55 protein-coding genes, 11 pseudogenes and 1 riboswitch (1 of these 67 running past the window's edge) are annotated in these 57,671 nt (G+C 42.5%); of the genes and pseudogenes, 34 read left to right on the top strand and 32 right to left on the bottom strand.

Annotated features, from left to right (window positions below):
- Nucleotides 1-785, bottom strand: partial view of a molybdenum-dependent transcriptional regulator gene (gene modE, locus AAC852_RS08590; RefSeq protein ID WP_340620675.1) — the 5' portion only. Its footprint begins 22 nt before the window's first position; 785 of the gene's 807 nt are visible here — the first part of the coding sequence; it begins with the start codon at nt 783-785; its stop codon lies beyond the left edge, outside the window.
- A gap of 212 nt (nt 786-997) precedes the next feature.
- Between modE and AAC852_RS08585 the strand changes: the two genes are divergently transcribed.
- The 4 genes and pseudogenes from AAC852_RS08585 (at nt 998) to modC (ending at nt 3,952) form a co-directional block, all read left to right on the top strand.
- Nucleotides 998-1,144: an AcrZ family multidrug efflux pump-associated protein gene (locus AAC852_RS08585; RefSeq protein ID WP_340620674.1), complete on the top strand. Its 147-nt coding sequence runs from the start codon at nt 998-1,000 to the stop codon at nt 1,142-1,144.
- Nucleotides 1,145-1,402: 258 nt separating this feature from the next.
- Nucleotides 1,403-2,184: pseudogene (modA, locus tag AAC852_RS08580) on the top strand (molybdate ABC transporter substrate-binding protein).
- A 17-nt stretch (nt 2,185-2,201) separates the two neighbouring features.
- Nucleotides 2,202-2,894, top strand: coding sequence for a molybdate ABC transporter permease subunit (gene modB, locus AAC852_RS08575; RefSeq protein ID WP_340620767.1), 693 nt, complete (start codon nt 2,202-2,204; stop codon nt 2,892-2,894).
- Nucleotides 2,888-3,952 carry a molybdenum ABC transporter ATP-binding protein ModC gene (gene modC / locus AAC852_RS08570; protein WP_340620673.1) on the top strand — a complete coding sequence of 355 codons (1,065 nt, stop codon included), beginning with the start codon at nt 2,888-2,890 and terminating at the stop codon, nt 3,950-3,952. The genes modB and modC overlap by 7 nt, the downstream gene beginning before the upstream one ends.
- 107 nt (nt 3,953-4,059) lie before the next feature.
- On the opposite strand, the gene AAC852_RS08565 is transcribed toward modC, so the two are convergent.
- Nucleotides 4,060-4,875, bottom strand: a complete 816-nt coding sequence (locus AAC852_RS08565) for a pyridoxal phosphatase (RefSeq protein WP_340620672.1) — start codon at nt 4,873-4,875, stop codon at nt 4,060-4,062.
- Between the two features lie 99 nt (nt 4,876-4,974).
- Between AAC852_RS08565 and pgl the strand changes: the two genes are divergently transcribed.
- Nucleotides 4,975-5,961: a 6-phosphogluconolactonase gene (gene pgl, locus AAC852_RS08560; RefSeq protein ID WP_340620671.1), complete on the top strand. Its 987-nt coding sequence runs from the start codon at nt 4,975-4,977 to the stop codon at nt 5,959-5,961.
- A 370-nt stretch (nt 5,962-6,331) separates the two neighbouring features.
- Here the strand turns inward: pgl and AAC852_RS08555 are convergent, their stop codons facing one another.
- Nucleotides 6,332-6,550: a hypothetical protein gene (locus tag AAC852_RS08555; RefSeq protein WP_340620670.1), complete on the bottom strand. Its 219-nt coding sequence runs from the start codon at nt 6,548-6,550 to the stop codon at nt 6,332-6,334.
- Nucleotides 6,551-6,803: 253 nt separating this feature from the next.
- Entirely contained in the window at nt 6,804-8,084 is a 1,281-nt protein-coding gene (bioA, locus tag AAC852_RS08550; protein WP_340620669.1) for an adenosylmethionine--8-amino-7-oxononanoate transaminase, read from the bottom strand.
- A gap of 95 nt (nt 8,085-8,179) precedes the next feature.
- Here bioA and bioB point away from each other — a divergent pair, with 95 nt between their 5' ends.
- The 5 genes from bioB to uvrB all read left to right on the top strand — a co-directional run bounded on the left by bioB (nt 8,180) and on the right by uvrB (nt 14,541).
- A complete protein-coding gene (bioB, locus tag AAC852_RS08545) occupies nt 8,180-9,220 on the top strand; it encodes a biotin synthase BioB (RefSeq protein ID WP_340620668.1) in 1,041 nt (346 codons plus the stop codon).
- Entirely contained in the window at nt 9,220-10,371 is a 1,152-nt protein-coding gene (gene bioF / locus AAC852_RS08540; RefSeq protein ID WP_340620766.1) for an 8-amino-7-oxononanoate synthase, read from the top strand. Before bioB ends, bioF begins: the two co-directional genes overlap by 1 nt.
- Entirely contained in the window at nt 10,361-11,128 is a 768-nt protein-coding gene (gene bioC, locus AAC852_RS08535) for a malonyl-ACP O-methyltransferase BioC (protein ID WP_340620765.1), read from the top strand. Before bioF ends, bioC begins: the two co-directional genes overlap by 11 nt.
- A complete protein-coding gene (gene bioD, locus AAC852_RS08530) occupies nt 11,118-11,801 on the top strand; it encodes a dethiobiotin synthase (RefSeq protein WP_340620667.1) in 684 nt (227 codons plus the stop codon). The genes bioC and bioD overlap by 11 nt, the downstream gene beginning before the upstream one ends.
- Nucleotides 11,802-12,507: 706 nt before the next feature.
- Nucleotides 12,508-14,541: an excinuclease ABC subunit UvrB gene (gene uvrB / locus AAC852_RS08525; RefSeq protein ID WP_340620666.1), complete on the top strand. Its 2,034-nt coding sequence runs from the start codon at nt 12,508-12,510 to the stop codon at nt 14,539-14,541.
- Nucleotides 14,542-14,621: 80 nt separating this feature from the next.
- Here uvrB and AAC852_RS08520 read toward each other — a convergent pair whose 3' ends face one another.
- Nucleotides 14,622-15,530, bottom strand: a complete 909-nt coding sequence (locus tag AAC852_RS08520) for a gluconeogenesis factor YvcK family protein (protein WP_340620665.1) — start codon at nt 15,528-15,530, stop codon at nt 14,622-14,624.
- Between the two features lie 265 nt (nt 15,531-15,795).
- Nucleotides 15,796-16,008: riboswitch (molybdenum cofactor riboswitch) on the top strand.
- Here AAC852_RS08520 and moaA point away from each other — a divergent pair.
- The 8 genes and pseudogenes from moaA (at nt 15,998) to AAC852_RS08480 (ending at nt 20,999) form a co-directional block, all read left to right on the top strand.
- Nucleotides 15,998-16,987: a GTP 3',8-cyclase MoaA gene (moaA, locus tag AAC852_RS08515; RefSeq protein WP_340620664.1), complete on the top strand. Its 990-nt coding sequence runs from the start codon at nt 15,998-16,000 to the stop codon at nt 16,985-16,987. (Overlaps the previous riboswitch by 11 nt.)
- Before the next feature lie 32 nt (nt 16,988-17,019).
- Nucleotides 17,020-17,499, top strand: a complete 480-nt coding sequence (gene moaC, locus AAC852_RS08510) for a cyclic pyranopterin monophosphate synthase MoaC (protein WP_340620663.1) — start codon at nt 17,020-17,022, stop codon at nt 17,497-17,499.
- The gene (gene moaD / locus AAC852_RS08505; RefSeq protein ID WP_340620662.1) at nt 17,496-17,741 is read left to right on the top strand and encodes a molybdopterin synthase sulfur carrier subunit; all 246 of its coding nucleotides are present in this window, start codon (nt 17,496-17,498) and stop codon (nt 17,739-17,741) included. The genes moaC and moaD overlap by 4 nt, the downstream gene beginning before the upstream one ends.
- 2 nt (nt 17,742-17,743) lie before the next feature.
- On the top strand, nt 17,744-18,205 hold the full coding sequence (gene moaE / locus AAC852_RS08500) for a molybdopterin synthase catalytic subunit MoaE (RefSeq protein ID WP_340620661.1): 462 nt from the start codon (nt 17,744-17,746) through the stop codon (nt 18,203-18,205).
- 199 nt (nt 18,206-18,404) lie between these two features.
- A pseudogene (locus AAC852_RS08495) lies at nt 18,405-18,977 on the top strand (Bax inhibitor-1/YccA family protein); the annotation flags it as partial.
- Nucleotides 18,978-19,037: 60 nt separating this feature from the next.
- Nucleotides 19,038-19,750 (top strand): IS1 family transposase gene (locus AAC852_RS08490; RefSeq protein WP_340620660.1). Its coding sequence is split into 2 segments (ribosomal slippage): nt 19,038-19,287 and nt 19,287-19,750, totalling 714 coding nucleotides; the frame shifts between segments, so codons are not numbered across the junction.
- A gap of 14 nt (nt 19,751-19,764) precedes the next feature.
- Nucleotides 19,765-19,914 (top strand): annotated as a pseudogene (locus AAC852_RS08485) (Bax inhibitor-1 family protein); the annotation flags it as partial.
- 440 nt (nt 19,915-20,354) lie between these two features.
- Complete coding sequence (locus tag AAC852_RS08480) at nt 20,355-20,999, top strand: YopJ family acetyltransferase (RefSeq protein WP_340620764.1); 645 nt, start codon at nt 20,355-20,357, stop codon at nt 20,997-20,999.
- Nucleotides 21,000-21,252: 253 nt separating this feature from the next.
- Here AAC852_RS08480 and AAC852_RS08475 read toward each other — a convergent pair whose 3' ends face one another.
- From AAC852_RS08475 to AAC852_RS08455, 5 genes are read right to left on the bottom strand one after another with little or no spacing between them, the layout of a single operon-like run.
- Nucleotides 21,253-22,359 carry an ABC transporter permease gene (locus AAC852_RS08475; protein WP_340620659.1) on the bottom strand — a complete coding sequence of 369 codons (1,107 nt, stop codon included), beginning with the start codon at nt 22,357-22,359 and terminating at the stop codon, nt 21,253-21,255.
- A gap of 11 nt (nt 22,360-22,370) precedes the next feature.
- A complete protein-coding gene (locus AAC852_RS08470) occupies nt 22,371-23,549 on the bottom strand; it encodes an ABC transporter permease (protein WP_340620658.1) in 1,179 nt (392 codons plus the stop codon).
- Entirely contained in the window at nt 23,546-25,282 is a 1,737-nt protein-coding gene (locus AAC852_RS08465; RefSeq protein ID WP_340620657.1) for an ATP-binding cassette domain-containing protein, read from the bottom strand. The genes AAC852_RS08470 and AAC852_RS08465 overlap by 4 nt, the downstream gene beginning before the upstream one ends.
- A 9-nt stretch (nt 25,283-25,291) precedes the next feature.
- Nucleotides 25,292-26,281, bottom strand: a complete 990-nt coding sequence (gene hlyD, locus AAC852_RS08460; RefSeq protein ID WP_340620656.1) for a secretion protein HlyD — start codon at nt 26,279-26,281, stop codon at nt 25,292-25,294.
- Nucleotides 26,282-26,315: 34 nt separating this feature from the next.
- A complete protein-coding gene (locus AAC852_RS08455) occupies nt 26,316-27,008 on the bottom strand; it encodes a CerR family C-terminal domain-containing protein (RefSeq protein WP_340620655.1) in 693 nt (230 codons plus the stop codon).
- 330 nt (nt 27,009-27,338) lie between these two features.
- Between AAC852_RS08455 and rhlE the strand changes: the two genes are divergently transcribed.
- The 4 genes from rhlE (at nt 27,339) to AAC852_RS08435 (ending at nt 31,870) form a co-directional block, all read left to right on the top strand.
- On the top strand, nt 27,339-28,682 hold the full coding sequence (rhlE, locus tag AAC852_RS08450; RefSeq protein WP_340620654.1) for an ATP-dependent RNA helicase RhlE: 1,344 nt from the start codon (nt 27,339-27,341) through the stop codon (nt 28,680-28,682).
- Nucleotides 28,683-28,686: 4 nt separating this feature from the next.
- Nucleotides 28,687-29,640 carry a tRNA dihydrouridine(16) synthase DusC gene (gene dusC / locus AAC852_RS08445; RefSeq protein WP_340620653.1) on the top strand — a complete coding sequence of 318 codons (954 nt, stop codon included), beginning with the start codon at nt 28,687-28,689 and terminating at the stop codon, nt 29,638-29,640.
- Between the two features lie 242 nt (nt 29,641-29,882).
- Entirely contained in the window at nt 29,883-31,157 is a 1,275-nt protein-coding gene (locus tag AAC852_RS08440; protein ID WP_340620652.1) for a bifunctional O-acetylhomoserine aminocarboxypropyltransferase/cysteine synthase, read from the top strand.
- 464 nt (nt 31,158-31,621) lie between these two features.
- Nucleotides 31,622-31,870 (top strand): GlsB/YeaQ/YmgE family stress response membrane protein, encoded by a 249-nt coding sequence (locus tag AAC852_RS08435; RefSeq protein WP_340620651.1) that lies wholly within the window; start codon nt 31,622-31,624, stop codon nt 31,868-31,870.
- A 129-nt stretch (nt 31,871-31,999) separates the two neighbouring features.
- Here the strand turns inward: AAC852_RS08435 and sseA are convergent, their stop codons facing one another.
- Together sseA and AAC852_RS08425 are read right to left on the bottom strand one after the other, a co-directional pair.
- Nucleotides 32,000-32,839: a 3-mercaptopyruvate sulfurtransferase gene (gene sseA, locus AAC852_RS08430; RefSeq protein ID WP_340620650.1), complete on the bottom strand. Its 840-nt coding sequence runs from the start codon at nt 32,837-32,839 to the stop codon at nt 32,000-32,002.
- Nucleotides 32,840-32,945: 106 nt separating this feature from the next.
- Nucleotides 32,946-33,122, bottom strand: coding sequence for a hypothetical protein (locus AAC852_RS08425; protein ID WP_340620649.1), 177 nt, complete (start codon nt 33,120-33,122; stop codon nt 32,946-32,948).
- A gap of 273 nt (nt 33,123-33,395) precedes the next feature.
- Between AAC852_RS08425 and dinG the strand changes: the two genes are divergently transcribed.
- Nucleotides 33,396-35,531, top strand: a complete 2,136-nt coding sequence (dinG, locus tag AAC852_RS08420) for an ATP-dependent DNA helicase DinG (protein ID WP_340620648.1) — start codon at nt 33,396-33,398, stop codon at nt 35,529-35,531.
- A gap of 54 nt (nt 35,532-35,585) precedes the next feature.
- On the opposite strand, the gene AAC852_RS08415 is transcribed toward dinG, so the two are convergent.
- The 3 genes from AAC852_RS08415 to AAC852_RS08405 all read right to left on the bottom strand — a co-directional run bounded on the left by AAC852_RS08415 (nt 35,586) and on the right by AAC852_RS08405 (nt 37,219).
- Complete coding sequence (locus tag AAC852_RS08415) at nt 35,586-35,807, bottom strand: alkylphosphonate utilization protein (RefSeq protein WP_047682950.1); 222 nt, start codon at nt 35,805-35,807, stop codon at nt 35,586-35,588.
- A gap of 155 nt (nt 35,808-35,962) precedes the next feature.
- On the bottom strand, nt 35,963-36,547 hold the full coding sequence (locus AAC852_RS08410) for an IS4 family transposase (RefSeq protein WP_340620647.1): 585 nt from the start codon (nt 36,545-36,547) through the stop codon (nt 35,963-35,965).
- Nucleotides 36,513-37,219, bottom strand: a protein-coding gene (locus tag AAC852_RS08405; protein ID WP_340620646.1) for an IS1 family transposase whose coding sequence is annotated in 2 segments (ribosomal slippage) — nt 36,513-36,970 and nt 36,970-37,219 — 708 coding nt in all. Because the reading frame shifts where the segments join, the coding sequence is not laid out codon by codon here. The genes AAC852_RS08410 and AAC852_RS08405 overlap by 35 nt, the downstream gene beginning before the upstream one ends.
- Nucleotides 37,220-37,293: 74 nt before the next feature.
- Here AAC852_RS08405 and AAC852_RS08400 point away from each other — a divergent pair.
- Nucleotides 37,294-37,629: pseudogene (locus AAC852_RS08400) on the top strand (toprim domain-containing protein); the annotation flags it as partial.
- A gap of 324 nt (nt 37,630-37,953) precedes the next feature.
- Nucleotides 37,954-38,307: a hypothetical protein gene (locus AAC852_RS19980; RefSeq protein ID WP_422824276.1), complete on the top strand. Its 354-nt coding sequence runs from the start codon at nt 37,954-37,956 to the stop codon at nt 38,305-38,307.
- A 196-nt stretch (nt 38,308-38,503) separates the two neighbouring features.
- Here the strand turns inward: AAC852_RS19980 and AAC852_RS08380 are convergent, their stop codons facing one another.
- From AAC852_RS08380 to AAC852_RS08370, 3 genes are all read right to left on the bottom strand, one after another.
- Complete coding sequence (locus AAC852_RS08380) at nt 38,504-39,070, bottom strand: hypothetical protein (RefSeq protein ID WP_422824275.1); 567 nt, start codon at nt 39,068-39,070, stop codon at nt 38,504-38,506.
- A 141-nt stretch (nt 39,071-39,211) separates the two neighbouring features.
- Nucleotides 39,212-39,973: a hypothetical protein gene (locus AAC852_RS08375; RefSeq protein WP_422824274.1), complete on the bottom strand. Its 762-nt coding sequence runs from the start codon at nt 39,971-39,973 to the stop codon at nt 39,212-39,214.
- Between the two features lie 77 nt (nt 39,974-40,050).
- Complete coding sequence (locus AAC852_RS08370) at nt 40,051-40,425, bottom strand: hypothetical protein (RefSeq protein ID WP_340620644.1); 375 nt, start codon at nt 40,423-40,425, stop codon at nt 40,051-40,053.
- Between the two features lie 148 nt (nt 40,426-40,573).
- On the opposite strand from AAC852_RS08370, the gene AAC852_RS08365 reads away from it, so the two are divergent.
- On the top strand, nt 40,574-40,741 hold the full coding sequence (locus AAC852_RS08365; RefSeq protein WP_340620299.1) for a hypothetical protein: 168 nt from the start codon (nt 40,574-40,576) through the stop codon (nt 40,739-40,741).
- Between the two features lie 32 nt (nt 40,742-40,773).
- Here AAC852_RS08365 and AAC852_RS08360 read toward each other — a convergent pair.
- A pseudogene (locus tag AAC852_RS08360) lies at nt 40,774-40,986 on the bottom strand (IS110 family transposase); the annotation flags it as partial.
- Between the two features lie 67 nt (nt 40,987-41,053).
- Here AAC852_RS08360 and AAC852_RS08355 point away from each other — a divergent pair.
- Nucleotides 41,054-41,820, top strand: a protein-coding gene (locus tag AAC852_RS08355; RefSeq protein ID WP_340620643.1) for an IS5 family transposase whose coding sequence is annotated in 2 segments (ribosomal slippage) — nt 41,054-41,429 and nt 41,429-41,820 — 768 coding nt in all. Because the reading frame shifts where the segments join, the coding sequence is not laid out codon by codon here.
- A 63-nt stretch (nt 41,821-41,883) separates the two neighbouring features.
- Here AAC852_RS08355 and AAC852_RS08350 read toward each other — a convergent pair.
- Entirely contained in the window at nt 41,884-42,165 is a 282-nt protein-coding gene (locus AAC852_RS08350; RefSeq protein WP_047686040.1) for a type II toxin-antitoxin system RelE family toxin, read from the bottom strand.
- Nucleotides 42,155-42,406 (bottom strand): type II toxin-antitoxin system Phd/YefM family antitoxin, encoded by a 252-nt coding sequence (locus AAC852_RS08345; RefSeq protein WP_047686043.1) that lies wholly within the window; start codon nt 42,404-42,406, stop codon nt 42,155-42,157. Before AAC852_RS08345 ends, AAC852_RS08350 begins: the two co-directional genes overlap by 11 nt.
- Nucleotides 42,407-42,625: 219 nt before the next feature.
- Here AAC852_RS08345 and AAC852_RS08340 point away from each other — a divergent pair.
- Together AAC852_RS08340 and AAC852_RS08335 are read left to right on the top strand one after the other, a co-directional pair.
- Nucleotides 42,626-43,741: pseudogene (locus AAC852_RS08340) on the top strand (transposase); the annotation flags it as partial.
- Nucleotides 43,742-43,773: 32 nt separating this feature from the next.
- Nucleotides 43,774-44,742 (top strand): IS30 family transposase, encoded by a 969-nt coding sequence (locus tag AAC852_RS08335; protein WP_340620642.1) that lies wholly within the window; start codon nt 43,774-43,776, stop codon nt 44,740-44,742.
- Nucleotides 44,743-44,756: 14 nt separating this feature from the next.
- Here AAC852_RS08335 and AAC852_RS08330 read toward each other — a convergent pair.
- The 5 genes and pseudogenes from AAC852_RS08330 to AAC852_RS08310 all read right to left on the bottom strand — a co-directional run.
- Nucleotides 44,757-44,999: pseudogene (locus AAC852_RS08330) on the bottom strand (DUF6402 family protein); the annotation flags it as partial.
- A pseudogene (locus AAC852_RS19975) lies at nt 44,971-45,392 on the bottom strand (DUF6402 family protein). The pseudogenes AAC852_RS19975 and AAC852_RS08330, both read right to left, overlap by 29 nt.
- Nucleotides 45,393-45,484: 92 nt before the next feature.
- Nucleotides 45,485-46,267, bottom strand: coding sequence for an Hcp family type VI secretion system effector (locus AAC852_RS08320; RefSeq protein WP_340620640.1), 783 nt, complete (start codon nt 46,265-46,267; stop codon nt 45,485-45,487).
- A 517-nt stretch (nt 46,268-46,784) separates the two neighbouring features.
- A pseudogene (locus AAC852_RS08315) lies at nt 46,785-48,953 on the bottom strand (toprim domain-containing protein); the annotation flags it as partial.
- A 126-nt stretch (nt 48,954-49,079) separates the two neighbouring features.
- Nucleotides 49,080-49,487 carry a hypothetical protein gene (locus tag AAC852_RS08310; protein WP_047685977.1) on the bottom strand — a complete coding sequence of 136 codons (408 nt, stop codon included), beginning with the start codon at nt 49,485-49,487 and terminating at the stop codon, nt 49,080-49,082.
- A gap of 314 nt (nt 49,488-49,801) precedes the next feature.
- Between AAC852_RS08310 and AAC852_RS08305 the strand changes: the two genes are divergently transcribed.
- Entirely contained in the window at nt 49,802-49,981 is a 180-nt protein-coding gene (locus AAC852_RS08305; RefSeq protein ID WP_047685974.1) for a YlcI/YnfO family protein, read from the top strand.
- Nucleotides 49,982-50,117: 136 nt separating this feature from the next.
- On the opposite strand, the gene AAC852_RS08300 is transcribed toward AAC852_RS08305, so the two are convergent.
- The 3 genes from AAC852_RS08300 to AAC852_RS08290 all read right to left on the bottom strand — a co-directional run bounded on the left by AAC852_RS08300 (nt 50,118) and on the right by AAC852_RS08290 (nt 52,213).
- Nucleotides 50,118-50,815, bottom strand: a protein-coding gene (locus AAC852_RS08300; protein ID WP_340620639.1) for an IS1 family transposase whose coding sequence is annotated in 2 segments (ribosomal slippage) — nt 50,118-50,566 and nt 50,566-50,815 — 699 coding nt in all. Because the reading frame shifts where the segments join, the coding sequence is not laid out codon by codon here.
- Nucleotides 50,816-50,855: 40 nt separating this feature from the next.
- Nucleotides 50,856-51,536 (bottom strand): IS4 family transposase, encoded by a 681-nt coding sequence (locus AAC852_RS08295; RefSeq protein ID WP_340620638.1) that lies wholly within the window; start codon nt 51,534-51,536, stop codon nt 50,856-50,858.
- 74 nt (nt 51,537-51,610) lie between these two features.
- Complete coding sequence (locus AAC852_RS08290) at nt 51,611-52,213, bottom strand: hypothetical protein (protein WP_047680394.1); 603 nt, start codon at nt 52,211-52,213, stop codon at nt 51,611-51,613.
- Between the two features lie 363 nt (nt 52,214-52,576).
- Here AAC852_RS08290 and AAC852_RS19970 point away from each other — a divergent pair, with 363 nt between their 5' ends.
- Entirely contained in the window at nt 52,577-52,753 is a 177-nt protein-coding gene (locus AAC852_RS19970; RefSeq protein ID WP_369793140.1) for a hypothetical protein, read from the top strand.
- A 379-nt stretch (nt 52,754-53,132) separates the two neighbouring features.
- On the opposite strand, the gene AAC852_RS08280 is transcribed toward AAC852_RS19970, so the two are convergent.
- Complete coding sequence (locus tag AAC852_RS08280) at nt 53,133-53,762, bottom strand: helix-turn-helix domain-containing protein (protein ID WP_340620637.1); 630 nt, start codon at nt 53,760-53,762, stop codon at nt 53,133-53,135.
- A gap of 475 nt (nt 53,763-54,237) precedes the next feature.
- On the opposite strand from AAC852_RS08280, the gene AAC852_RS08275 reads away from it, so the two are divergent.
- Nucleotides 54,238-54,507 carry a type II toxin-antitoxin system Phd/YefM family antitoxin gene (locus AAC852_RS08275; protein ID WP_047680390.1) on the top strand — a complete coding sequence of 90 codons (270 nt, stop codon included), beginning with the start codon at nt 54,238-54,240 and terminating at the stop codon, nt 54,505-54,507.
- Between the two features lie 2 nt (nt 54,508-54,509).
- Nucleotides 54,510-54,803 carry a type II toxin-antitoxin system RelE/ParE family toxin gene (locus tag AAC852_RS08270; RefSeq protein ID WP_340620636.1) on the top strand — a complete coding sequence of 98 codons (294 nt, stop codon included), beginning with the start codon at nt 54,510-54,512 and terminating at the stop codon, nt 54,801-54,803.
- Nucleotides 54,804-55,633: 830 nt separating this feature from the next.
- Here the strand turns inward: AAC852_RS08270 and AAC852_RS19965 are convergent.
- A pseudogene (locus AAC852_RS19965) lies at nt 55,634-55,708 on the bottom strand (hypothetical protein); the annotation flags it as partial.
- A gap of 257 nt (nt 55,709-55,965) precedes the next feature.
- Nucleotides 55,966-56,732: pseudogene (locus AAC852_RS08260) on the bottom strand (IS5 family transposase).
- A gap of 500 nt (nt 56,733-57,232) precedes the next feature.
- On the opposite strand from AAC852_RS08260, the gene AAC852_RS08255 reads away from it, so the two are divergent.
- Nucleotides 57,233-57,613, top strand: coding sequence for a Crp/Fnr family transcriptional regulator (locus AAC852_RS08255; protein WP_340620634.1), 381 nt, complete (start codon nt 57,233-57,235; stop codon nt 57,611-57,613).
- Nucleotides 57,614-57,671 lie beyond the last annotated feature (58 nt).

Below are 57,671 nucleotides of genomic sequence, written 5' to 3'. Positions count from 1 at the left end.
ACCTTATCTGCATTAAAAAGGGCAGTCACAGGGGCATGCAGTTGAAGATCCAAATTTTCTATTTCCTGATTGGATAATGTGACACAAAGTGATTCACCACCATCAAGTGTCAGAATAATTTCACTGCATTGTTTTCCTGTTTCAATCTGGCTGATTTGACCAGATAACTTATTCTCAAAAGAGATCTTGTTGGAGGACATTGCAGCTACTGTGTCTTTGCTTAAGGTAATCCACGGAGCCTTAATTAAGGCGATCACCTCCTTACCTTTTGCCAGATTTAATCGGTTAGCGCTTTGCTCTGTTACTGCAGCACAAATTGATGTTTTGTTATCAGCCAGCAGGATACGGACATTTTGCTGAACGTTCTCATCATCACGTTCGACAATGGTTCCGAAAAATTGATTTCTGGCACTGGTTTGGAGGGAAAAGCGGGATATGGCTGCTAACAAGCTATCCAAAGGTAATGAATCCTGATTGAGAACATCAAATGCTTTTTGTTGAATTTTTTCCAACAGCTCGTAGAGCTGTATCAAGCGTTCACCATAACGTGTAAGTTGGGCACCTCCACCCCCTTTTCCACCAGTTGCACGATCAACTAATAACTCATCTGCGAGATGATTCATTTCATTGATAGCATCCCATGCACTTTTATAGCTGATACCAGCTTGCCTGGCTCCCTGACTGATAGAACCCGTGATTTTAATCTGTTTTAGTAACTCAATTCGTCGGGGATCGGCGAAAACCCGGTGCTGCAATTTGAGTGTTAATAATATTTCTGCTTGCATAGTGATTTATTCAGGCAACTATTTGAAAGTTTTTACAGAATAACTGTAAGAATCGCACGTTTCGTCGGTTACTGTTATCTTTTTATTGTCTAGAATAGTGAGATTATTGTCTGTGCAGTACGTTGCTCTTGCTCTGGTAGCGGACAAAGAGAGTTAAATAAGGTACAGTTTATTTTGGGCTAGATGATAGTCACTCATGATATGAGGATGACATGTTTGAGTTGATTAAAAGTATGGCGTTTGCGCTGATTATGGTTCCCGTTGTTATGGCAGTAATTCTGGGATTGATTTACGGGCTTGGCGAGCTGTTTAACTTTATTTCCAAAAACGAATCGAAAAATCTTGAACGAAAGCTTTGATCTCAGTTGATTGAGCATCAGAGTTCACCTTACCCGGTTTTTCCGGGTAATTCTTTTTTGTCTTATGCTTTTTCCTCATCAAGCGCCAGCTTACAAATAAAAATTCTCCACATCCTGGATTGCAACACCTGCCCAAGTGAACACAAAAGCTAAAACTGGCTCACAACTTGCCGATTAATCTCAGGATAGTATTTTCATTTAACGTTGTATCTTGTTATATACAGCGCACCGTCTTGGTTATCATAAGTGGAATACAACATGAAAAAGCGCATAGCAAAGAATTTTTATCAGTTACTGACAGGAACTGTAGTTTCTTTTGCACTTGTCGGAAATGGTTGGGCAGCGGAGAAAGTAACTGTTTTCGCTGCTGCATCATTAACGAATGCACTTAATGATATTGCTGAGCAGTATAAAAAAGAAAATCAGGGAGATATTGTTGCTTCTTACGCATCATCTTCAACATTGGCTCGCCAGATAGAGCAGGGAGCACCCGCAGATATTTTTGTTTCTGCTGATCAACAATGGATGGATTATCTTTCTGATAAGAAACTTATTGTTGAAAATACTCGTCATACTTTGCTAGGGAATCAACTGGTTTTGATTGCTCCCAAAGAGAGTAAACTGAATAAAATCGATATCAATCGAGAAACAAAATGGCAGTCTTTACTGGCTGGAGGACGTTTAGCGGTTGGTGACCCTGATCATGTTCCTGTTGGTATTTATGCTAAAGAATCCTTGCAATATCTGGGTGCGTGGAACTTGGTTAACCCATTGTTGGCTCGTACCAATAATGTACGTAGCGGTATGGCTTTGGTGAACGGGAAGAAGTACCATTGGGAATTGTTTATGGTTCTGATGCCGTTGCCAGCAAGAAAGTGAAAGTGGTTGGTATATTCCCGCAAGAGAGTCATAAACCAGTGGAATATCCCATTGCAATTATTAAAGGTCACGAAAATCAGGCAGTACGTGATTTTTATGATTATCTCAAAACCCCTGAAGCCGTTAACATTTTCAAACGTTACGGTTTTAATCCACTGTAGGAACTATTCTTTTGGAGATGTTAAGTGAATATGAATGGCAGGCAATTTTACTGAGTCTGAAAGTCTCAGGTATTGCGGTGTTATTCAGTTTGCCATTAGGGATCTTGATGGCATGGGTTTTGGCGCGCTGTCAGTTTTTGGGGAAGTCTCTGCTTGATAGCCTTGTTCATCTGCCGTTGGTATTACCTCCGGTTGTTGTTGGTTACCTGTTGTTAATCAGCATGGGACGCCGAGGTATACTTGGGGAGTTTCTTTATAATTGGTTTGGCGTTAGCTTTGCGTTTAACTGGACAGGAGCTGCTCTGGCTTCAGCAGTTGTATCTTTTCCGTTAATGGTCAGAGCCATCCGGTTGGCATTGGAGGCTATAGACCTTCGTCTGGAGCAGGCCGCTCGCACATTAGGAGCAAGTTCACTTAAAGTCTTTTTTACCATTACCTTACCGCTTTCATTACCGGGAATAATAGTTGGTTCTGTGCTGGCTTTTGCCCGTTCACTGGGGGAATTTGGTGCCACAATCACTTTTGTATCGAATATCCCCGGAGAAACACGCACTATCCCTCTGGCTATGTACACATTGATTGAAATGCCCGGTGCAGAAACGGCAGCCGCACGTTTATGTATCATTGCTATAGTGCTGGCCTTGGTTTCATTGTTGATCTCTGAGTGGTTAACTCGTTGGGGAAGAAAGCGGCTGGGGGCCGTATGTTAGAGCTAAGTGTTGAACAGCGTTTGGGTGATCTGCATATGCAGGTTGATACCACTTTGCCAACAGAAAGCATTACCGCCATATTTGGGCTTTCAGGTGCAGGTAAGACTTCGTTAATTAATGTCATTGCTGGTTTAACCCGACCACAAAATGGCAGAATTGCCTTGAATGGACGTATCTTGATTGATACAGAACAAAAAATTTTTCTGCCACCAGAAAAACGCCGAATTGGATATGTATTTCAGGATGCCCGCCTTTTTCCTCATTATCGGGTCAAAGGAAATTTGCAATATGGCATGTCACCCGATATGCAACTGCAATTTGATAAAATTGTAGATTTACTTGGTATTGGTCATTTACTGTCCCGCTTCCCGATAACTTTATCAGGAGGTGAAAAACAGCGAGTTGCAATTGGGCGTGCATTACTGACCGGGCCTGAATTACTGTTGATGGATGAACCAATGGCTTCATTGGATCTGCCGCGTAAACGTGAGTTGTTGCCTTATCTGGAAAAATTGTCAGAAGACGTTAAGCTCCCAATCCTGTATGTCAGTCACAGTTTGGATGAAGTTGTCCATTTAGCAGATAGCGTGGTTGTTATGGATAAGGGAAAAATCAGAGCCACAGGTTCACTGGAAGAAGTATGGTCAAACAGCATACTGCGTCCGTGGTTACAAAAAGAGAGTCTTAGCAGCATACTACCTGTGATTGTGATGGATCACCACCAACGTCATCAGATGACGGCGGTAGCGGTGGGAGATAAAGCCCTTTGGTTGCCGAAAATCGATGCAGTTGCAGGAACTGGCTTGCGTATCCGAATTGATGCATCGGATGTCTCTTTAGTATTAGAACCACCAAGAGGCAGCAGTATCCGCAATACCTTACAGGTGAAAGTCATCGAGATCTTTGAAGAGGCTGGTCAGGTTGATGTCAAATTGTCGTTAAGCGATCAATTCCTATGGGCAAGGATCACACCATGGGCGCGGGAGGAGCTTAACTTACGCACAGGGCAATGGTTGTATGCTCAGATAAAAAGTATTTCACTGAATCGACACCTGTAAGGTCAACTATTCACGAAAGAAAAAATTGAAAAAAATAAAAGGATAGATGATTCAGGGAGGGAAACTGTTTTTCGCTTCCCCTTGAATCCAGCGAATTAAGTGAAAAGCTAAAGCGCATATTTTCGAATGACTTCCGCAATACCGGGCTGAGTATTGTTCTTTGTAACAAGATCTGCCCGTGCTTTGACATCATCGACAGCATTTCCCATAGCAACACCTAGACCTGCTGCTTCCAGCATACTGAGATCATTATAATTATCGCCAAAAGCCAGGACATCATTCATACTCATCCCTTGTGACTCTACCCATTGCTGTAAACGCATCCCTTTGCTATTGCCTTTTTTGGTGATATCGACCTGATCAAACCATGACCATTCACATGCCAGACCCACATTTTTCTCAATTTGCTCGCTAACCTCACGCAGTTTCTCTAAATCGGGAGAGCTGGTAGCGAACTTCCAGATGAAATTCACATTGTGCAGTGCTTCCTGAAAATTCTTAATGTGCTGGAGAGTAGGGCGTTGGTGCTCAGGCAGAGAATTTGACCACGCAAAGGTACGGGTAACTGTGTGTGGAAATTCATATAAAATAGCCTCATCAACATACATCAGATGCTCAATTTCCGCACCCTGCAAATAAGAAAGTGCTTGAGAGGCTTCTTGAATAGAGAGAGGATTGGCAGCCAGAACCTTTTTAGCGTGGTAATCGTATGAATAAGCCCCGTTACAGCAAATAGCTGGAGTATCGAGTTGGAGTGCTTGATAGAAAGGGTGAATGGCAACATGATGACGCCCAGTGACAATCAAGACCTTAATACCCGCCTGGCAAGCTTCACTTAGGGCTGTTATTGACTCTGGCAGAATATTTTTTTGTGGATCAAGTAATGTTCCATCCAGATCCAGTGCGATAACGCGGTATGACATGAGTTAGCCTCTAGATTGTTGATGATTTAAGCAAATATTATATGCTAATTAGAATTATTACAGATCAATAAAATAGTGATGGAGCGTTAAGGAGAGAAAATGAAACAAGTGGTTTATACAGCCAGTCCGAATAGTTGTCAGATTCATGTCTGGTCTCTGAATATTGTTGGAGAACTTTCGTTACTCCAGACGGTAAATGTACCGGGTGAAGTACAACCGATGGTGGTTAATCCTGATGGTAAACATTTATATGTAGGGATACGCCCTCAATTCAACATCGTAACTTATAAAATTGGCTCTGATGGACGATTGGAGCAACAAGCCATTGCACCATTACCGGGTAGCCCGACTCATATTTCAACGGACAAAGCAGGGCGTTTTTTATTTTCTGCTTCCTATAGCTTCAACAATTTAAGTGTTCACCCTATTGACAAAAATGGCGTTGTCAAAGCACCGATCCAAATTGTAGAAGGGTTGAAAGCACCACATTCGGCCAATATTGATCGGGAGAATCGCCAATTATTGGTTCCATGTTTGAAAGAAGATCATATTCGTATTTTTGATTTGAATGAGCAGGGATATCTGACAGAAAGCCGTGCCGACGAAATTACAACAGAATCAGGTGCAGGCCCACGCCATATGGCTTTTCATTCAGAAAAGGAGGCAATTTATTGCATTAATGAGCTCGATTCAACCGTAGATGTGCTGCGTAAATGGGAGAAATACCGCATAATACAATCTGTTGATTCATTGCCTGCTGATTTTTCCAGTGTCCGTTGGTCTGCGGATATTCATATCACACCGGATGGCCGTCATCTCTATACCAGCGAGCGTTCTGAAAGTGTGATTAGTCACTTCCGTGTTTCAGAAGATGGCTATCATCTGACATTAGCAGGACATTACCCGACAGAAAGTCAGCCTCGTGGTTTTGCTATAGATTACAGTGGTAACTTTTTAATCTCGTCAGGGCAGAAATCCAATCATATTTCAGTATCCAGCATTGATAAATACAGCGGAAAACTGACCCAATTGGCGCGTTATCCGGTTGGTAAAGGCCCTATGTGGGTAACAGTATTGGCATTGTAATTGGAAGCCGCGCAAATTCTTAGCGCGGCATTTGCTTCTTCTTCTAAAAAATTATGCTGATACCCGGCCATCTTTTAGGCAAGACTAAAGGTGCCAACTCCTGAGAAAACAATAGGATATGTAACCAGTATATGATGTTGATATACAGAAATTAAATCTCCCAAATAAGTACTACCTTTAAATAAACGCAGATAGATTTTTTGAGGATAAATGAAAAGTTGGAAATTAAGCGGAGTATTTATAATTGTATTGGTATGGTGTATTACACCACCAAGATAGAGATGGTTAAAATTCAATTGTGGCATATTATATCCACCATAAATATACCCATTGAAATTAGCATTCCTTCTTGTATTTGGAGCAGTTCCAATTAAAACAGGATAAGATGATACTTGAATAAACGGATAACTTCCATACTGGACATATGTGTTAATATTAAAATATCCACTGACATAAAATGAGCCAGTTCAGGTTTCTCTTTTGCTATTGCCTCATAATGCAATTGCTCTTGCTCATACATGTCGTTGGACTGTGTAAATATAGCATCCAGTTCGTCTTTAGAAGGTACAACTAAGTTTTCTTGGTTCATGATAATATCCCTCTCTGGTTAGAATAAATATGACTGTGTACGCAATATATCAGAAAATTTATTTTTAAATGATGAAGAATATAGATAATTATTTGATAATATTTATCAGTGACTGATTTTTGAAGTTAATTTGGATAATTATATGGCGAGTTTAATAATATAAATCGACAAATAAATAACTTTAAAAAAATAGAAGAGATAATTAAATTTTAGGAAAATAAGGCCAGCATAATTATAATGCTGACCTTAATGATTAAATTATTGCATCAGTAATAGCATTTGTCAGTTTCGACAATTGCCCAGGCTGAATAATATAAGGAGGCATTAAATAAATTAAGCGTCCAAATGGTCTTATCCAAACCCCCTGTTGTACGAAATGATGCTGTAGAGAAACCATATCAACAGGCTGTTTTATTTCTACAACGCCAATTGCACCTAATACCCGTACATCTTCAACCGTTTCATGTGATTTCAGAGGCAGCAACTCTTTTTTTAACTGAGATTCAATTGACTGAATACGCTGTTGCCACTGGCTCCCAGTAAGTAGTTTCAGACTGGAGCTGGCAACGGCACAAGCCAGTGGATTGCCCATAAAAGTTGGGCCATGCATAAAACAGCCAGCCTCACTCTGGCTGATGATTTCTGCTACATGGCGAGTTGTTAACGTTGCGGATAACGTCATATAACCGCCTGTTAGTGCTTTACCCAAGCATAAAATATCTGGTTCGATATCAGCATGTTCACAGGCAAATAACTTACCTGTGCGGCCAAATCCGGTAGCAATTTCATCCACAATCAGCAAAATCTGGTATTCATGACAAAGTTGACGGACCTGACGCAGATACTCAGGATGATAAATTCGCATTCCGCCCGCTCCCTGAACAATCGGTTCCAGAATGACAGCAGCGATTTCGTCATGATGCTGTTGCATTAATTGCCGGAAAGAAGCGATATCTTCTGGTTGCCATTCACCATCAAAACGGGATTGAGGGGCATCCGCAAATAGATGATTGGGGAGATAGCCTTTATAAAGGCTATGCATTGAATTATCGGGATCACAGACCGACATTGCGCCAAAAGTATCGCCATGATAACCATGACGTAGTGTCAGAAATTTCTGGCGTCTTTTCTCCTGTTTTTTCTCTTTGGCTTGCCAATATTGCAGCGCCATTTTCATGGCAACTTCCACAGCAACAGATCCGGAATCGGCCAGAAAAACACACTCTAATGGTGCAGGGGTCATTGCCACTAGCTGTTTACACAGTTTAATAGCAGGTGGATGGATAATACCGCCAAACATTACATGAGACATTTTGCCAACTTGCGTTGTTGCCGCTTCATTAAGCACAGAATGATTGTAGCCGTGGATGGCGGCCCACCATGAAGACATGCCATCAATTAACTTACGACCATCTGACAATACCAGTTCAACGCCGCTGGCTGAAACAACAGGATAAGTCGGCAGTGGATTGCTCATTGATGTATACGGATGCCAGATATGGCGCAGGTCAAATTCAATATCTGAACGATTCATGACAAATTTATTGTAAACCTTTTTTAGTTTGTTTTAGTTGACATGATAGCGGCGTTATTTAAACTGACAACATTTTTCATACTGGAGAAATTACTGTGAGTGAGCGTCAACAATGGACTATCAAACAGGCACAGGCACTGTTTGATAAACCTTTTTTTGAATTATTGTTTCAGGCACAGCAGATACACCGCGAACATTTTGATCCACAGCAAGTACAGGTCAGCACACTTCTTTCAATAAAAACCGGAGCCTGTCCAGAAGACTGTAAATATTGTCCACAAAGTTCCCGTTATAAAACGGGTCTGGAAAAAGAACGCTTGATGGAAGTGGAAAAAGTCATTGAATCTGCGCGCAAAGCCAAAAATGCAGGTTCAACCCGTTTTTGTATGGGAGCAGCATGGAAAAACCCACACGAACGGGATATGCCTTATCTGGAGAAGATGGTTAAAGAAGTTAAGGCATTGGGCATGGAAACTTGTATGACACTGGGAATGTTGAACCCATCTCAGGCACAGCGTCTGGCAGAGGCGGGTCTGGACTACTATAACCATAACCTGGACACCTCGCCGGAATTTTACGGCAATATCATTACCACACGCAGCTACCAGGACAGGCTGGATACACTGGAAAATGTCAGGGATGTAGGCATTAAGGTGTGTTCTGGAGGTATTGTGGGTTTGGGGGAGGAAATTCGTGATCGGGCAGCATTGTTGGTACAACTGGCAAATTTGCCGAAACCGCCTGAAAGCGTGCCAATCAACATGCTGGTAAAAGTTAAAGGAACGCCACTGGAAAGTAACGAAGACGTCGATCCATTTGACTTTATTCGTACCATTGCGGTGGCCCGGATCATGATGCCGAAATCTTATGTCCGTTTATCCGCAGGGCGTGAACAGATGAATGAACAGACTCAAGCTATGTGTTTTATGGCCGGGGCCAACTCTATTTTTTACGGCTGTAAATTGCTGACGACTCCGAATCCGGAGGAAGATAAAGACCTGCAACTGTTCCGCAGATTGGGCCTCAATCCTCAGCAGACAAAAACAGCATTTGGTGATAATCAGCAGCAGCAACACTTGACAGAAGCGATCATAAACAGTGCTGAAAATGAACAATTCTATAATGCGGCAATATGATGAATTGGTCAGATTTTATCTCCCGGCGTTTGGCTGAACGCCGGGGCACATCTTTATGGCGTAGCAGGCAAGTCCATTTGGGTTCAAATGGGCAACTCTTAGACACTTCTGATGGTCAGTATCTAAACTTTTCCAGTAACGACTATCTTGGATTGAGCCAACATCCGCAAATTATTGCTGCCTGGCAACAAGGAGCGGAGCGGTATGGTGTAGGCAGCGGTGGTTCGGGGCATGTTACAGGTTATACCGCAGCTCACCATATGCTGGAACAACAACTGGCGGAATGGCTTGGTTATTCCCGGGCTTTACTGTTCATTTCTGGTTATGCCGCTAATCAAGGCGTGATAGCGGCATTGATGGAAAAAGAAGATCGTATTATTGCTGATCGCCTGAGCCATGCTTCATTGATGGAAGCCGCTATGCAGTCTCCAGCTCAACTGCGGCGCTTTCTGCACAATAATCCTGATTCTCTGAAACAACATCTGGCAAAAGAGTGTGCAGGTAAAACATTCGTGGTTACCGAGGGCGTTTTCAGTATGGATGGAGATAGCGCACCACTTGATGTGATTGCACAGCAAACACAATCTACGGGCAGTTGGTTATTGGTTGATGATGCTCACGGTATCGGTATTCGTGGGGATGAAGGGCGGGGTAGCTGTTGGTTGCGGGATGTGAAACCAGAGTTTTTAATCGTCACATTTGGTAAAGCATTTGGTTTAAGTGGTGCGGCTGTGTTGTGTGATGAACAAACCGCAGAGTACCTGGTTCAATATGCCCGACACTTGATTTACAGCACATCTATGCCACCTGCTCAGGCTGTAGCTCTTTCTGAAGCTGTGCGGCAAATCCGGGCTGGAGATGAATTACGCTACCGTCTGCAAAATAATATCCGTTATTTTCGCCGTGAGGCGCAAAACTTACCTTTTTCCCTGATGGGTTCTGAAACGGCTATTCAGCCTGTGATCATTGGTGATAATGAACGTTGTATCGCCTTATCCCACTCGCTTATGCAACAAAAATTATGGGTAAAAGCGATTCTTCCACCAACAGTGCCACCGGATAGTGCCCGCTTGCGTATCACACTGACAGCAAATCATACCCAACAACATATTGATGTATTACTGGAGGCGTTACGTGGATATGGCTGTTAAATGTGTTGATAAACAGGCGATTGCGGGAGCCTTTGGCAGGGCAGCCTCAGGCTATGACACGGTTGCGAAGCTGCAACAACAAACCGGGGAATACCTGATGGAATTGGCTTGGGCAGAAGATACTGGTATGCGGGTATTGGATGCTGGTTGTGGCACAGGTTTTTTTAGTAACCGCTGGAAACAATGGGGTAAACAGGTTATTGCATTGGATCTGGCTGCTGGCATGTTAAATCATGCTCAGAGTCAGCAAGCGGCTGACTATTATTTGCAAGGCGATATTGAGCATTTAGGGCTGGCGGATAGTAGTGTGGATATCTGTTTCAGTAACTTGGCTGTACAGTGGTGTAATGATCTGCCATGTGTATTACAGGAATTCCATCGCGTAACCCGTCCCGGAGGCCTTATTTTATTCTCCACTCTCGCACAGGGCTCACTGTGTGAGCTGGAAGCCGCATGGGAGCGTGTTGATTCTTATCGACACATCAATCAATTCCTGCCGTTGCAGGCGATCGCTGACGCGTGTGAGCCGTATCGGCATCAATTCATACACAAGCAATATAGCCAGCATTATCCACAGTTGCTGCTTTTATTGAATTCCTTGAAAGGTATCGGAGCTACACACCTTCATCGTGGCCGTCAACAGGGTTTGATGACGAAAAAACGCCTGAATGTTCTTTCAGAAGTGTATCCGAGAAATAATGGAAGTTACCCATTAAGCTATCAAATTGCTTTTGGAGTCATTTACTGTGACAAATAAATACTTTCTTACTGGGACTGATACCGAAGTGGGTAAAACGGTTGTCAGTTGTGCCTTGTTACAAGCGGCGAATAAAAAAGGTTATCAAACTGCGGGTTATAAACCAGTGGCATCAGGCAGTGAAGTAACTTCGGAAGGGGTACGTAATAGAGATGCTTTAGCTTTGCAGTATAACAGCTCAGTATCGCTGTCTTATCAGGAAGTTAATCCATTAGTATTTGTGGAACCTACTTCTCCCCATATTATCAGTGCTGAGCTCAATCAGCCGATCGAATTTACTGTGATGTCACAAGGCCTGGAAAAATTGGCGGTAAAAGCGAATTGGGTGTTAATTGAGGGGGCGGGTGGTTGGTATACACCATTATCTGAAAACACCACTTTCGCAGATTGGGTGATCCAGGAAAAACTGCCTGTGATCTTGACGGTAGGGATTAAATTGGGCTGTATCAACCATGCTGTCTTAACAGCAAAAGTTATTCAAGGTTCAGGTTTGGAATTAGTGGGTTGGGTTGCAAATGAAATAGAGCTCGCTGGCAAGCGTCAGGCTGAGTATTTAGCAACATTAAAACGGATGATTTCTGCACCCTTACTTGGTGTTATACCCCATTTAAGCGACTTAGATGGAAAAAATGACATTGGAGAATATATAAATATTGATTTATTGGTTAACTAATTATTTATTCTCTGTTAGTTAAAATAGCCCACTGAATAAGTGGGTTTTAGTGGAGATGTTGGTATAAAATATGCTTTATTTTAATAATTGCTGTTCTTTTTTTGAACAAAAAATAACGTGAAACTATTTCAAAATAATATGAAAACACTTCGCCATTGAAGAAATCCACAGAAGAGGATAACTCTGCAACCTCGCATACCTAATAGGATTTGTTGAGTTATCCACTGTTCCTGTGGATAACCTTGTGTATTAGGTTTAGAAAAGTAGTCTGACACAAGATGATACGCGGCTTGCGCAAGATTTGCTGTTATTCTCTCCTTTGCATTTTTTTTATTTAAAATTAATCAGTTATATAAAATCAATCCTTTTCAATGCCTCTTTATCATTCCCTGCTTTATCATTTCAGTAGCTAAAATGAAAATAAGAAAAAGTAAAATAGCTATCTGGGGATAAAAATAGTCTCAATTAATGTTAACTAAGTGTTAATATCACCTTACGGTTGTTTCTACTCTTGGTTAACGTCTGTCGGGTACAACTTTTGAATTGGGGACAATATTATTTTGCTGATCTACTTGAAGCTGGTTTTTTATCCAGTATTATAAGGGCGTTTTGGTCAGCATATATACGTGATGGATTTCAATGTGCAGTCAGCAAAGTTGTAACTTGAAAGATGAGTGTATAGGTATGCAATGATATCGGGTGGAAGATGAGTAAAGAGACGAGCAAAGTATTCAAGTTATGTTCTGATTTCGAGCCTGGCGGAGATCAGCCAGAAGCTATCCGAAAATTACAGGATGGGCTGGAAGATGGTCTTGCCCATCAGACGTTATTGGGGGTTACGGGATCAGGCAAAACATTCACGATAGCCAATGTTATTGCAAATATGAATCGACCAACGATGATTTTGGCTCCGAATAAAACGTTGGCGGCTCAGCTCTATAGCGAAATGAAGGAGTTCTTCCCTGAGAATGCAGTAGAGTATTTCGTTTCTTACTACGACTATTATCAACCAGAAGCCTATGTGCCCAGCTCCGATACTTTTATCGAAAAAGATGCATCTGTGAACGAGCATATTGAACAGATGCGTTTGTCTGCAACAAAAGCCTTGTTGGAGCGAAAGGATGTTGTTGTAGTTGCTTCTGTTTCTGCAATTTATGGTTTGGGTGATCCCGATAGTTACCTGAAAATGATGCTGCACCTGACTAACGGGATGTTAATAGATCAGCGCGCTATCCTGCGTCGTCTGGCAGAGCTGCAATATACGCGTAATGATCAGGCATTCCAGCGAGGAACTTTCCGTGTACGTGGTGAAGTGATTGATATTTTTCCTTCTGAATCAGATGAACATGCGTTGCGTGTTGAATTGTTTGACGATGAAGTAGAACGGCTTTCTTTGTTTGATCCGTTGACAGGGCAGGTGCAATATAATGTTCCCCGTTATACTGTTTATCCCAAAACTCACTATGTCACACCACGTGAGCGTCTCCTTCAGGCAATAGAATATATTAAAGTTGAACTGGATGAGAGGCGTAAAGTTCTTCTGGCTTCAGATAAGCTGCTGGAGGAACAGCGTATAACTCAGAGAACCCAATTTGATCTGGAAATGATGAATGAACTGGGTTATTGCTCCGGTATTGAAAACTACTCCCGCTATCTGTCCGGCCGTGCTCCGGGGGAACCGCCTCCGACTTTATTCGACTACCTGTCAGCGGATGGTTTGTTGATCGTGGATGAATCCCACGTCACTATCCCACAATTGGGTGGCATGTATCGGGGAGATCGTTCTCGTAAGGAAACACTGGTGGAATATGGTTTCCGGTTACCATCAGCGCTGGATAACCGCCCGATGCGCTTTGAAGAATTCGAAGCTTTGGCACCACAAACCATTTATGTATCGGCAACACCCGGCCACTATGAACTGGAGAAATCCGGTAATGAAGTGGTTGAACAGGTAGTGCGTCCAACGGGTCTTATCGACCCAGAGGTTGAAGTTCGTCCAGTTGCGACTCAAGTGGATGACTTATTGTCTGAAATCCGTGCCCGTGCAGCAAAAAATGAACGTGTGCTGGTAACCACTCTGACCAAGCGTATGGCAGAGGATTTGACAGAATATCTGGAGGAGCATGGCGAGCGGGTGCGTTATCTTCATTCTGATATTGACACTGTAGAGCGGGTGGAAATCATCCGTGATTTGCGCCTGGGAGAATTTGATGTACTGGTTGGGATCAACTTGTTACGTGAAGGCTTGGACATGCCGGAAGTCTCTTTAGTTGCAATTTTAGATGCCGATAAAGAAGGTTTCCTTCGGTCAGAACGTTCTTTGATCCAGACAATTGGGCGTGCAGCGCGTAATCTGCACGGCAAAGCGATTCTGTACGGTGATAAAATCACCGATTCCATGGCGAAAGCAATTAGTGAAACAGAACGTCGTCGTGCTAAACAACAGGCGTTTAACGAAGAGCACGGTATTACACCAAAAGGGTTGAATAAAAAAATCGGCGATATTCTGCAAATTGGTCAATCTGTTAATGGTAAAGGGAAAACTAAGACTAAAAGCAGAGGTAAAGCAGATTTGGGGATGGATGATTACCAGAAACTCTCAACGAAAGAATTGGAGAGTAAAATCCGCGAATTGGAAGAAAAGATGTACCAATATGCTCGGGATCTTGAATTTGAACAAGCGGCTAACATGCGCGATCAGGTTCAGACATTAAGAGCACAGTTTATTGTCAATTCTTAAATTGAAATGGAGAGTGAAATAATCACTCTCCATCGGCAACTTAGCTATGTAATCTGTAATATAAGCCACTAACGAATGAATTATCCCAGTTTTTGCAGCGTATCTTCTATCGCTTGCCGTAATAATTCGCGATCATGACGATAAGGAATATCCTGAGCTTCTAAAATTTGTTGTGTGATAATCCTGTCATTCAAATTGCTGGTATCTGTGCATGGGCCAACAATGATTGCATTAATCATCTTGCGACCAATCGTATTCTCTATCATATCGAGTTTATCTTTCAATGAGAGATCAGCGGCAGCATGACTGAGCTCTTTTCCTAAGTTACCGATATAAATCATATTGGCATTACTGCGACGCAAGGATTGAGTTAAATCTTTCAACAATAATACTGGCATCAGACTGGTGAAAAAACTACCAGGGCCGATTAGAATTAAATCAGCCTGTTCAATTGCTTCCAGTGCTTCTTTAGTGGCGTTAACATGGGGGTAAAGCATTAACTCTCGCGGGACACAATTCAGTTGGTCAATATTCACTTCACCATATACCGTATTTCCCTGATCATCTACGGCCATTAAATCAACAGATTGTTCAGACATAGGGATCAGGTGAGCATTCACTTTCAGTAGATTGCGGATCAGATTAATCGCCTCAAGAGGCCGAACACTTAAATGGTCCAACGCTTTTAACATCAAATTACCCAGATTATGTCCCGCCAGCTCGCCATTACCACCAAATCGGTACTCAAACATGGCTGAAGCAACAGTAGGTTCCGTAATCAACTGATTAAGGCAATTGCGGGTATCTCCCCAAGCGATACCACCTTCGGAACGTCTTATTCTTCCGGTAGAGCCTCCATTATCTGTTGTAGTGACAATACCAGTCAGCCGGGTACTGAGAGATGAGAGGGAAGACATGACGCGCCCAAGTCCGTGGCCACCTCCGAGGGCAACAACACGATCCAAATCGGCTAATGTTCGGTTTCGCATAGGGTTCCTGTTACTGAATAAATTTTATGTAATCTATCATAAAGTATGATGTTTTGAGCAATTGCCATGATTTTATGCGGTTTTTATCAACTATTTTTCTACATAAATAAAATGAATAGACGACAACAGATTGATGTTGATGATATTTCTTAACTCGTTGTATATAAAGATATGTATCGGTATCGAAGTTAGCTTTTTATTGATTTAAGCGTTAGAATCCACACTAAGACTTGGTTATTCACGTAATAGTTTACATGATGACCAAGTTTGAAATTAACCCCTAGCCTCTGCATCTAAGTCTTTGCTGTGTAACTTTTTATTAATTAGTTCTACCATAATAATGAGTTCTACCATAAATAGTTCTATCAAATGGATACCACATCGATATGATGCTTTGGCCGTGGCTCTTGAGTCACCAGGGTGCAAGGCAGAAATGCCTGCATCCCCCATGATTGGAAGGTGTTATAGTGGAACAACTCATAGATATGTTCTCCCGCAAGTTTTACTACTTGAGGTTATCGATTACTGATGTATGTAACTTTCGTTGCACCTATTGTCTGCCCAACGGTTACCAACCTAACAGCTCTCCGGAACACAAATCATTTCTGACCCTGCCGGAGATCCGTCGTATCAGTCGTGCATTTGCCGAGCTTGGCACAGAGAAGATCCGACTGACCGGAGGAGAACCCACTATGCGCCGTGATTTTTGCGATATTATTGCGACGGTGCATGAAAATCCACAGATTAAAAAAATTGCTGTCACGACTAATGGTTACCGTATGGAGCGTGAGGTTGCTCGCTGGAAAGAAGCTGGCCTTACAGCAATCAATGTGAGTGTGGATAGTCTCGATCCCCGTCAATTTTACGCTATTACCGGACAAGATAAGTTTTTTCAGATTATGCGTGGCATTGATGCGGCCTTTGAAGCGGGTTTTAGCACAGTAAAAGTTAATTCGGTGTTGATGAAGAATATTAATGATATCAGTCTGCCAGCTTTTCTTGATTGGATAAAGCCCCGTTCAATTCAACTGCGCTTTATTGAGTTGATGGAAACGGGAGAAGGGAGTGCAATTTTCCAGCGTCATCATCTTTCCGGTGATGTAATCCGACGTCGCTTACTTCAACAAGGTTGGCAGCAGCAGCGGCGAGCACGTAGTGACGGGCCGGCTCAGGTGTTCAGGCATGCAGACTATCAGGGAGAAATCGGTTTGATCATGCCGTATGAAAAAAATTTCTGCCAAAGTTGTAATCGTCTGCGTGTTTCCGCTATTGGCAATCTTCACCTGTGCCTGTTTGGTGAACAGGGGATCCCGTTACGTGATTTATTATCCGATGATACATCACTTAATGATTTGAAATTACGTATTCAGGGCGGGTTGCGTCATAAACGTGAAACGCATTTTCTGCATCAGGGGAATAGTGGCATTACCCCTAATCTTTCTTTTATTGGCGGTTAATTTAACGGCTTAATTTATTTTCAGGAGCAATAATGTCCCAATTAACTCATATCAATACTGCGGGTGAAGCTCATATGGTGGATATTTCTGCCAAAGCAGAAACTGTGCGTGAGGCCAGAGCGGAAGCTTTTGTTGAAATGCAGGCCGAAACGCTGGCTATGATTATGGCCGGTGATCATCACAAAGGGGATGTTTTTGCAACGGCCCGCATTGCAGGCATTCAGGCAGCGAAGCGGACTTGGGAATTAATTCCCCTGTGTCATCCTTTGTTACTCAGCAAAGTTGAGGTTCAATTAGAGGCACAAACAGAACATAACCGTGTCAGAATTGAATCCTGTTGTCGTCTGGCAGGCAAAACCGGGGTAGAAATGGAGGCCCTGACAGCCGTTTCCGTAGCAGCACTGACAATTTACGACATGTGCAAGGCAGTACAAAAAGATATGGTTATCGGGTCTGTACGTTTGCTGGAAAAAAGTGGTGGAAAATCAGGAAATTTTAAGGTGGAAAAATGATAAAAGTTCTGTTTTTCGCTCAAATCCGTGAGTTGGTGGAAACCGATTATCTTGAAGTGCCCAGTGAATATCCAACGGTGGCCCATCTTCGTCAGGCACTACTTGAAAAAGGCGAGCGCTGGAAATTGGCATTGGAAGAAGGCAAATTGCTGGTAGCTGTGAATCAATCTTTTGTTCATGCTGAACATCCTCTGCGTGATGGTGATGAAGTGGCATTTTTTCCGCCTGTTACAGGAGGATAAGCGTGAAAAATACACGGATTTGTGTCCAGAAAGAGGTATTTAATGTTGGAGCAGAATACCAATGGCTGGCACAGTGTGATGAAGATGGTGCGGTTGTGACCTTTACAGGCAAGGTACGAAACCACAATCTTGGTGATAATGTCCGGGCGTTAACATTGGAACATTATCCGGGCATGACGGAAAACATGTTGCAGAAGATTGCTGAAGAAGCTCACCAGCGTTGGCCATTACAACGAATCAACATTATTCATCGTATTGGAAAGTTATATCCGGGGGATGAAATTGTATTTGTCGGCGTAACAAGTACCCATCGCAATACGGCTTTTGCTGCGACTGAATTTCTGATGGATTATTTGAAGACTCAGGCTCCTTTCTGGAAAAAAGAATTCCTTAATGATGGAGAGCGTTGGGTGGAAGCAAAGGAAAGCGATCGGGAAGCCGCCAGTCGTTGGTTAATACAATGATATAAAATCAGAAAAAATATATTAGTGGAGTATTTTGCGAACTATCTCTAAAACTGGGTAAAGAAATAATATGTCACTAAAATTGTCATTAATTGGCAGATGGTTTTGTTCATGTTTTATGCTAATGTATAGCATTTGAAATAGATTGTTTATTTTTAACAATCTTAACCCTTAAACATTGTCATAAAAGGTACTCGTCATGGACCGATATCAACGTTCTAGTGGTTCGATTGTCCAGCAAGCTGGTTCAGGTATACAAACTTATATGGCGCAAGTCTATGGCTGGATGACTTGTGGTCTGTTGTTAACCGCATTTGTTGCATGGTATGTGGCAAATACGCCGGAAATTTTATATGCCATCTTCAGTAACTCTATCGTATTTTATGGCTTGATCATTGCACAACTTGCATTGGTGTTTGTGCTGTCTGGTCTGGTGCATAAAATGAGTGGTGCTCTGGCAACAGGGCTGTTTATGCTCTATTCCATGCTAACCGGGCTGACGTTATCCAGTATTTTTGTCGTTTACACCAGTAGCTCCATTGCCAGCACTTTTGTTATTTCGGCGGCGATGTTTGGTGCGCTGAGTGTCTATGGTTATACCACGAAGCGTAGCTTGAGCGGTTTAGGCAGTTTCCTGTTTATGGGGCTAATCGGTATTGTACTGGCTTCTCTGGTCAATATCTGGCTAAAAAGCCCGGCTCTGATGTGGGCAATTACTTATATTGGGGTTCTGATCTTTGCTGGTTTGACTGCTTACGATACCCAGAAACTGGTCATGCTCCCAATAATTAGATGTTGTGGTAAGATCCCCATTTTTTATGGTGGGTGAGATATGACTAAAGTTGATGTGATTTGTCGTTATTGTCACAAAACAGAAGATGTGAGAGGACATGGAAAAGGTAGTCGTGGGCATCAGCGTTATCACTGTTATGCCTGCCGTAAAACCTTTCAATTAAATTACACCTATCAGGCTTGCAAACCCGGAGTAAAAGCGCAGATCGTTAATATGGCGGTAAATAACAGCGGTATCAGAGACACCGCTCGGACTCTGAAGGTCGGTATCAACACGGTGCTCCGCACATTAAAAAACTCGAACCCAGACAGGTAACCACACTCCCATTGATGGGAAACCACATCGAAATTATCTGGGAAATCGATGAACAATGGTCGTTTGTTGGTAATAAGAAAAATCAGCGTTGGCTCTGGTATGCCTGGGAACCAAACCGAAAAACGGTAGTTGCGCATGTATTTGGTGATCGCAGCAGGAAAACGCTGGAAAATCTGTTAGCGCTACTGGCACCTTTTGAAATCCAATATTACTGTACCGATGATTATGCCGTCTATGACTGTCTTCCTGAGGGGAGGCACCTCAGAGGGAAGAAATTTACCCAGCGTATCGAGAGAACCAATCTGACTCTGCGTATCCGCCTCAAGAGGCTCAATCGGAAAACAATAGGCTATTCCAAATCCGAAGAGATGCACGATAACGATAAAGTGATAGGGACGTTTATTGAACGTGAATACTATCTTGCAGGGGTGATCTAACTATTGGGAGCATGACCCAGAAACTGAAAGAAATGGGTGCTGAGCTGGATGTCAATGATAAAGAGAACCTGCGTAGATACTCCATTACTGGTGCATTAACGCTGTATCTGGACTTTATCAACCTGTTCCTGATGCTGCTGCGTATTCTGGGTGATCGCCGTTAATTGCCCACTGCTTGCGATTTTTGATGAAAAAGACCTTGTTTGATACAGGGTCATATTGTGAATAAGCCCCTAAACCTCATTATTTAAAATAATGAGGTTTATTTTATAGAAGAATTGACATACAAATAGTTATCCTATATATCTCAAAATATGGTCAACAAAGCTGTAACTTGAGAAGGGATAAGTATAAATATACCTATAAGATATCAGACATAAAATTTTGATATCTAAAAATGAATTTCATTAGCTATTTGTCTAATTTCTATATCTATAGGATGTGTAATATTTAAATCAAACCATTTAGTATTTCCTACGGATACCGTTGTATACTCGCCTAATGACCAGAGAAAATGGGAATAGTAACGAGAATACCCAGTATCCAGATGATAAAGTTGATGAACAGAATCGAGCATACCACCAAAGTTTTCTAATTTTATGATATTCCGTTTTCCATCATTTATAAAAATAGAGGCATATCTATTTTAGGTATCGAATCTGGAAATTCAAGATTATCTGATTTCCCTTTGGAAATGGCGAAACGTTGTGAAAAGCTTAATTTTAATAATGTAAATAATAAGGTTTCATTACATATATTATCCACTAGACAGCAGAACAGTGGCACAGAATGTATGATATATATTTTAGCTCTAGCAAAAATGCTTTTTAAAGAACGAGAAAAACTATTGTCATTACATGAAAAGAACTTAAATGATGATTTTGAAGTTGAGGAAACACTTAAATCTGTTGTTAAACAATCGAATACAGATAAATACTTACTTCCTTCATTAATGAAGCATTGTCAGTCAACAAGAAGAGTAAAGGAATATCTTTCAACAGAGCTGGATAGAGGGATATTTGGTAACCTTAATAAGAATATCTATGGAGTGAATAAGTTGAATGAGACCTTACTTCGAAGGCATAAACGTACACTCACGAGCGAAAGTATACCTGTTAAACTTAATAATCTTGGTAAAAACGAATCCATTGAATCTAATGTTATTAGGAGAGTGATTACTTATAATAATTCAATTTTTCTAAAGAGGAAAAGAGATATTGAAAAGTTATTAGGTGTTTATAAAAAATAATAATTGGTGTCACTCTATAGAATGTGCGTTAATTCATTTAAATGAAAAAATAGTTAATTCACTTATATGGTCATTTGTTATTACAACAGTATAAAAGTAATTTATGACATAAATATTATTTATGTCATAAATAGTCTTGTAATACATTGGCCAGAAAGTTTAATGAGTTAAATAGAGGAAAATATTTTATATAATAAAATTCTATTTATAAATTATTCTGTTTGGATTTATTTAAGTATCGTAATCTAAAACATCACGCAATTTTACTCCGAAATAACCGATAAGCGATTCCATTTGTAGTGACAATAATCAGCAATAATGGCCATAAACTATGCCAAATAACCGAAAAGTCAGCACCTTTTAAATAAATCTGCTTGGTTATATCAGTAAAATGCCGGATTGGGTTTATCCACGTTATGTTTTGCAACCAGACTGGCATATTCTCGACGGGAGAAATATAACCAGAGAGCAAAATAGCTGGCATTATAAACACAAACACACCAATAAAAGCCTGTTGTTGAGTTGAACAGATCGCGGAGATAAGGAGGCCAAACCCAACCAGCGACAATCCATAAACCAGAATACAACCATAAAATAATAACAATGAACCGGAGAATGGGATCTGGTAACACAATGTTCCAATCAATAAAACGATACTTGCCTGGATCGTTGCTACGACTAACGCAGGAATGGCTTTGCCAATAAAAATCTGCCAGGTCGTCAGCGGGGAAACCAGTAATTGATCTAATGTTCCCTGTTCTCTTTCACGGGCAACGGAAAGAGCAGTAACGATAAGAACACCAATGGTCGTTATCATAGCCACCAGAGATGGAACGACAAACCATTTATAATCCAGATTGGCGTTATACCAGTTACGAATGATCAACTCACTGTTATTGGGACTCGGTGCACTACCCAGTAGTTCTTTCTGGTAATCCATTACAATTTGTTGAAGATAATTAGCGGCAATTTGTGCGCTGTTTGAATTACGTCCATCCAGCAGGACTTGAATTGAAGTAGAGGTATGGCTGGCGAGATGAGCACTGAAATTTTGTGGGAAACGGACCAATAACAGGGCATCACGATTATCTAATGTTGGGCGGATTTCTTGTGAACTGTTCAACATAATAACATCAGGAAAGGCTTTTGATTTAGCCAGCCGTTGGGTTAATTCAATGGAAGCCCGCCCTTTGTCTTCATCATAAATTGCAATGGTAGCGTTTTTTACTTCCAGCGTAGCAGCCCACGGAAACAGGCTCATCTGGAAGATCACGGGTAAGATCAGCGTGGCTCGTGTTTTAGGATCTCTCAGGAGAGACTGCAATTCTTTCATGACGAGTGTATATAGACGATGAAACATATTCTTTCCTTTTAATCCAGATGCCGGCGGGTTTTCCATGCAGTCAGGCTAATAAACACGATGGCACTGGCAATCAGGAACAACAAGTTTGTGATTAAAACAGTACCGACATTACCTACTAAAAATAGCGTCTGTAAGCTGCTGACAAAATAACGGGCAGGAACGATATAAGTGAATACCTGAATCAAAGCTGGCATACTGTTAATTTCAAACACAAAGCCGGATAGCATAATCGCTGGCAAAAAGGCGGTATTCAGGGAAATCATTGCGGCATTAAACTGATTGCGTGTTACCGTTGAAATGAATAATCCCATTCCCAACGCTGTCGCAAGATACAGGCTGGAAATCAAAGCGAGTATCCAGAGGGAACCATGATAAGGAATGCCCATAATAAACACAGCGAATACCATGCAAAGCACCATAACGAAAGAACCCAGAACCTGATAAGGCAATAACTTAGAAAGCAACAGTTCGGTTCGGGTAACCTGGGTGGATAAAAGGGCCTCCATGGTGCCTCGTTCCCATTCACGTGCGACAACTAGAGAAGTAAGGATTGCGCCAACGACTGTCATGATAATTGAAATGGCACCGGGGATTAGGAAATGTTGGCTGATAGCGGCAGGATTAAACCAATAACGAATTTGCATATCAATCAATGGGGTCGTTGAAACGCCACGATCTTGACTTTGTTGTTGTAACCAGATTTGCCAGATACCTTTAGCGTAGCTTTGTACAAAATTGGCGATATTGGGTTCACTACCATCGGTGATTACCTGAATCGGAGCATGATCGCCGACACGGGCAAGCCGGGCATCAAAATTAACCGGAATAACAATAATGCCGCGGATTTCACTCGCCTGTATTTTATTGATTAAAAGTTGGCGATCATTGCTGATTGTGGCATCAATATAAGGCGACCCTATAAAAGCGTGCACCAACTTGCGGGCATCTTCGCTTTGCTGCTCCATCAAAATGCCGAGGCGAAGTTTGCTGGAATCAAGGTTGATTCCATAACCAAAAATAAACAGTAATATGAGTGGAATAACCACAGCAATTAAGGCACTACTGGGATCGCGGATAATCTGTTTGCTCTCTTTAATACAAAGTGCTTTTAATCGCCGCCATGAAAAACTGACTGCTTTTTGAGTAGAGGGAATAGAAGCAGGATGATTCTGTTCAATGTCACTCATTGCGGCTCCTTATCATAATTCACCACGAGATCGATAAAAACATCTTCCATTGAAGGATTGGCGCGGTCAGTGGCCGATACTTGCTGTTTCAGCTCATCAGGTGTACCTGCTGCAATTAACTTTCCCCGAAAAACCAGCCCGATACGGTCACAATACTCTGCTTCATCCATGAAATGTGTCGTTACCATCACAGTCACACCTTTATCCACCATGCCGTTGATATGCAGCCAGAATTCACGACGAGTCAGTGGATCAACTCCCGAAGTGGGTTCATCTAAAAACAGAATATCCGGTTCATGCATCAGGGCGCAGGCGAGGGCAAGGCGCTGTTTAAAGCCGAGTGGCAGGCTGTCAGTAGTCTGGTGCAGAATTGGCCTCAAACTAAAAGCACTGATCATATCTGTCATTTTTTTCTGTTGATGGCGGCCACTCAAACCATAAACACCGGAAAAGAATTTCAGATTTTGCTCTACAGTTAAGTTACCATAGAGTGAAAATTTTTGTGCCATATAACCGAGACGCTGGCGAGCTTTACCTGAACTGGTTTTTAAATCCATGTTCAACACCAGCGCATTGCCGTGAGTAGGGAGCATTAATCCGCACATCATTTTGAATGTCGTCGATTTTCCGGCTCCGTTTGGTCCCAGTAAGCCGAAAATCTCCCCGCGTTTCACCTGAAAGTTTACATGATCTGTCGCAGCAAACTCCCCAAATTTTTTCGTCAGGTTACGGGCTTCTATCACGATTTCTGTCGGATTTGGTGGGATTTGAGGCATGATTTCTGCCAGCTCTGAGCGGTGGGAAGGGCCACCACCTAAAAGATCGATAAAGGCATCTTCAAAACGTGGCTCGGCATCCAGAATTTCTACATCGGGTAAACCTATTTGCTGAAGTAACTCATCCTTATCTGCATTAGCTTTTAAAATTAAGCGGAGATATCTGCCTTGGATCACACCATCAGTCACTTGTGGCAAGGTGAGTGCATGTTGCAGCGTTTTTCGGCGGGAGTCTGGTTTGATATCAAGCAGAAAAGAGCGTCCGACAATACCTTGGGTTAATTTTTGTGGTTGGCCGCGATAGAGTAATTCCCCCTGATTCAGCAACAAAACATCAGGGCATAACTCAGCCTCATCCAAATAAGAGGTGCTCCATAAAATCAACATCCCATCGGAAGCGAGTTCATGCACCATCTGCCATAATTCCCGCCGGGCAATGGGATCTACGCCGACACCGGGTTCATCAAGCAATAACACTTTTGGGCTGCCGACCAATGTACAAGCAAGCCCTAGTTTTTGCTTCATTCCGCCAGAGAGTTTACCTGCCAGCCTGTCAGTAAAACGTGTTAAATCAGTGAAGGTCAGTAATTTTTGGAAAGTGATTTTTCGTTCTTCTCCGAGTACACCGCGTAGGTCAGCATACAAATTGAGATTTTCTAATACGGTTAAATCTTCATACAGGCCGAACTTTTGTGGCATATAGCCAAGTTCAGAACGAACTTCAACACTGTCTTTAATGGGATCAAGCCCCATGATTTCAATATTGCCACTATCAGGTTTTAATAACCCTGCCAACATTCTTATCAGTGTGGTTTTTCCTGCTCCATCCGGGCCAACAAGGCCCGTTACAGAACCCCCGAAGATTTCTGCACTTAGATGGGATACAGCGGGTTTTTCTAACCCTGGAAAAGTTTTCTCCACACCGTTCAGTTTTATCGTATATTCTGAACTGGTCATATTTCAGCCTTACTTGTGTGGTTCAGTAAAACGTAATGTGACAGGCATTCCTTGTTTCAACCCCTCATCGGGATCGCTGACAATAATGCGCAATCGGTAGACCAGATCGGTTCTTAAATCCGGGGTTTCAACATTTTTGGGGGTAAATTCAGCGGTCGGAGAAACAAAGCCAATTTTACCGTGATAGGGTTGGTTTTTCCGCCCATCGGTATAAATCAGGATATCGCGTCCTGCCACCGCCTGATTGAGGTTAGGTTCATTGATATATGCTCTGATCCAGACCGGATTCGTCAGTGATAGTGTAAATACTGTATTTCCGGCGGCCAGAATTGTCCCTGGTTCAATGGCTCTGGTAAGAATAATCCCGCCCGATGGTGATATAAGGCGGGTATCTTGTAAATTGAGTTCAGCTTGTGCGACAGTTGCTTCAGCCTGCGCGAGTTGTGCTTTAGCAGCGGCGATTTCTTCTTTGCGATATCCCGTTTCAAACTGACGTAATTTATCTTTTGCGGCTTGATAAGTGGCCAATGCCTGACGTTGCCCTGTTCTGGCGTTTTCCAGATCATTGGCTGAGATCATTTTACGTTGCCATAATTCCTGTTGACGTTTCAGAAAACTATCAGCAAATCGGAAGGCTGACTCTTTCTGAGCAACTTCGGCGCGTACCTGAGCGATTTCTTCAGAGCGATAACCAGCTTCTATTTTGCTAAGATTTGCCCTGGCTGCATCGCGATTTGCTTTGGCTTGATTCAATGCATTATTAAAAGGGGAGTTATCAAGTTGGCCAAGGAGTTGTCCTGCAGTGATGGTATCTCCTTCATCCACCAGCAGATTTTCTAATTTACCACTGACCCGAAAGCCAAGGTTGACAGTTCTGACATCAACATTGCCATACAGGGTTAACTCTTTGTCATTCTTCTCCTGATAATAATAAAGACTAATAACACCGATAATCATGATGATCGCCAATAGGACAAGAGCAAACTTTTTGGTGTTCATACTACTATCCCTTATGCGTTATTAAATTTTCAACTTACGTTGTTTGCTGGTTGTTTTTTCGCAACCCATTAAGCAAGACATTAATGTGTTGAGTCAAAACCTGGTTAATTAATTCGTACTCTTTGGTGCCAATATTATCCCAACCAGTTTGGCGTAATAGTGCTTCTCGTGCCAGCCGGAAAGAGAGGATCTCGCCTAATAAGGCATGAGTATGGATTTGTGTTGAAATTTTTCCTTCATCAGCACCGATATAATGGGCGATCAACTTATTCAGGCGAGAGTAAATTGGGGCAAGCCCTTGTTCATGGATGACGTTATAAGCTTCTGTCGGTGTTAATTGCTCATGTGACATAATGCGACTGAGATTCAGACTGCTTTTATCGAAAATAAGACGGTTATAGCTAATCAAGCCTTGATGAATAAATGCCAGTATCTGGTCTTGTGAGTAAGGTTGAAGAGTGGTGATAAAAAATTGGTCAATAGTTTTAATCAATAGAGAAAATTCAGCTTTTAGTCTATCGGCGATATGGTGTGCGACGGCGAGATACAACCCTTCTTTGGAACCAAAATAATAAGCGATAGCAGCGATATTCTGTTTTGCGTGTTGAGCAATATTACGCGTGGTTGCACCTTCCAGACCTGATTTACCAAAAATTTCTAATGCAGATTCAAGAAGTTGTTGTTTAGCTTGTTCACCTCGTGAAGTCTGAGCCGTTTTCGCTGCCATGTTAAGAAATATCCTGTGATAAAAATTGCTGAAATGGTTATAAACATATCAATCGTATGATTAACTTTAAAGCTATGTCCACTGGATTTCAAGATGCAGTCAACAAAGCTAAATTTGCACGACAAAGGACAAAGAGTATAAAACACGCTGATGTAAATTTACTTGCGTGCTCATGCTGATTGAAAAGACATATCTGTTATAATGCCACGCTTATGGTGCATTGCAGTTTGTGTAATTTCTTTTGCGGTTTAAGCGCGTCTGTTTTTTCTTCCCATAAAACTGCCCCTGAATTGATATCAGGAATGGTGAAGTCTGGAGCATTTCTTATTTATGAATTTTGAGTCACTCGGCTTGTCGGCTGATATTTTGCGTGCCATTAAAGAACAAGGCTATGCAGAACCTACCCCTATTCAGCAACAGGCAATTCCTGTTGTGTTATCTGGTAAAGATCTTCTGGCTAGTGCCCAGACAGGAACAGGGAAAACGGCAGGCTTTACTTTACCTGTCTTGCAGTTATTGAGCGAATCTCCCATTCAATCCAAGGGGCGTCGTCCGGTCAGGGCATTAATCCTGACACCAACCCGTGAATTGGCCGCACAAGTAGGTGAAAATGTGCGTAATTATAGCAAACATCTCCGATTGCGTTCATTTGTAGTATTTGGTGGTGTTAGCATTAATCCACAAATGATGAAATTACGTGGTGGAGTCGATATTTTGGTCGCCACACCGGGTCGTTTGCTGGATCTGGAACATCAAAATGCTGTGGACTTATCCCGTGTGGAAATTCTGATTTTGGATGAAGCCGACCGCATGTTGGATATGGGATTTATTCATGATATCCGTCGGGTACTGAACAAACTACCCGCTAAACGTCAGAACTTACTGTTTTCAGCCACATTCTCTGATGAAATCAAAAATCTTGCGAATAAATTGTTGCGTGATCCGGTTAGTGTGGAAGTCGCTCGTCGTAACTCAGCTTCTGAACAGATCGATCAGTCTGTCCATTTTGTGGACAAGAAACGCAAGGGAGAATTGCTTTCTTATATGATTGGTAGCCAAAACTGGCAGCAGGTATTGGTATTTACTCGCACTAAACATGGAGCGAACCGTCTGGCAGAACAACTTAATAAGGATGGTGTTACTGCGGCGGCTATTCATGGTAACAAGAGTCAAGGAGCCAGAACTCGTGCATTGGCCGATTTTAAAGCAGGCCGGATTCGTGCATTGGTCGCAACGGATATTGCTGCTCGTGGATTGGATATCGACCAATTGCCTCATGTCGTTAACTATGAATTACCTAATGTTGCAGAGGATTATGTACATCGTATTGGCCGCACAGGCCGCGCAGAAGCAACAGGGCAAGCAATATCACTGGTGTGTGTTGATGAGCATAAGTTATTAAAAGATATTGAACGCTTATTGAAACGGGAAATTCCACGTATTGCGATTCCTGGTTATGAACCAGATCCTTCCATTAAAGCGGAGCCTATCCAGAATGGACGCAACGGGCGCAGTAATCAATCCCGTGGTCAGGATCAGCGAAGCAGTAACAAACAGGATGGTCAACAACATCATAGTCGTAACCCACGTGATAGTCGCAACCCACGTGGCAAAGGTGCATCATCACAGCAGCGCCGTCATCGTAGGTCAGTCAAAGCAGCAGCAGGAGAGTAATTCCATGCGTGTTTTGCTGGCTCCGATGGAAGGGGTTTTGGATTCATTGGTTAGGGCGTTGTTGAGTGAGGTCAATGAATATGACCTGTGCATTACCGAATTTTTGCGTGTAGTGGACCGCTTGCTGCCAGTGAAATCTTTTTACCGTTTATGTCCTGAATTGCATCATCAGAGCAGGACTCCATCGGGTACGCCAGTCAGGATACAGCTTTTGGGGCAATATCCTGAATGGTTGGCTGAAAATGCGGTCAGAGCGATGGAATTGGGATCGTGGGGTGTTGATTTAAACTGTGGTTGCCCTTCCAAAACAGTCAATGGTAGTGGAGGAGGGGCCACGTTACTGAAAGATCCTGAACTTATCTATTGTGGTGCTAAAGCCATGCGAGAAGCTGTACCGGCAGAATTGCCGGTTACAGTCAAAGTACGTTTGGGGTGGGATTCCGATGCCCGTCAGTTTGAAATTGCGGATGCGGTTCAGCAAGCTGGTGCAACGGAATTGGTTGTGCATGGGCGTACTAAGGAAGATGGCTATAAAGCAGAATGCATAAATTGGCAGGCAATTGGAGAGATCCACCGACGCCTTACTATTCCGGTGATCGCTAATGGTGAAATATGGGATTGGCAGAGTTCACAGGAGTGTATCGAAGTTACTGGATGTGATTCGGTAATGATTGGACGTGGTGCGCTGCACGTGCCGAATCTAAGCCGAGTTATTAAATATAATGAACCGAAAATGGCATGGCATGAGGTGCTCCAGCTCCTGCAAAAATATATCTGGCTGGAAAAGCAGGGAGATACAGGCATATATCATGTCACACGTATCAAGCAATGGCTTGGTTATCTACGTAAAGAATATGATGAAGCTGATGAACTATTTATGCAAATCAGAGCATTGAAAACTTCATCTGCTATATCTGAAGTTATTTCTTTAGCCGTAGAGAGTGGTTTGTATGTATAATTAATTAAAGTGGCAGTGTAATTTTTATTATATACCTTTCTTCACACTACATATCGAACGTGAAAATATGGCACTATTCAACTGAATTTAAAGGTTAAATAGTAAAGTATTAGGTTATTCAGAATCATTGAAAATACAAGATAAAGTCATTGGTACTTTTATCGAAACAACATATTATGTTGGCGGTCGATCAGCAGGTTGAATACATGACCTTACTCTGTAATTCACTGAAGGAAATGACAATGAAATTAGAAACACTGTCCATCCATGCCGGTTACTCACCTGACCCTACAACCAAAGCCGTTGCAGTCCCAATCTATCAAACAACGTCCTACTCTTTTGATGATTCCCAGCATGGTGCTGATTTATTTGATTTAAAAGTTGAAGGCAACATTTACACCCGCATCATGAACCCCACTAATGATGTATTGGAAAAACGTATCGCTGCTTTAGAAGGAGGAGTTGGGGCGCTTGCAGTTGCTTCTGGCATGGCGGCAATCACCTACGCCATCCAGACAATTACTGGCTTGGGAGATAATATTGTCTCCGTAGCAAAATTGTATGGCGGTACTTATAACTTAATGGCACACAATTTTCCGAATATTGGGATTGAAGTTCGTTTCGTTGATCATAACGATTTTGCTACCCTTGAAGCGATGATTGACGAAAAAACCAAAGCCGTCTTTTGCGAAACCATCACCAATCCAAGCGGGAATATTGTTGATATCTGGGCATTAGCTGATATTGCCCATCGGCACGGCATTCCACTTATTGTCGATAATACTGTTGCAACACCTTATTTGTGCCGCCCGTTTGAACACGGCGCGGATATTATTATTCATTCTCTGACCAAATATATCGGCGGCCATGGAACTTCTATTGGTGGAATCATTGTTGATTCAGGCAAATTTCCTTGGGCAGAACATCAAGATCGTTTTGCGGTTTTAAATACACCGGATCCTTCCTATCACGGAATAAACTATATCGAACATTTTAGTTCCGCAGCGTTTATCGCTCGCTGCCGTGTCGGGCAACTGCGTAGCACTGGTGCGGCACTTTCCCCTTTTAATGCCTTCTTGATCCTACAAGGTATTGAAACATTGGCTCTTCGTATGGAACGCCATACTGAAAATGCCCTGAAAGTTGCCCAGTATCTGGAACAACATTCTCAAGTTTCCTGGGTTAATTACGCAGGGTTGCCGACACATCCTGAATATGATTTGGCTGTTCGATATATGGATGGTAAATCGTCTGCCATTATCTCTTTCGGTATCAGAGGAGGGGAAAAAGCAGCGATACGCTTTATCGATACTCTGCAATTGATTATACGTTTGGTTAATATTGGTGATGCAAAATCATTGGCTTGTCATCCGGCATCCACAACTCACCGCCAACTGAATGATGAAGAATTAGTAAAAGCTGGAGTGTCACGTGATCTGATCCGCCTATCTATCGGAATTGAACATATTGATGACATTATTGCTGATCTTACACAAGCACTGGATGCAGCAAAATAATTTTCAATATTATTTGAATAAAAGCCTAGATTGAATGGGCTTTTATACTGTTATGAGAGTATGTGAATTTTGATGATAAATAAGATTATTTATATTAATTAATCCATTTTTTGATTTTTTATCTTATTCTTATTTTTTATAAATATTATTTATGATAATTTTCAGTCGATCTACAAGTCTTATTATTTACAAAAATTAGGATTGGCTAATTTATGATAATGCTTAATATGGGAAAATTAATACTGATATTAAATTAATTAGTGCCGATTTTTAATGTCAGCGAATTCTATAAATATCACTAATTACTTACAAATATCTTATCTTTTGCTATTTGCAATTCTTTTAGTTAGTGTCTTAAATTAGGACGTATAATTAAGAAACTTTCAGTAAGATCACCTCATAGCTACTTTTAGCTCTTAACTAATATTAACTCTTAATTAACTAATAAATTCAGGAGGTTGGATATGGGTATTTTGTCATGGATTATCTTTGGTTTAATTGCCGGAATTATAGCGAAGTGGATTATGCCGGGAGATAATAGCAGTGGTATCATTATGACGGTGATTCTGGGGATCATTGGTGCGGTTGTTGGCGGTTATATCAGCACTTTCTTTGGTATGGGAAAAGTAGATGGTTTTAATCTGGGAAGTTTCGCTATTGCAGTTATTGGCGCATTAATCATTCTGTTTATATACCATAAAGTTTCTAACTAATCGATTGGTAAAAGTAATAGGTTTAATTTGGTTGATATCATATGGTCGATAAAAAAATATTAGAAAAAGGGCACGATACTTTAATGCCCTTTCTAATTTCGGTATGTTTATAAGTTATCAAACAGATCTCTATTTTTCTAATGGAAGCATATCATTCGCTCCCCATTCAGCCCAGGAACCATCATATAGTCCTGCTGTTTTATGGCCGATTATATCAAGCCCTAATACTAAAACGGCTGCTGTCATACCAGAGCCACAACTGGTAATAATTGGTCGATTTAAATCGACGCTTTGATTCTTAAAGATTTGTTCGATTTCATCTGGTGATTTATAGCGCCCATTCTCAATTAACGCTGTCCACGGGACATTTTTGGCGCCAGGAATATGACCCATTCTTAAACCGGGACGCGGCTCTGGTACTTTGGCCTGAAAACGATCTTCCGCTCTGGCATCAATAAACTGTATCGGTGCATTGCCTTGCAGGGCATCAAGGAGCTGTTGTTGGGAAAAAACATATTCAGGCGTAAATTGAATATTGAATTTCTGAGGCTGGCGATTGACTGTTCCTGATTCCGTTGGATAACCCGCCTGTTGCCAGCCTTGTAAACCACCTTCCAGAATACGGATATGCTGAGCACCAAAAATCTTAAACGTCCACCATGCACGAGGGGCAGAAAACATGTTCCCTTGATCGTAAATCACTACCAAATGATTTTCACTGATCCCCATTGCGCTGGCAGCTTGTCGGAAAGTTTCTGGCTCCGGTAGCATATGTGGTAATTCGGTTTGGAGATTAGCTATTTTATCAAGATCAAAAAACTGGCTGCCTGGGATATGGTTCTCCACCCACTTCTGATGATAATCGATAGTTTGGGTTGGCATAGGAGCACTGGCATCAATAATAACGACATTCTCATCATTGAGATGTTCGCTTAGCCACTGTGGAGTCACAAAATATTCATTGTTCATAAGCTTCCTCATCTGATGTGCAATGTCGGATATTGCATACATTATGCTGTCAGTTCAGATACTGTTAAGTTCAGGGGGCGCGATAAATTTGAACGTGTTTTGATGACTATTGTTGTTCTGTTGATGTAGTTTCCTGCTGTACTGCTTCCTGCTGTATTTGCGCTTGCTGAGGTTCTTCTGTTGATGCTGTTGAACGGTTGTACATATTCATTCCTGCTAAAATAATGCCGCCAATGGAGCCAAGAGTGAATAATACGATAATAATAAGCAGGATTTTTTTCATCTTTGTTCTCAATAACGTTCTTAGTTGCAAGGTTTTTTTAGTTACAAGGTCTTTGTCACATAGAAAGTCAGCAGTATATAGGCTTCTGCATTCCAGACAAGCGATATCCCCTTCACTTTTCAAGATGCAACAGGAAATCTATTGGATATAAACAGTTTTCTTGCTTTTATAGTGGAAAAGCTGGAAAGCTGTTTCCAATAATGACGATATCAGGCTGATCTGATAGCAACTCTGTGGGAGAATGGTGTTCCAAATTTTTATGCAGCAAAACTCATGGCACTTTCCGATTCAATAAAAACTCAAATCAGCCAATGGTATAAGGCATTATCCATCCATATCAATGGCTTCGTTCCAAGAGCTCCACAACGTCAGATGATTGCTGAAGTAGCAAAAACATTGGCTGATGAAGAAGGGCGACATTTAGTGATAGAAGCGCCAACAGGTGTGGGAAAAACGTTGTCTTATCTTCTCCCTGGTATTGCTGTCAGTCGGGCAGAACAAAAGCCACTGGTGGTGAGTACAGCCAATGTTGCCTTGCAAGATCAGATTTACAGTAAGGACTTACCATTATTGCAAAAGATTATTCCCGATTTGAAATTTACCGGGGCTTTTGGTCGCGCGCGTTACGTTTGTCCGCGTAATCTGGAAGCCATTTGTGCTGCTGATGGAGAGCAAATTGATTTGATGTTTCTGATGGAAGATCAGACAACGATTGCTAATAGTGAGGAACGAGAGCTGTGCCGCCGATTACGCAATGATTATACAACTTCTGTCTGGGATGGTTTACGCGATCACCATAAACTGGCATTGTCGGATTCGCTATGGTCAAAGATCAGCACGGATAAAATGAACTGTCTGGCAAGAAATTGTCAGTTTTACCATCGCTGCCCATTCTTTCTGGCCAGAAGGGAGATTGAAGATGCTGATGTCGTGGTTGCCAATCATGCTTTGGTTATGGCAGCACTGGAAAGTGAATCTGTCTTACCGGAAGCTAAAAATTTGCTGCTGGTTTTGGATGAAGGTCATCATATTCCTGATGTTGCAAGAGATTCACTGGAAGTTGAAGGGGAAATCACGTTATTTCAGTTAAATGGGCAACTGGATTCGTTTGTTCGTCATGTAGAACAGTATTTGCTTCAGTTTCGCCCGGCAAAACCGCCCACTTTAGCCAATATTGCCCGTTTGCAGACACACTGTGAAAAAATCCGTGAATGTTTTAAAGAACTATCGGGTATTACACAGGTATTATTGCCTGAAAACAGTGAAGTGGAAGAATATCTGTTTGAATTAGGAAAACTGCCGGATAATTTGCTGTTGTGTTGCCAGCAACTATTTAAACTTACTGATGGATTACGCGGCTTATCTGAAGCGATTTTAAGTGATCTTACCGAGCAAACAGCCAAACAGGATATTGTCAGACTGCACCATGCTATCTTGCAGACCAGCCGGACATTAGGTTATTTCGAAAATATGACGAAACTGTGGCGATTGGCTGCACAGGAGGAATCTTCCCATGCTCCGATATCAAAATGGTTAACACGCCGTTATGAGAAGAATCAGTCACATTTCTATTTTCATTGCGCAGGCATTCGGGTAAGTGAGCAATTAACTCAATTATTATGGCGGAATATTCCTCATGTTGTAGTGACATCGGCCACATTACGTTCCCTGAATAGTTTTTCCCGTATTCAGGAGCTGACGGGGTTACATGAAAATCATGATGATCGTTTTATTACGTTATCATCTCCTTTTGAGCATGTGCGGCAAGGGCATCTGGTTATTCCTCAGATGACAGAAGAACCCACAATTCATAATGAAATGAAGCATCTTGAAGAGATGGCTCGTTATTTTCGTGCACAAGTTCTACAAGGTAATCATCAGGGAATGTTGGTGTTATTTAGCAGCCAACGAGCAATGGACGGTTTTCTCATTTTCGTAAAAGATTTACGATTGATGTTACTGGTGCAAGGAGATCAGCCGCGATATCGACTGGTGGAAACCCATTGCAAACGTATTGATGAAGGGCAGGCCAGTGTTCTGGTTGGGTTACAATCTTTTGCAGAAGGGCTGGATCTAAAAGGCGATTACCTTTCACAAGTGCATATCCATAAAATTGCGTTTCCACCTGTTACAAATCCCGTCATTATCACTGAAAGTGAATGGCTTAAGTCTTTGAAGCGTTATCCATTTGAGGTGCAAAGTCTGCCGAGTGCCTCTTTCAGTTTGATCCAACAAGTGGGGAGATTGATACGCAGCCATGAATGTTATGGGGATGTAGTGATTTACGACAAACGGTTATTAACCAAGCGTTATGGTTCCCGATTGCTGAAAGCATTGCCTGTATTTCCGATTGAACAGCCCAAAATACCCTCGGAAGAAGAATTGATGCGGATGAAAAAGGATAAATAATAAAAGAGTTAATATTATTTATCCTTTAAGCGGATTTTTATGGATAACTGCTATTTATCCTACTTTTTTCAGAAAGCAGGTTTTTAATACTAATCCTTTGATTTTGTCGGCATTACATTCAATTTCATCTTCCCGATTGGTAAGGCGAATATTCTTAATTAATGTTCCGCGTTTCAATGTCTTAGAGGTTCCTTTGACTTTCAGATCTTTAATGACCTGGACTGAATCACCCTCATTCAGTAGTGCACCATTAGTATCTTTGACTTCGATATCCATCGTATATAATCCTCATGTTTATTTTTAGAACAGAAAGGATTATAGAGAGAAAAATAAATTTTTAAAGGTTAGTCTATTTTTTTATGCTAAAACTTCTATTTTTAGATATTTTTAATAACAAAAAAGGCCGTCGTAGCGCTGTCTCTTGATCACATCTATAGCTCAAGAGACTGTGCAAGCAAGTAACCCTCAAGGAGGGTTTGTAATATGAACCATCCTTCCCATAGCCTTTCCCATCCTACTCGACCATTACGTTTTGAATCGTACCAACCTGCAAGCTTGCCGAGGTTAATATAGGCCCAGTAGAGGCTTGGGGCTTTCTTCGGTGGTTTCGATTTGTTTTGCTTTGACCACAGTAAGTTCCACGCTAGCGGACTCAGGATCATTTCACAGCTCTGCTTTTCTGCTTCCTCTTTATTAAGCCCCAGATAGCGCAATTGATGAAGACGGACTGCAATAAACGCGAGTATCACTACCATGCGTTCTAAATTCTCTTTGCTTTGCATGCGTAACTCTTCAACCTGAGTGCCACCGCTTTTCCACGCTTTGTGAAATTCTTCAATCAGCCACCGTTTTTCGTAGTAATCGAGAATACGCTGGGCATCTTCTTTTGTTTTCACGGGTTCTGAGGTCAGAATGTGCCAGCTCAAGCCATCATGATTTCCCGTTTCTTGACAACCGACATAGTGGTCATGTTCCCAATGGTTAGATCGGTGATGAGATGTAGTATTCACGCTCAATGAACGTACCTATCACTTTGTCGTGCATTTCTTCGGATTTGGAATAACCTATTGTCTTTCTATTCAACCTCTTTATCCGGATACGAAGCGTAAGATTCGTTCTCTCGATACGTTGGGTAAATTTCTTTCCCGTGAGGTGTTTTTTCTTAGGCAGGTAATCGTAAACGGCATAATCATCTGTACAGTAAAACCGGATAGTAAAAGGAGATAGGAGTGCCAGCAGCTTTTTCAACGTCTTCCTGCTGCGATCCCCAAACACATGTGCCACTACCCGTTTCCTATTCGGCTCCCACGCATACCAGAGCCAGCGCTGATTTCTTTTATTACCGACAAATGACCACTGCTCGTCTATTTCACAGACAATATGAATTTCACTGCCCGAAAGCGGCAGCGTAGTTACTTGTCTTGGCGTGAGTTTTTTAATGTGCGAATGACCGTGTTAATACCGACTTTCAGAACCCGAGCCGTGTCCCTGACACCAGCGTTATTCATGGACATATCAATAATTCGTTCTTTCATGCCGGGGTGGCAGGCTTGGTAGGTATAGTTCAGTTGGAAGGTTTTACGGCAAGCATAACAGTGATAGCGGGGGTGCCCAGTACGCCCTTTTCCATGCCCTTTAACCTCGTCTGTTTTATGACAGTAACGACAAACCACATCAACTTTAGCCATATCTCACCCAGAATAAAAAGTAAGGAGTTTATCACAATATCTAACCATTGGGAGCATGACCGGAAACAGCTCTATCCGCTTATCGAGTCACTCAAATTCCGGTTTGGTCAACGGTCAATGCGACCCTGATGGAGTCCTTCGAGGTTCCGGAAGATGTTCACACCGTACTGATTTGGGCTGACAAAGATAAGTCTGTGACTGGTGAAAAGTCAGCGAACATACTGAAAGCGAAGCTGGAGAAGCGCGGCATTCGTGTGTACGTCCTGCTGCCTAAACTCCCGATCCCGCCCAGAGCGAAAGGTATTGACTGGAACGATGTCCTGATGAGTCAGGGAAGCCTTGGTTTCCCGAATGCTCGCTACCTGCGCGATTTCATCGCGAGAAGGAGAGATGAGTATGCCCGTCATTGATGTCTCTAAGGTCGATACCACGCCTGGTAATGATGTGGTGTGTCTCTTCTCACCCCCTAAAGGGTGGGAGGGGGACTTTGCGGCTTACGTTGAGCTTATGCGGTCTCGGTATCGTGATCTGAGGCACGGCCAGAGAATGATGGTGACGGCCTCCTTCGCAAGAAGGGAGTCTATCCAGGTTGCTGGCCCGTTTGCTGATGAAGCGACGAAGATCATTAACTCAATGAAGATGAACAAGGCGAAGCTGCCTAATACTTTAACCCTGAGGGGGTGTTCATGCCCTTTCGGGCATGATTCGCCTCCTCTTCAACTATGGAGGTAATCATGAAAAAGTTTTTGCGTATTAAGACGTGGTTCGTGCGTTTTTTCTCTCCTGACAAGAAGACTCTGAGAGCTATCGGTGAAGACCTGCGTAAGGTCGCCGTAACAGCCATCGGTGTCGGTATTGTAGGATTGGCTGTATCTGGGGACACCATTACCGTCAAAGAAGCCGGTTTGGTGTTGGTCATTGGGGTTATCCTGTATCTTAACCAAGGTCAACAATTCCTAAGGGGTCAAATGGACGTTTTCACATTAGGCATGTTGGGGTTGCTCATATTTTTCACTGTCGTCACTGGCGGCAGTCTGTATCTCTACCATGAGAGACAGAAAGAAAAAAGCATCACAACGCTTAAGTAATAACCGCGAACATGAACCAAAGGGCCAGCAATAGCTGTAATACCGCTCGCTTAAGTAAATTTAAATTAAGATAAGCATAATTGGCCTTCGATAATACAGTGCTTATGACAAACTCATCGAGACGTTATCCTTATAAAAAAAGAACCGCTCGTGCTTAAGCGAGCGGTATTACCTGCTAGGCCCCTTTTTCTTTTCGTTATTTGCTTTGCGAAACAACCTCATCCCACGTATGCAGCACCTTCGATAGGTGCTGATGCTTCTTGTTAAAGTCTTTGTCATCCAAAAGTGCTTTAAAAGGAGCGTTCAGGTCACTACAGTTGACGTTTTTCCCGATCACAAACAGGGTATCCTGGAGAGAACCAGCAGCATCCAGCCCCATCCTATCGACCGTTTCACTGCTTACCATCGTTTGGACAACATTGGTAAAATCCTTTGAGTTGAGCTGGTCAACAGTCATGGACGTGTTGCAATGCTGCTCTACAGCTTGCTTATAGTGGATGGTGTATTTTGCGGTGATTGGCGACATTGTGTTCATTGCAAGTATGTATGCGTCTACCTCATTGTTAGGTAAGCTCGCCGCATACCCAGCCGTACTAAGTGCAATTGCCATTGTCGCTGCCGCGATTGTTGTTTTTCTATAACTGATCATTTTAGCCTTCATTATTTTCAATGTTTTTCCAATCAAGCCCAGAACCAAACATCTTTGTGGAATAACCTTTTGCGTCTTGAGCTCTTTTATATGTTCTAGGAAATTCCCCGTCAAAGCTCTGGGTCCTATTACGTCTAAATTCTGGCTCAACCGACAAAATATAATCGCCCCCAGACTTTCGGATATAGAGTGTATGGGTAAATTTCGTCCCATAGATCTCAGATACAACATCAGCTTTAATTATGTTCCAAGCCACTATTCGTTGCGCTCGAAGACTGTCACAAGAACACGTTTTTTGTTGTCGTCGTTGATCACCATCAAATACTTGAACTTGGAATCACGATGCCCCCAGACCTCCACATTATCAACGCGGCCATACTTTCTAACTTTATGGCGAACTACCTTCTCGTCAAAGGGTTGGAGCTGTAGTTCCGGGTGCTGGAGGCGGCCAACGAGTGAGGCCCACGGTTTTTTAGGGTCCCCAGAGGTTATCCTGGCCTGATACTGATCGATGGCATGTTGAGTAACTAGGACTGGGCCAATGGCCGGTGTCGAGATTTCGTCATGGGTCTGGGTGTAAGCCTGCTTGTCAGCATCGAGGAACTCAACATTGCCCTCAACCGGCTCATCCATAAACTCCATGCTCTGCGAAACCTCAATGGTAGCGCCTTTCAAACGACCAGTGAGGCAAGATGCAAACTTGAAAGCAAACGTCTTGCTGGATTTGCCCAGCGCCAGCTTCTTAATCGCGCCTTTAGATACCATCAGCTTGTAACCAAAACCAGCACCAGGTTCACGGCAAAACACCTGCTTATCCAGCGCCAGATAGCGAATGGCTACAAGCTCAGCCAAGAGATCGGCCTCTTCGTGGTCAAAATCAATACGGACATCAAGGATGCCCTTCCGTTTTGTGCCAACGCGCCAGAATACAAGAGCCGAGTTGTTTGAGGTTTTCTTCGAGACGGTAGTCAGTGTCATCATGGTCAATTTCTCCATTGTCGGGATAGTGGTCGGCATCGCCGCCAGCCCCCCTATTCGTTAGGGTTCATTTAAATGCTATCACGGGTTTTAAAAATGCAACCCCAGGTGCCAGTCTATTTGTCATCCCATGAACGGTTGTAGGCTCGCCCTAGGCGTTTCTCGATCACTTCTGAAAGGCTGCAATCATCAACCTCTGATAACCGCTTCAAGATACGGTGGGCTTTATCGCTGATGGTAATGCTCTTCCCTGCCCCTGCACCGCGTCTACGGCTCTGCCTGATAGACGTCGCCAGCTTGGCCTTCTGGTCACTGGTGAGGTACTTACCTACCCACCACGAAATAGACTGCCCATCCTTGCTGAGTTCGTTTAACTTCTCGACGGCCTCCGCCTTGAGTTCACGAGGGGTGTCAAACCAAAACTTGGGACGGGAAACAGATCGAAGAAGGTAGACGCTGGCTGCGGTCGCGTCTTCGTCAGATATTCTCATCGTTTCGCCATTATCGTTACATGTCACGTTTAGCAAGTGTGACATGTAACGCATATAAACGCCAGGCATAAAAATCTATGGTCACCCCCGTTTTTGCAACACTGATTTTGATTTATGATGGGCTTGCTTAAATCTATCCGGCGTCACTATGGGCAAGGATGCCCGCGCCTCGATGAGTTCCGCACCTGATATTCCTAAAAAAGCCGTCGGCTTCAATGAGCCATTTTTTATGTTAGGTTTTTTATCAGGTCGTCAGGCCGTTCATGTCATCAATAATCAGTCTTCGCAAAACCCGATGAGTAACTTCTTAAATTAACGATTAACCTTCCTATCAGAATGGTTTTATCGCTACTTTTCAAACACGGTTTTCTGCGTCGTGATAGCCCAGGCTATCCGGGCTAATTTATTTGCCCGGGCGCAACACACTACGCAGGAGTGTTTTCTCGCCAGTTGGGTTCTTACCCAGTCAGCTAATTTTCCAGACTGGTAATCTATTCTCTGGATAAATACCCGTGCGCATTGCACTAGTAGCCGCCGCAGATTTTTATCTCCTCGTTTGCTAGATAGTGTCGTCATAAATAAATTCATGTAATAATCACCCTATATTACATGAATGGATGACTTAACCATGAGCACACCCGCACACCGCCGTCACGATATTTCCGATCATATTTGGAGTTTGCTTGAACCTCACCTACCGGAGCGTAAGGGGGCCTGGGGGCGTGTTGCTTATGATAATCGATTATTTATTAATTCCGTGTTCTGGATTTTACGGACAGGCGCACCCTGGCGAGATTTACCGCCCGATTATGGCGACTGGAAAAATACGCATCGCCGTTTTTGTCGGTGGCGGGACAAAGGCGTATGGGAAGGACTGCTTGAAGAACTCATCTTTGAACCCGATTTCGAATGGCTGATGATTGACGCCAGTCATATTAAGGTTCATCCCCATGCCGCAGGGGCGGCAGGAGGCAATCAGGATATGGGGTGCACAAAAGGGGGCTCAATACAAAGATACATCTGGCCGTGGATGCGCATGGTATGCCGATCAGAGCGCTTATTACAAGCGATCCCACAGCGGATTGCTCACAAGCTGAGGCCTTGATTGACGGAATAGATGCAGAACATTTATTAGCGGATCGGGGCTATGACAGTAATACCGTTGTTGAACAAGCAAAAAAACAAGGCATGGCAGCGCAAATTCCCGGCCGAAAAAATCGCAAAGTGAAACGAGAATATGATCGGGACCTCTATCGACTCAGGCATTTAGTTGAAAATGCGTTTCTTCATCTTAAACGCTGGCGGGGTATAGCGACCCGTTATGCCAAAAATAGTGCCTCATTTCTTGCTGCTGTTCAGATCCGCTGTCTTGTTCTTTGGTTAAATATCTTATGACGACATAATCTAATGCTGTGCAAAAAATTAGGCTAGTCCTATTTGTTGGGGTCCCAAATTCACTTATCGCTTGTCTGCTAATTTATAAACCTCATCATCAGCGCGTTTACCAACGGCGATAATAAGCAACAATAATTTTTTATCAATCACTTCATAAACCAAACGATATCCTGACGACCTAAGTTTGATTTTGTAGCGGTTGGCGCGCCCGCTCAATCGAGATGCTGGAACATGGGGATTTTCCAAACGTTCAGCTAACTTCTTTTTAAGTTGCTTCCGTATTGTGTGCCCTAAGCTTTTCCATTCCTTGAGCGCTCGTTTCTCAAATTCGAGTTTATAGGTCATCAAGACTTACACTCACGAATTCAGGATCTACCAGTCGCTCATCTGCAATGCGATTTAGTTCAGCATCTTCTGCCAATTCACGATAATAAGCGTACAGTTCAGGGGGAACACAATAGAATGCAGGTTCATTGCGATTCAGGATTGCAACTGCGTTACCTTCCCCTTCAGCAATGGTTCCCATTGGGTTACGTTTCAGATCAGTAATGCTGGCTGCTATTGTTGTGAGTATCTGATAAGCCATATTAGACTCCACCACTAATGTATTTTACATAATGTTTAAAAACATTATATTAGCACCTTTAAAAGTGCTAATGAAAATATTTTTTCTTGGTAGGTAATATTATATTCTTTAGCAGTTGTTTTAGAAGACAGGCGGCGGCGTCAGGCTCAGGGGGTAAAGAAAGCCAAGCAGGAAAGTAAGTATAAAGGCAGACCGATAGACAAGAAACTGCACCAGAAATTGCTCTGTCTCTATGGCATGGGCACCAACACCGGATTAAAGCGGGTCAGTGGCAGCCGTCATGGGATCAGTTACAAAGAACTACTCAATGTGCGCCGCCGTTTTATTCACAAAGCCGCACTGCGCAACGCCATCTGGCAGGTGGCCAACGCGATTTTTACCGCTCGGAACCCCTCGATATGGGGAGAAGGCACAACATCCTGTGCATCCGATTCCAAGAAATTTGACTCGTGGGATCAAAACCTGATGACCGAATGGTACATTCGATACGGTGGTCGTGGCGTCATGATTTACTGGCATGTGGAAAAGAAATCGACCTGTATATACTCCCAGCTCAAACGCTGTTCCTCTTCGGAAGTGGCCGCCATGATTGAGGGCGTTTTGCGGCACTGCACGGACATGGATATTGACCGGCAGTATGTCGATAGTCATGGCCAAAGTGAGGTTGCTTTTGCCTTCTCGCACTTGCTTGGGTTCGATTTGTTGCCTCGTCTCAAAGCCATTGCCAGCCAAAAACTCTATCGGCCCGGTGATGATAAACCCGGCGATTACCCAAACCTGGAGCCGATACTGACACGCCCCATCAACTGGGAGCTGATCATCCAGCAATACGATGAGATGATCAAATATGCGACCGCGCTCAAGCAGGGAACCGCCGATCCAGAAGCCATACTGCGCCGTTTCACCCGAAACAACGTGCAGCATCCTACGTACAAGGCGCTTGCCGAACTGGGGAAAGTGATCAAAACCATTTTCCTGTGCCGGTACATTGGTTCGGAAGAGCTTCGTCAGGAAATCCACGAGGGGCTGAATGTCGTGGAAAACTGGAATAGCGCAAATTCGTTCATCTTTTACGGCAAAGGCGGTGAGGTCGCAACCAATCGCTTGGAGGACTAGGAATTATCGGTTCTGGCGCTGCATTTGTTGCAGATCTCTCTGGTGTACGTGAATACCTTGATGATCCAGCAAGTGCTTAACGAACCAAACTGGCTATCTCGGATGAAACTGGAGGACTTCAGGACGTTAACACCCCTGATCTACTCCCATGTGAATCCCTATGGGACTTGGATTCGCCTAATAAGTGCAATTTCTAAGAAAGGCGGTCAGTTGCTATAGTAGGCATCTTTCTCGCCAAAGGAAAATGCGCTATGACCTATACACAACTGACCGAAATAGAAAGATACCAGATTTTCACTTTAAAAGAAGCCGGTTTTACACAACGCTTTATCGCAACATCGCTTAATCGAGCTCCATCAACAATTAGCCGGGAATTGAGACGAAATCAGGAAGACGAGAAATACTGCCCTAAACAGGCTCAACTTAAAGCCTCAGAGCGCCGCCATACCGCGATAAAAGCTGTCAAAGTGACACCTATGATCGTCAAATTGATTAAACAGTTAACTTGGCAAGATTTGAGTCCTGAACAAACCGTCGGTTATCTCAAAAGAGAAAATATCATCTCTTTGCATCATGAAACAGTTTATAGGTTGATTTATAAAGATAAACTGAATGGTGGTGACTTATACCAGCATCTCAGAATAGCTAAAAAACCGTATCGTAAACGTTATGGAAGTCATGAACACCGAGGAAAAATTAAAAACAGAGTCAGTATTGAAAAACGCCCAAAATGTGTTGATAAAAAGCAACGTATTGGTGATTGGGAAGGCGATACAATAGTTGGCAAAGATCATAAAAGTGCATTATTGACCTTAGTTGAACGAAAATCGCTATTTACTTTCATCATTAAACTGGAAGATAAAACAGCAAAAGGCGTTGCAAAAGCGGCAACAAGACACTTATCTGGGATAAAAAACAAAATTAAAACAATGACCTTTGATAACAGGTTGGAGTTTGCTGAGCATGCCCTTATCAGTAAAAATTTAGAGGCAAAAGTTTATTTTGCTCACCCGTATTCCCCTTGGGAAAGAGGAATAAATGAGAACACAAATGGATTAATCAGAGATTACTTCCCAAAGGGAACTGATTTTAATCAGGTATCAGAGCGAGAGGTGAATCTTGTGGCAAACCGATTAAATAATCGTCCTCGTAAAACGAGGAATTACAAAACACCGAATGAATTATTTAAAGGAATATCAACTCATTTACTTCGTTTATAACGGTGTTGCACTTATTATGTGAATGCAAGATAGATAAATAACTCTGCTGCTAACTCTTTCCATGCCCCTCTATCATAAAGTCCCATGTATGCAATTGTCTTAGCTTTATTCAAAACGCCATTTTTATGCCAAACACCAAGAAACTCACCCTTTGTTACAAAATCATAGCTATCTTTTATATAAATACCTATCATTTCCGTGATAAATACATCTTTATTATTTATTCTATCAATATAGCCCCTTACAGCTAATTTTAACGTTGCCTTCCCCTATGGCTCCGTAATAGTCATCAATAGTATCAGTCATTTCTCCCATAGATCTATAATTAACCTGAGCATACGTATCTAATTCAATAACTGAGTCTGTGTACCCTATTTTTTTTACATTATTCATTAACTTTTTTTTAATAGTTTCAATCCAGCAAGAGAAGCCCATTCATGTTGTAATTTTACTACTTTGTCCTTTACTTGAGTATAATCAAGCGCCCATCCCATTTTTACGATATCTATATTAACTTGATTTTTTGGTATTTTTACTGCATCACCATCAATATATTGTTTTTTTGTTTCAATAGTAAAATTAGAAGCTGGTTCGGCTTTAAACCAATGACGCATTAATTGTGGGGCGGTTTTCCAGCCAATTTTTTCCATTGCATCCGGGATTTGGTTTAAATAAAAAATATCCATTTCAATTTCTGTATTTTTGCCACCTTTAACGGTTTTTGTTTTAAAAATCGACATAATTAAATCCCTATTTTTGTCTGAAATAAATATTTAACTTCAAGGCATTCTTCTTTTTTGGCATCAAACTGTTTTGTCATTCCAGATGTTTGACATATTCCCTCAATCAGTCCCTTGCCCGTTTCCACACCATACGCAATATCTCGGCAGCCACTCCCTTGATGTTTCAGTATAAACTTATGGCTAAATAGAGCCACAACAGCTTCTTCAACCAGCGGTTTAATATTCGAGAACCCAGACAAAAGCGGCCTGCTTTCTTCACGCCCGGATAATTGTGTAATGCTGTAACCCGAAGTTCCTGCTGCAATATGCTGGCATGAGATAGATTTATAATCGAGCATCACCACTTCATGGGGGATTGCGCCATTATCATTAATGGAATGGGGATAATTATAGGCAAGATCGACAATCGTTGCGCCTGTCAGTTTAATTTCGTAAAAAAGTTCCAGTTGCCCCATCGTGCTTGTCCGGTAGTGCATAAAACGCGCTTCCAGCAATTCGTTTCCGTCGATTGCCATTGCTAACAGCGGCGAGGATTTATCAATGGATTTAGTAAAGCTGACAGGGTGATGATGCGCATTCTGGTCGCGACTCACTGAATGGCTGACACTCAGTACCTGTATTTCGTCTTCCCGGCCTGTCTGATAGCGGTTTCCGATGGATTCGGGGGGGGAACAGCCCGCTGAAATTAATCCCTGTTTCTTGCCTTTTAGTGATAACGTGTGACATCGTGTCTCCTGTGATCTGACTTCCGATAAATATCGAATGAATGAAACAGGATACAACAGGAATATTTATGGATTCCAGTATGCGTAAAAGTCCATCACTGAAATTGTGATTAACGTCTATTCTTAAACAAAATCAGATAATTACATCATTTAAATTTCAGGTAATACCAAAAAATAAAATGGACGCACTGTGTATGCTTTCTCTGATTTTTCTAACTTCTATTTACCTGCCAAAGGGAGTCCCCTGAAAATCTTTTTACTCCCTTCAACTATGCACCCTATCCACTAATCAGGTAATAATTTGAAAATAAATGATTTTTTACGGTGGAGACAGTATCCACTAACTATCCGTACTATGCTCCTTTAATCATTCAGGAAAAATGAACAGGGTGAATAGTTGGTGCACAGTTAAAAGATAACTAATAAACCCTGTTTTTATATTTAAATTCAATTAATTATGATTATTGGTGCATAGGGTGCACAGTTAGTCATAAAAAATTTACGTAGGGTAGGTTATTGGTTAGTTTGTTCAGGAACAGACGGAAGCTATTCATTTGCCTCATCCGTCCTTCTTATATTCCTGCATCACTTTCGGCAGGGAATCCCCGAATTTCGTTAATGTGAGAGGCCTGTCAAACCCATAGGCTTCCATAAATGACAAGTAGGCATGGTAAAGGTAGATTCTCGGCGCTCTGGAATGAATGTTTTTATTCCCCATCTTCATGCCTAACTCTTTCCCCAACGAAACCAAATTAAGCACAGAAATTATACAGCGGGTCGGAATTACTTTTCACCAAGAGGGCTTCGTTAGAATAGCGTTGCGCCTGTAGCAGTTTTTTAGCCTTATTCTGGTCGGCAAATTCGTTTAATAAATAGCGGATAATCACAGGCAGTTGTTCCCGGCTGATTTTCTCCGATAATTCCGGGTCTTTTTCTGACTCTTTGACCGGAATATTAAACGGGAATATCACCCGCCGCCGTGCAATCCCGCCATTACGCTCGGTAAAGCTCATCGGTTCGTTATTGGTGGCTAATACCACAGCTTTAATAATGGTGGAGAACTGTTTTTCATATTTCCCGTCAACTTCAATCAGATCGCCGCCTGTAATCGCTTTGATACCTGCCCCCTCACCGACATATTTAACCTGATCGGGCAACGTAATCAGGCTTTTGCCGACAAACTGATAGCGTCCTCTGGTTTCATCCAGTGCCTTCATATTGCCACTGGCGGTATTGTGCTCACCCGCCAATAAAGTTGCAATATACGTAAACACACTTTTACCGCTACCCCTTCACCTGTGACTTCAATAAATAACTGCCAGTCGTAACGATTTGCCAGGATCATAAATAAGCCCGCATTGATACGCGCCATTTTTTCATGATTATTTCCCGCCGCATGAGACAGCCATTGATAGAAATGTGGGGCATGTTGCCGGATACTTTCCCCGGCTGCCGGTTCTGTGAATGCGATCCCGTTATGGTTCATGAGCCAATGCTCAGGGGCGTGAGGTTTAAACGCCTGTACAGATAAATCATACACACCATTACTGAACCCGATTAACGCCCGTTTCGGTTCACCAATAACAGGAATTTGCAATTTCATCGCACTAATCGCGTTATTAATGCCGTTCGGACTGTAAGGGGTTTCGTGCTGGTCGAAGATTGCCACCATTGAACGGCTCAGCTCGCTATCTGGTACGCTTTCCCATGTTGCACCGTTATAACGATAAGTCATTTCACTGTCAGGGTTGACCGCAATTTTTCCGTAATACTCAACCAACAGTGCCCCTCGTTGGCTGGCTGCCATTTGTGCCAGATTGTTATTGGTCTTTTTGGGCTTCGCTTCGTCGATCACTGCTGCTTCTGCTTCCATGAGCTTTTTCTCTCCAACCTGATATAACCCGTTACTGAATGCCTGCTTTGTTGCCTCAATGCCGTGATGCTGGCGATAATCGTCCCAGTCGGCTTTTAATTCCGTTGGCGGTAGCGTTACCCAGCCATTAATCGCTATAGCGGTCTTCTCTGCCGCTATTTTGCCAACATTCTTTTTTAGTCTGCCGTTTTTGTCCCGTTCTCCCGGTTCGTGCCAGTCATTGTCAGCAGCAATAATAATTTTTGCATTTGGCCACTGTGCTCTGATCAGCTCGGCAACCGCGAGTAAATTACTTTCATCAATGGCTGCCAGTACCACGCCCTTATGCAGTTGGCTGACGGTTAACGCCGTTGCATACCCTTCGGTAATGATGAACGTGTCCGGCGTTCCGGGAATCTCAGATATGGGAATAAAACTGCCTTTTTTCTGCGTACCTGCAACAAGGCGTTTTTCACCGTTCGGCTTAATAGTTTGTCCACCTGTTATCGTGCCGTCCAGCGCCTGAGTCACCAGCAATAAAGCACCGTCTTTCAATAACCGTTGATTGGGGCATTGCAGCCCCTTCTTCACCAGATATTGAGATTCGCCCGTAATCGCTGTAGCGATCATTGTAGTGATGCGTTCAGCAATAGGTTTCACTGCTCGGAGCTGCTCTTTGGCTGGTTTGGATTCAGGTAAAGGCATTGCCAACGCATCAGCCACCAGCTTAGCGGCGGCAAAAATAGTGATCCCTTTGGTTCTTGCGACTAAATCCAGCCCATCACCATGATTCGGCTCATCACATTGGCGACAATGCCAGTCTCCATTATGGTTATCATCGATAAAATAAAAGCGGTCAGTGCCGCCACATATCGGGCAAGCACCATGTTTCCCCTTTGCCGGAACATCAACGCCACAGGCTGGCAACAGGCTTTGCCAGTGTTAGGGCTGATTTTTTGACTGTGCGGATAACCTCTAACGGGTGGCTTTTCTGGTTATTATTTCCCTGACTCATGATCACTCGTCCTCTCCATAAACAGCCGCATAAAGCGCATGGTAAACTTCCTGATTAATATCACAGGCCAGTGAAAGCAAATCATGGAGTTCTTCCGAACAATAATGACGGGTCTGGTCAAGAATGACTTCAAATAAAGACGTTCCCAATCCTGCACGGTACATCGCCTGATCCAGCGAAACAGAGTGCCTGTGTACAACGTGATTTAATAATTTCGCCACCAGTGGCTGCGGGGCATGTTTCAGAAGTGCATGGTGAACTTCCTGATTGATATCACGCCCCAGTGCAACCAGATTATTTAAATCGGTTGAGAATTCACTCTTCGATTTTTCGATAATGAACTTAAATAATGAGGTGGCCTGATGGGTACGATATAACGCCTGTTTTAATGAGACTGGGTTATCACGCATGGCGCACCTCCTGACAGGAAACGAATATCAGAGAGGACATGCCAGCCAGTCGCTGTGTGTCGGATGTAATAATAAAGAATGTAAATTTAAGGCGAGTTTGGTTAGACTGTGTGTCAGCCATAGCATTAGCTCCGATAATGTTGTGGTTAAACGCCTCGATAGTGTTAGCGCACTTCGGGGCGTTGTTGTTTTTACTTTTTGAATAAAGCAAGGTGTCAGCCACTATGTTATTTTCAAGTGTCAGCCACGTCAATCCTTTTTTATGAATGTTTTTTGTATATACTGTCAGCCCCCAACTATTAATGGATACAGATATGGCAACGAAAGCAGTAAATGCAAAGTCAAAAAAATTAGAAGCCCGTGTACCACATGAGCTTGTTGATTCAATGGAAAAACTTAAAGAAGAAGGCGAGAGCACCGCGCAATTCATAGTTTCGGCTATGTCTGGCGAAATAAAACGCCGCCTGCGTAAATCTAAAGAATCATCTGAGTAAGAATAATGAATTAACCCTCTGAAAGAGGGTTGTATCTCAAATTGAAGGTTACTTAATATCAAAGAATCGCTATAGCTATTTACCATAACCTCATCTATTTCCCAAAATTAGGTCATGCTTCCAATAGTTAGTTCGCTTAGAGGAAGTAGTATTCACGCTCAATAAACGTTCCTATCACTTTATCGTGTATTTCTTCAGATTTGGAATAGCCTATCGTTTTTCGATTCAGCCTCTTTATCCGGATACGGAGAGTGAGATTAGTTCTCTCAATACGTTGGGTAAATTTCTTTCCAGTGAGATGTTTTCCCTCAGGAAGGCAGTTGTAAACGGCATAATTATCCGTACAGTAGAACTGGATGTTGAAAGGAGACAGAAGTGTCAGCAGTTTTTTCAACGTCTTCCTGCTGCGATCACCCAATACATGTGCCACTATCCGCTTCATCATTGGCTCCCAGGCATACCAGAGCCAGCGCTGATTTTTCTTGTGACCGACAAATGACCACTGCTCGTCTATTTCACAGATAATATGGATGTCACTTCCCACCAGAGGCCGCGAGGTTACATTTTCTGGCGTGAGTTTTTTAATGTGCGAATGACGGAGTTAATGCCAATTTTCAGAACACGAGCGGTATCTCTAACACCAGAGTTATTCATTGCCATATCAACAATCTGCTCTTTCATGCCGGGATTGCAGGCTTGATAGGTGTAATTCAGTTGAAAGGTTTTGCGGCAAGCATAGCAGTGATAACGGGGATGACCACGACTTCCTTTTCCATGCCCTTTAACATCCTCTGATTTGTGACAGTAACGACAAACCACATCAACTTTAGCCATATCTCACCCATAATAAAAAATGGGAAGTTTATCACAATATCTAATTATTGGGAGCATGACCCGAGGCCTGAAATAACTCCGCAGAAAGAAAGCCCCGATCAAACAACATCAGGGTATTTTCGGGGGCAGACCCCACTAATTGTTGGGCATAGCTAATCTCACTTTGGGTGATGGGGCCAAATGCCACATCAGATATCAAGTGTGTTCGGGCGGACATCAGGGTCACCACCAACACCGAGGGAAAGGTCGCTTTGCCGGAGGCATAACCCAGCTGTTGGTTATCGCCTGTGTCAGGCACTTTAAACTGAGTGCCATCCACGCATAAGATTTTCAGGCCACACGTAGCATCATTTGTCTCTTCTTTTTCCCATTCGGTGGCGGTGGTATGAAAAAGGTGTCGTAAGGGCTCAACCCCAATGCGATATCGGGATTTTGAGATACTGCTTGATGCTAATAACGGCAGTTCCCCTTTTGCATCAGGAAACGCCAAATCTAATTTGTCGCAAACCTCATTGATAGAACGATTTCTCATGAGACCGATGCCCAGCACTAACCAGACGGCTTGTTCAGCGGGGAATCGACGTTTTCGCACGGTGGCTCGCCCTGTTTCTTTAACGGCTTCAGTCACCCATTCCATTGGAATGTTTTGACTAAACGCATCCATGGAGACCGGGTAATTCAATGCCGCAGTGGCCTGGAGTTCACGGGAAAATTCAGACATAAAAAATCGGCCTTAGACAATCATCGAAGGCCGATTATGCTTATCTTAATTTACTTAAGCGAGCGGTATTAGGCCTAGCAGGTTCCTTTTTTAATGGGGATTATGTTGCGTTCGTGGACGTTGTTTCCACTCGGGATATGCAGCTTTGAAAACGGCGTCCCGACTAAGGAGTGATCACATAGCTCGCCATAATAAATTAGCGACATAACCTCTTGCTTATTAATTTTGCCCACCTTGAAAAGGTAATTGATTATTGCTGTGTCCAGCAGGTCGTGACATCCGTTAAGAAGATCAACGATACTGGCCGCTGCCTCATTTTCCTCACCGTTATCCCGACCGACTAATACTGATTCGACCCAAGCCTCAAGGCTTACATGTTCCTCAGCAAGCTGTATTTGACGGCATTCATGCTCGATCAGGGCAGTGATTGCTTCGTTCAGCATTCCACCATACGTCGGCATGTTGAGAACGACGCCGAATCTGGGAATTTCTCTTTGGATTGGCTTCGCATTCTTAGGGGCCGATTTCAACCACAGGAAAAACCAGATCCCGGAACGTATTTCTTCCGGCTCAACCTGATTGGCCGCAAGGAACTTGGAAACCTCGTTACAGATGATGCCATCTGGCGCGGCCATCTTGTAAATACCCGCCATCAGATCTTCAAGGCTCTTATACATATTATTTCTCGCACCTGCACATTATGTATCCACTATCGCTGTTATGCCGATCCCTAGCAAGTATGTTCCAGTGCGACATTATACCGATTCATCTTAACCTGTAAAATTATCGCATTACCGTAATTATGATAATTACGGTAATAATCGTAAAATCTGCGCGATGTGTTCTACTTATTAAAAGCTATCTTTGAAAAAGTAGAATTTTTGAAATAGGATAAGGTGGTGGGTGATACCCACTTTTTACGAGGAGCGCGATCAGTGATTTTTGACGTAAGAGCGATCTTCGAGGTAGCGCTCCAAACCGACACCCATCTTGTTCTTGTCGGTTTGGACTAGGGGGCATCAGTTACGAACGATGCTGATGTGGTGATCACCTGGTTGGCCGCAAACCTCGAAGGTGGAATTGGAAAACGGAAGGTGTACTACCTGGACACCTATGGACGCTTTTATGAATTCAAGGTTAATGCCGGTGCTTTTTGCCGGTTTGCACCTTGTAGCGAAGGCCAGCAGACCACCTTGGCGAAGATGCTGGGCCAGTAACCCTGTGCTGAGAACGCAATATTAAATAAGAACAAATTTGAAAAGGTGTTGGCGCGAGTCATCAACAAGGGGTAGTGACCGGGTAGCTGGTCGAGTAGCCCGGAGGAACCTCCCCTCCAGGCTCTCACAGAACCGCACGTGAACCTCTCGATTCATACGGCTCTTATTGTTCAGCCCTGAGCCAGAATATACCAGTGTGCGAAAAGTCTCTGGTTTTGCAGTTGCAATCTCTTTAGAAACTTTGTGCTTTTCCGGTAACTCCTGCCTAGTTTCTTGTATTTCTTTCGTGCCCAGTGCACAAGCGCAAAGTCAAGTTTCCGTACCAATTGGTATAGTAACAACAAATACTGTATTTATTATTGCTTTTTTGTACCAAAAACTATCGTTTTCTACGGTAGATTCGATGCTCAACCATTGTCCCTATAATGGTTATTTCTATTCGTTGACTATCCAAAATAGGATAATCATTATTTAATGGGATGAGTTCAAAATGCTGTGTCCCATCAATATTTATAGTTATTGGTCTGTATTTTTTAAATGTTGCCTCCCGTTCATAGGTTACGGCTACCACGAATTCACCGGGATTGGGGGTAACTTTTGGTTCGATAACAACAATATCACCCGCCTTAAAATCGGGCTTCATAGAATCCCCATCTATACGCAATGCAAATGCACGTTCTGACCAATTCAGATCGGTTATAATGTGTTCTAATTTATCGTCGCCGCATATAGGAAAGCCTTTTGCTAATATCTCTACCTGTAGGCAATTTATTAACGGCATCTTTCGGATAGTTACATCACAAAGAGGCTGGAAATTGCCACCAGTCATTAGCCATTCAGCATCACATTTCAGGGCCTTGGCTATGCCTATTATATTCCGTGGTTTCAGCGTTTTCCCATCTTCAATGACAGCCCAAGATTGCTGGCTTATGCCAACAATATTCGCGGCCTCCGCCTGAGTTAATCTTAACTCAAGCCTTCTGTTCTTGACTCTATCCGCAAGACTCATGATTGTCCCCCTTTAATTAAAGTAGGATTTTAACAATATAAACTGTATTTTACCTTAAATGTATCACATAATACAATTAAATTTGTATAAAAGAGATCTGCAAGAGTGGAAATCATATCTAATAGATTAAAAAATAGGCGACATGAGCTGAATATGACTCAGGCTCAATTAGCTGAACGATCTGGAACGAGAAAACAATAAATTCAAATAATTGAAGTTGGAATCACTAAACGTTCTAGATTTATTTTAGAAATTTCTAAAGTATTGGATTGCATAGGGAAGCATCTTTGTTTGCAGATATCAAGATACCGTTTTACGGTGGTATATGAGTCTCCGCTTACCCGTTCTTGTACAGTGATAAATGAAATGCGAACAGCTACATATAGCTGTTCGTTTATTGAGTTATTATAACTGGCAATTACACTAAATTTTATCTAAAATAGACATTCAAGCCATTTTAGATAAAAGGTGATTTATGGAAGTTATTCCCGCACAGTTAGCTAAGAACCAGTTTGGTGACCTACTCATGAAAGTTCAACGTGCGCCAGTAGAGATTAGTAAACATGGTAAGCGTGTTGCCGTGGTTATCTCTCCTGAAGAGTATGAACAGTTTGAACAACTCAAACTACAGAGTTTGAAAGCAATTTTGGCTGAATCTATTGCACAGGCAGAACGTGGTGAATTACATCATGTTGATGATGTGTTTGCACCGCTGACGGTTGATGAACTTGAAGGTAACAATTAAGAATGAGCGTTCTATTCACGCCAAAGGCTAAAGAGCATATTCGCGCAATAAAACGCTATTCTTTACGCCGATGGGGGGCTAGCATCGCAGAAACTTACATCTATTCGTTGCGTGTGACCATGACAGAGATTATTGCTCGTCAACCCTCCCTCGGTCGTGATCGTAGTGAAGACCTTTTTACTGGTGTCCGTAGTTTCCCTATTGAGCGTCATATTATCTATTATCGAGAAGTTCCTGCGGGTATTGAAGTGTTAGCTGTGTTACACCAGACGCAAGATCCACATAATCATTTGTAATAAAGCGTTTTAGGCGAACAGGAAACGAAACAAATAAAGGAATTAAACTAAATGAAAACAAACATATTCAATCCAATCTCAGAATGTAAGGAATCTGCCAGTATTGATCGGTTCGTAGACCTTTTGTTACAGGCAATCGATAGCCCTATGGACAACGACAAAAAAGTTGCAATAAAAAAGTAATTGCCGAACTACCGACAGATGCAACGATGACAACGCTTATTGATGCAATAAAGACTCACGAAGCTGAACAGTTGGGATTAAGCCCGTCTATGTACACTGCAATAGCACCTGCTATAAAGGCTTTGACTGGTTTATCTCAAAGTGGCGAGTACGGTAAGTATTTTAAATAAAATTTACTATATGACTTTTCAAAATGGAAGGAGTGTCAAAGAAACTCAGTCCTATTTTTGCGAATTTTGATTTTCCAGAAACAAAAAAGCAAAAAGAAGGACTGTGTTATGCCTATCCTACCACCAATCTCCCGTAATGATCACGCCCCATCAGGGCCCGTCCCCCTGCCATCAATAAACTCCTCGCTGTTTTGGTGACGCTACGTAAAAAGTGCAGCATAACGCCCCGCCCAGTTCGTCAGCGGCTCTAGTTGCCAGACAGGGGATCGTCAGGGAGCGCAGCCCGGACAGTATGATGACAACGCTGACAGCGGCCATGAACCAGTTGATATTCGGTGATATCCAACTCAATTTGGAGCAACTCAAAGATCTGATGGCGGTGAATTGGCTGGCGATTGGGTTCGGCATACCCGCCCCAGACGGTGCAGCATTCATCGGGCAGACAGAGGATGATCGTGTCAGTTGTTTTCAGTACGCTCAGAGATCTTCGGTGTCCTGCGTGGCCTGGCTGAGCACCAGCCGGATTTGTGCGACGAGGGATTTTAACTTTTGTCGTTTAGCCCTGGTCTGAGGCGTATCGCTGGACGGAGAGCGCGATGAATTACGTTAATTCTGCGCTAGCCGATCTTCGTATTCACGGAATTTGGCCCAGAGTACGTTGGCTTCACTGATGTTGTTCAGCTCAGGTGGCTTGGCGGTAAACTGTTTTTTTTCATGAACGGGGAAATTACCGGACTAGCAGTATCAAGTAACAGGCAAAAGCGGATCAAGAGATAAGCGTCACACTTTTGTGTCAATAGATAGTGTCGTCATGAGATACTTAACCAAAGAGCAAGGCAACGGATTTGGACCGCGGCAAGAAACGATGCACTATTTTTGGCATAGCGGGTTGCTATGCCACGCCAGCGTTTAAGATGAAGAAACGCATTTTCAACTAAATGCCTGAGTCGATAGAGGTCTCGATCATATTCTCGTTTCACTTTGCGATTTTTTCGGCCGGGAATTTGCGCTGCCATGCCTTGTTTTTTTGCTTGTTCAACAACGGTATTACTGTCATAGCCCCGATCCGCTAATAAATGTTCTGCCTCTATTCCGTCAATCAAGGCCTCAGCTTGTGAGCAATCCGCTGTGGGACCGCTTGTAATAAGCGCTCTGATCGGCATACCATGCGCATCCACGGCCAGATGTATCTTTGTATTGAGCCCCCTTTTGTGCGCCCCATATCCTGATTGCCTCCTGCCGCTCCTGCGGCATGGGGATGAACCTTAATATGACTGGCGTCAATCATCAGCCATTCGAAATCGGGTTCAAAGATGAGTTCTTCAAGCAGTCCTTCCCATACGCCTTTGTCCCGCCACCGACAAAAACGGCGATGCGTATTTTTCCAGTCGCCATAATCGGGCGGTAAATCTCGCCAGGGTGCGCCTGTCCGTAAAATCCAGAACACGGCATTAATAAATAATCGATTATCATAAGCAACACGCCCCCAGGCCCCCTTACGCCCCGGTAGGTGAGGTTCAAGCAAACTCCAAATATGATCGGAAATATCGTGACGGCGGTGTGCGGGTGTGCTCATGGTTAAGTCATCCATTCATGTAATATAGGGTGATTATTACATGAATTTATTTATGACGACACTATCTAGGGAGCTGGTGAAGGGTTACTTCTAGACGGCATTTATTTTTAGTAACATGCTGAATGAAAAAACTAACACATGATCAGGATAAGATGCTCAATATTGAGCATCTTATCCTGATCATACAAATTATCTTTATAAGAAAGTTAAGTAAAGGTTAAGGGTTTTTATATTTATAGCTATTTTTTCAAAAATAACGAGTTAATTAAAATAACAGTAGGGAAGGCATGAGTTTTTAATTATTGTCAAAGGATTAAATGTAAAATTATTTTTTTACTAAACTACTCCACTGGGTTTGTTTTATTGATTACAATAACATATTGAAATAATTTCAACTACTCATGTTTTCCTTATAAAAATAATGGGGTGATACTAATGTTGATTTTTTTGGTGAAAGTGGATTCTCTGGGGATATTATTCCAGAAACAGCAACAGCTTTAGTGGGCTGTATTATAAAAAAAATTAATTTTACTTCGTTTTTAGAAGAAATGAAAGGAAAGGATATTTTGTATGATTTTATAATTTACATGGCAAATAAAATTATGGAACATCAAAGAACCATTTCTAGCTTTGTTATTTTTAATAGTGAGAAAAGATTAGCCTATACATTAATGAGAATGTCTTCAGAAGTTAATAGTGAGAATATATCTTCAATTAAAAACAAAGTTTCTTATCAAGATTTATCTTATATGATAGGTACAACCCGCTCTCGAGTTGGGTATTTTATGAGTAACTTAATTAAGCTAGGGATTATTAATGAGTCCAAAGAACGTTTTCTAATTGTTGATAAAAAAAGGATTGAAGAGTACTTAATGGAATAATAAAGTAAGTCTCTAGAGAAATTAATTGGCAAATTGGTTACCACAACCGGCTAATAAT

The organism is Xenorhabdus siamensis (genome assembly GCF_037996745.1).
GTDB classification, from domain to species: Bacteria; Pseudomonadota; Gammaproteobacteria; order Enterobacterales; family Enterobacteriaceae; genus Xenorhabdus; species Xenorhabdus indica.
Note: the sequence above shows the minus strand (reverse complement) of the source record. Positions and strands in the feature narration are given on the sequence as shown.

Bases quoted from the DNA above. Each gene is read 5' to 3' on its own strand.
- AAC852_RS08475 (WP_340620659.1), bottom strand. From the start codon at position 22,359: ATGTTTCATCGTCTATATACACTCGTCATGAAAGAATTGCAGTCTCTC.
- AAC852_RS08305 (WP_047685974.1), top strand. From the start codon at position 49,802: ATGGCAACGAAAGCAGTAAATGCAAAGTCAAAAAAATTAGAAGCCCGT.
- AAC852_RS08370 (WP_340620644.1), bottom strand. From the start codon at position 40,425: ATGAGAATATCTGACGAAGACGCGACCGCAGCCAGCGTCTACCTTCTT.
- bioA (WP_340620669.1), bottom strand. From the start codon at position 8,084: ATGAATCGTTCAGATATTGAATTTGACCTGCGCCATATCTGGCATCCG.
- bioC (WP_340620765.1), top strand. From the start codon at position 10,361: ATGGCTGTTAAATGTGTTGATAAACAGGCGATTGCGGGAGCCTTTGGC.
- AAC852_RS08375 (WP_422824274.1), bottom strand. From the start codon at position 39,973: ATGCCGACCACTATCCCGACAATGGAGAAATTGACCATGATGACACTG.
- AAC852_RS08585 (WP_340620674.1), top strand. From the start codon at position 998: ATGTTTGAGTTGATTAAAAGTATGGCGTTTGCGCTGATTATGGTTCCC.
- AAC852_RS08435 (WP_340620651.1), top strand. From the start codon at position 31,622: ATGGGTATTTTGTCATGGATTATCTTTGGTTTAATTGCCGGAATTATA.
- AAC852_RS08465 (WP_340620657.1), bottom strand. From the start codon at position 25,282: ATGACCAGTTCAGAATATACGATAAAACTGAACGGTGTGGAGAAAACT.
- bioF (WP_340620766.1), top strand. From the start codon at position 9,220: ATGAATTGGTCAGATTTTATCTCCCGGCGTTTGGCTGAACGCCGGGGC.
- modC (WP_340620673.1), top strand. From the start codon at position 2,888: ATGTTAGAGCTAAGTGTTGAACAGCGTTTGGGTGATCTGCATATGCAG.
- AAC852_RS08425 (WP_340620649.1), bottom strand. From the start codon at position 33,122: ATGAAAAAAATCCTGCTTATTATTATCGTATTATTCACTCTTGGCTCC.
- AAC852_RS08440 (WP_340620652.1), top strand. From the start codon at position 29,883: ATGAAATTAGAAACACTGTCCATCCATGCCGGTTACTCACCTGACCCT.
- AAC852_RS08350 (WP_047686040.1), bottom strand. From the start codon at position 42,165: ATGACCTATAAACTCGAATTTGAGAAACGAGCGCTCAAGGAATGGAAA.
- pgl (WP_340620671.1), top strand. From the start codon at position 4,975: ATGAAACAAGTGGTTTATACAGCCAGTCCGAATAGTTGTCAGATTCAT.
- uvrB (WP_340620666.1), top strand. From the start codon at position 12,508: ATGAGTAAAGAGACGAGCAAAGTATTCAAGTTATGTTCTGATTTCGAG.
- hlyD (WP_340620656.1), bottom strand. From the start codon at position 26,281: ATGAACACCAAAAAGTTTGCTCTTGTCCTATTGGCGATCATCATGATT.
- rhlE (WP_340620654.1), top strand. From the start codon at position 27,339: ATGAATTTTGAGTCACTCGGCTTGTCGGCTGATATTTTGCGTGCCATT.
- dusC (WP_340620653.1), top strand. From the start codon at position 28,687: ATGCGTGTTTTGCTGGCTCCGATGGAAGGGGTTTTGGATTCATTGGTT.
- AAC852_RS08270 (WP_340620636.1), top strand. From the start codon at position 54,510: ATGAGCGTTCTATTCACGCCAAAGGCTAAAGAGCATATTCGCGCAATA.
- AAC852_RS08345 (WP_047686043.1), bottom strand. From the start codon at position 42,406: ATGGCTTATCAGATACTCACAACAATAGCAGCCAGCATTACTGATCTG.
- moaC (WP_340620663.1), top strand. From the start codon at position 17,020: ATGTCCCAATTAACTCATATCAATACTGCGGGTGAAGCTCATATGGTG.
- moaD (WP_340620662.1), top strand. From the start codon at position 17,496: ATGATAAAAGTTCTGTTTTTCGCTCAAATCCGTGAGTTGGTGGAAACC.
- AAC852_RS08470 (WP_340620658.1), bottom strand. From the start codon at position 23,549: ATGAGTGACATTGAACAGAATCATCCTGCTTCTATTCCCTCTACTCAA.
- AAC852_RS08565 (WP_340620672.1), bottom strand. From the start codon at position 4,875: ATGTCATACCGCGTTATCGCACTGGATCTGGATGGAACATTACTTGAT.
- AAC852_RS08555 (WP_340620670.1), bottom strand. From the start codon at position 6,550: ATGAACCAAGAAAACTTAGTTGTACCTTCTAAAGACGAACTGGATGCT.
- AAC852_RS08365 (WP_340620299.1), top strand. From the start codon at position 40,574: ATGGGCAAGGATGCCCGCGCCTCGATGAGTTCCGCACCTGATATTCCT.
- AAC852_RS08290 (WP_047680394.1), bottom strand. From the start codon at position 52,213: ATGTATAAGAGCCTTGAAGATCTGATGGCGGGTATTTACAAGATGGCC.
- AAC852_RS19980 (WP_422824276.1), top strand. From the start codon at position 37,954: ATGAAAAAGTTTTTGCGTATTAAGACGTGGTTCGTGCGTTTTTTCTCT.
- AAC852_RS08275 (WP_047680390.1), top strand. From the start codon at position 54,238: ATGGAAGTTATTCCCGCACAGTTAGCTAAGAACCAGTTTGGTGACCTA.
- AAC852_RS08295 (WP_340620638.1), bottom strand. From the start codon at position 51,536: ATGTCTGAATTTTCCCGTGAACTCCAGGCCACTGCGGCATTGAATTAC.
- AAC852_RS08455 (WP_340620655.1), bottom strand. From the start codon at position 27,008: ATGGCAGCGAAAACGGCTCAGACTTCACGAGGTGAACAAGCTAAACAA.
- AAC852_RS08280 (WP_340620637.1), bottom strand. From the start codon at position 53,762: ATGAGTCTTGCGGATAGAGTCAAGAACAGAAGGCTTGAGTTAAGATTA.
- AAC852_RS08415 (WP_047682950.1), bottom strand. From the start codon at position 35,807: ATGGATATCGAAGTCAAAGATACTAATGGTGCACTACTGAATGAGGGT.
- dinG (WP_340620648.1), top strand. From the start codon at position 33,396: ATGGCACTTTCCGATTCAATAAAAACTCAAATCAGCCAATGGTATAAG.
- sseA (WP_340620650.1), bottom strand. From the start codon at position 32,839: ATGAACAATGAATATTTTGTGACTCCACAGTGGCTAAGCGAACATCTC.
- AAC852_RS08335 (WP_340620642.1), top strand. From the start codon at position 43,774: ATGACCTATACACAACTGACCGAAATAGAAAGATACCAGATTTTCACT.
- AAC852_RS08310 (WP_047685977.1), bottom strand. From the start codon at position 49,487: ATGCGTGATAACCCAGTCTCATTAAAACAGGCGTTATATCGTACCCAT.
- AAC852_RS08520 (WP_340620665.1), bottom strand. From the start codon at position 15,530: ATGCGAAACCGAACATTAGCCGATTTGGATCGTGTTGTTGCCCTCGGA.
- modB (WP_340620767.1), top strand. From the start codon at position 2,202: ATGTTAAGTGAATATGAATGGCAGGCAATTTTACTGAGTCTGAAAGTC.